General features: G+C 62.8%; 46 protein-coding genes (1 of these 46 running past the window's edge). 14 read left to right on the top strand and 32 right to left on the bottom strand.

All coding sequences use genetic code 11. The annotated features are described in order from the left end of the window. The 3 genes in view from sixA to AC0ZZU_RS21665 are tightly spaced (at most 15 nt apart) and all read right to left on the bottom strand, a layout consistent with a single transcriptional unit that may run on beyond the window. A protein-coding gene (gene sixA / locus AC0ZZU_RS21675; protein WP_476343331.1) for a phosphohistidine phosphatase SixA crosses the window boundary here: on the bottom strand, nucleotides 1-257 show its 5' portion. The gene continues 199 nt to the left of window position 1, outside the view; 257 of the gene's 456 nt are visible here — the first part of the coding sequence; its start codon is at nucleotides 255-257; its stop codon lies beyond the left edge, outside the window. Further along, nucleotides 254-601: a DUF4389 domain-containing protein gene (locus AC0ZZU_RS21670; RefSeq protein WP_476343330.1), complete on the bottom strand. Its 348-nt coding sequence runs from the start codon at nucleotides 599-601 to the stop codon at nucleotides 254-256. The genes sixA and AC0ZZU_RS21670 overlap by 4 nt, the downstream gene beginning before the upstream one ends. 15 nt (nucleotides 602-616) lie before the next feature. Beyond that, entirely contained in the window at nucleotides 617-1,642 is a 1,026-nt protein-coding gene (locus tag AC0ZZU_RS21665) for an NAD(P)H-dependent glycerol-3-phosphate dehydrogenase (protein WP_476343329.1), read from the bottom strand. 129 nt (nucleotides 1,643-1,771) lie between these two features. Between AC0ZZU_RS21665 and AC0ZZU_RS21660 the strand changes: the two genes are divergently transcribed. The 5 genes from AC0ZZU_RS21660 to fabB all read left to right on the top strand — a co-directional run bounded on the left by AC0ZZU_RS21660 (nucleotide 1,772) and on the right by fabB (nucleotide 8,698). Then, complete coding sequence (locus AC0ZZU_RS21660; protein WP_476343328.1) at nucleotides 1,772-3,922, top strand: TonB-dependent receptor plug domain-containing protein; 2,151 nt, start codon at nucleotides 1,772-1,774, stop codon at nucleotides 3,920-3,922. Further along, entirely contained in the window at nucleotides 3,922-4,815 is an 894-nt protein-coding gene (locus AC0ZZU_RS21655; protein ID WP_476343327.1) for an ABC transporter substrate-binding protein, read from the top strand. The genes AC0ZZU_RS21660 and AC0ZZU_RS21655 overlap by 1 nt, the downstream gene beginning before the upstream one ends. Continuing rightward, on the top strand, nucleotides 4,812-6,743 hold the full coding sequence (locus AC0ZZU_RS21650; RefSeq protein WP_476343326.1) for a response regulator: 1,932 nt from the start codon (nucleotides 4,812-4,814) through the stop codon (nucleotides 6,741-6,743). The genes AC0ZZU_RS21655 and AC0ZZU_RS21650 overlap by 4 nt, the downstream gene beginning before the upstream one ends. Before the next feature lie 207 nt (nucleotides 6,744-6,950). Then, complete coding sequence (fabA, locus tag AC0ZZU_RS21645; RefSeq protein ID WP_158461923.1) at nucleotides 6,951-7,466, top strand: 3-hydroxyacyl-[acyl-carrier-protein] dehydratase FabA; 516 nt, start codon at nucleotides 6,951-6,953, stop codon at nucleotides 7,464-7,466. Nucleotides 7,467-7,477: 11 nt separating this feature from the next. Further along, nucleotides 7,478-8,698 carry a beta-ketoacyl-ACP synthase I gene (fabB, locus tag AC0ZZU_RS21640; protein WP_476343325.1) on the top strand — a complete coding sequence of 407 codons (1,221 nt, stop codon included), beginning with the start codon at nucleotides 7,478-7,480 and terminating at the stop codon, nucleotides 8,696-8,698. Between the two features lie 51 nt (nucleotides 8,699-8,749). Here fabB and AC0ZZU_RS21635 read toward each other — a convergent pair whose 3' ends face one another. The 3 genes from AC0ZZU_RS21635 to htpG all read right to left on the bottom strand — a co-directional run bounded on the left by AC0ZZU_RS21635 (nucleotide 8,750) and on the right by htpG (nucleotide 12,549). Next, the gene (locus tag AC0ZZU_RS21635) at nucleotides 8,750-9,751 is read right to left on the bottom strand and encodes an amidohydrolase family protein (RefSeq protein ID WP_476343324.1); all 1,002 of its coding nucleotides are present in this window, start codon (nucleotides 9,749-9,751) and stop codon (nucleotides 8,750-8,752) included. A 106-nt stretch (nucleotides 9,752-9,857) separates the two neighbouring features. Further along, nucleotides 9,858-10,583 carry a dienelactone hydrolase family protein gene (locus AC0ZZU_RS21630; RefSeq protein WP_476343323.1) on the bottom strand — a complete coding sequence of 242 codons (726 nt, stop codon included), beginning with the start codon at nucleotides 10,581-10,583 and terminating at the stop codon, nucleotides 9,858-9,860. A gap of 58 nt (nucleotides 10,584-10,641) precedes the next feature. Continuing rightward, complete coding sequence (gene htpG, locus AC0ZZU_RS21625; protein WP_476343322.1) at nucleotides 10,642-12,549, bottom strand: molecular chaperone HtpG; 1,908 nt, start codon at nucleotides 12,547-12,549, stop codon at nucleotides 10,642-10,644. A gap of 348 nt (nucleotides 12,550-12,897) precedes the next feature. Between htpG and AC0ZZU_RS21620 the strand changes: the two genes are divergently transcribed. After that, nucleotides 12,898-13,197 (top strand): hypothetical protein, encoded by a 300-nt coding sequence (locus AC0ZZU_RS21620; protein ID WP_476343321.1) that lies wholly within the window; start codon nucleotides 12,898-12,900, stop codon nucleotides 13,195-13,197. A gap of 73 nt (nucleotides 13,198-13,270) precedes the next feature. On the opposite strand, the gene AC0ZZU_RS21615 is transcribed toward AC0ZZU_RS21620, so the two are convergent. The 11 genes from AC0ZZU_RS21615 to sdhC form a co-directional block, all read right to left on the bottom strand. Beyond that, complete coding sequence (locus tag AC0ZZU_RS21615; RefSeq protein ID WP_476343320.1) at nucleotides 13,271-14,020, bottom strand: DUF599 domain-containing protein; 750 nt, start codon at nucleotides 14,018-14,020, stop codon at nucleotides 13,271-13,273. 178 nt (nucleotides 14,021-14,198) lie between these two features. Further along, the gene (gene brnQ / locus AC0ZZU_RS21610) at nucleotides 14,199-15,512 is read right to left on the bottom strand and encodes a branched-chain amino acid transport system II carrier protein (RefSeq protein ID WP_476343319.1); all 1,314 of its coding nucleotides are present in this window, start codon (nucleotides 15,510-15,512) and stop codon (nucleotides 14,199-14,201) included. Between the two features lie 349 nt (nucleotides 15,513-15,861). After that, complete coding sequence (sucD, locus tag AC0ZZU_RS21605; RefSeq protein WP_158461915.1) at nucleotides 15,862-16,746, bottom strand: succinate--CoA ligase subunit alpha; 885 nt, start codon at nucleotides 16,744-16,746, stop codon at nucleotides 15,862-15,864. After that, complete coding sequence (sucC, locus tag AC0ZZU_RS21600) at nucleotides 16,746-17,912, bottom strand: ADP-forming succinate--CoA ligase subunit beta (protein WP_476343318.1); 1,167 nt, start codon at nucleotides 17,910-17,912, stop codon at nucleotides 16,746-16,748. Before sucC ends, sucD begins: the two co-directional genes overlap by 1 nt. 173 nt (nucleotides 17,913-18,085) lie before the next feature. After that, on the bottom strand, nucleotides 18,086-19,522 hold the full coding sequence (lpdA, locus tag AC0ZZU_RS21595) for a dihydrolipoyl dehydrogenase (protein ID WP_158461913.1): 1,437 nt from the start codon (nucleotides 19,520-19,522) through the stop codon (nucleotides 18,086-18,088). 94 nt (nucleotides 19,523-19,616) lie between these two features. Beyond that, a complete protein-coding gene (gene odhB / locus AC0ZZU_RS21590; protein ID WP_476343317.1) occupies nucleotides 19,617-20,831 on the bottom strand; it encodes a 2-oxoglutarate dehydrogenase complex dihydrolipoyllysine-residue succinyltransferase in 1,215 nt (404 codons plus the stop codon). Between the two features lie 42 nt (nucleotides 20,832-20,873). Beyond that, the gene (locus AC0ZZU_RS21585) at nucleotides 20,874-23,705 is read right to left on the bottom strand and encodes a 2-oxoglutarate dehydrogenase E1 component (protein ID WP_476343316.1); all 2,832 of its coding nucleotides are present in this window, start codon (nucleotides 23,703-23,705) and stop codon (nucleotides 20,874-20,876) included. A 247-nt stretch (nucleotides 23,706-23,952) separates the two neighbouring features. Further along, nucleotides 23,953-24,657: a succinate dehydrogenase iron-sulfur subunit gene (locus tag AC0ZZU_RS21580; RefSeq protein ID WP_476343315.1), complete on the bottom strand. Its 705-nt coding sequence runs from the start codon at nucleotides 24,655-24,657 to the stop codon at nucleotides 23,953-23,955. Between the two features lie 11 nt (nucleotides 24,658-24,668). Next, nucleotides 24,669-26,441 (bottom strand): succinate dehydrogenase flavoprotein subunit, encoded by a 1,773-nt coding sequence (gene sdhA / locus AC0ZZU_RS21575; RefSeq protein WP_158464928.1) that lies wholly within the window; start codon nucleotides 26,439-26,441, stop codon nucleotides 24,669-24,671. Between the two features lie 3 nt (nucleotides 26,442-26,444). Further along, on the bottom strand, nucleotides 26,445-26,813 hold the full coding sequence (gene sdhD / locus AC0ZZU_RS21570; protein ID WP_158461908.1) for a succinate dehydrogenase, hydrophobic membrane anchor protein: 369 nt from the start codon (nucleotides 26,811-26,813) through the stop codon (nucleotides 26,445-26,447). Beyond that, nucleotides 26,807-27,193 carry a succinate dehydrogenase, cytochrome b556 subunit gene (sdhC, locus tag AC0ZZU_RS21565; protein WP_476343314.1) on the bottom strand — a complete coding sequence of 129 codons (387 nt, stop codon included), beginning with the start codon at nucleotides 27,191-27,193 and terminating at the stop codon, nucleotides 26,807-26,809. Before sdhC ends, sdhD begins: the two co-directional genes overlap by 7 nt. Nucleotides 27,194-27,544: 351 nt before the next feature. Here sdhC and gltA point away from each other — a divergent pair, with 351 nt between their 5' ends. The 3 genes from gltA (at nucleotide 27,545) to AC0ZZU_RS21550 (ending at nucleotide 30,491) form a co-directional block, all read left to right on the top strand. Continuing rightward, nucleotides 27,545-28,837, top strand: a complete 1,293-nt coding sequence (gltA, locus tag AC0ZZU_RS21560) for a citrate synthase (protein ID WP_476343313.1) — start codon at nucleotides 27,545-27,547, stop codon at nucleotides 28,835-28,837. Nucleotides 28,838-29,046: 209 nt separating this feature from the next. Then, nucleotides 29,047-29,808, top strand: a complete 762-nt coding sequence (locus AC0ZZU_RS21555) for a hypothetical protein (RefSeq protein ID WP_476343312.1) — start codon at nucleotides 29,047-29,049, stop codon at nucleotides 29,806-29,808. 32 nt (nucleotides 29,809-29,840) lie between these two features. Further along, complete coding sequence (locus AC0ZZU_RS21550; protein WP_476343311.1) at nucleotides 29,841-30,491, top strand: hypothetical protein; 651 nt, start codon at nucleotides 29,841-29,843, stop codon at nucleotides 30,489-30,491. A gap of 46 nt (nucleotides 30,492-30,537) precedes the next feature. Here AC0ZZU_RS21550 and AC0ZZU_RS21545 read toward each other — a convergent pair whose 3' ends face one another. The 9 genes from AC0ZZU_RS21545 to AC0ZZU_RS21505 all read right to left on the bottom strand — a co-directional run bounded on the left by AC0ZZU_RS21545 (nucleotide 30,538) and on the right by AC0ZZU_RS21505 (nucleotide 37,419). Continuing rightward, nucleotides 30,538-31,143 (bottom strand): START domain-containing protein, encoded by a 606-nt coding sequence (locus AC0ZZU_RS21545; RefSeq protein WP_476343310.1) that lies wholly within the window; start codon nucleotides 31,141-31,143, stop codon nucleotides 30,538-30,540. Between the two features lie 32 nt (nucleotides 31,144-31,175). Continuing rightward, the gene (locus AC0ZZU_RS21540; RefSeq protein WP_476343309.1) at nucleotides 31,176-31,430 is read right to left on the bottom strand and encodes a YkgJ family cysteine cluster protein; all 255 of its coding nucleotides are present in this window, start codon (nucleotides 31,428-31,430) and stop codon (nucleotides 31,176-31,178) included. A 118-nt stretch (nucleotides 31,431-31,548) separates the two neighbouring features. Beyond that, complete coding sequence (locus AC0ZZU_RS21535) at nucleotides 31,549-32,025, bottom strand: hypothetical protein (protein ID WP_476343308.1); 477 nt, start codon at nucleotides 32,023-32,025, stop codon at nucleotides 31,549-31,551. A 60-nt stretch (nucleotides 32,026-32,085) separates the two neighbouring features. Beyond that, complete coding sequence (locus AC0ZZU_RS21530; RefSeq protein ID WP_476343307.1) at nucleotides 32,086-33,528, bottom strand: aminotransferase-like domain-containing protein; 1,443 nt, start codon at nucleotides 33,526-33,528, stop codon at nucleotides 32,086-32,088. A gap of 133 nt (nucleotides 33,529-33,661) precedes the next feature. Further along, entirely contained in the window at nucleotides 33,662-34,471 is an 810-nt protein-coding gene (locus AC0ZZU_RS21525; RefSeq protein WP_476343306.1) for an OmpA family protein, read from the bottom strand. After that, the gene (locus AC0ZZU_RS21520; protein ID WP_476343305.1) at nucleotides 34,468-34,821 is read right to left on the bottom strand and encodes a DUF4398 domain-containing protein; all 354 of its coding nucleotides are present in this window, start codon (nucleotides 34,819-34,821) and stop codon (nucleotides 34,468-34,470) included. The genes AC0ZZU_RS21525 and AC0ZZU_RS21520 overlap by 4 nt, the downstream gene beginning before the upstream one ends. Nucleotides 34,822-34,830: 9 nt before the next feature. After that, nucleotides 34,831-35,655 carry a substrate-binding periplasmic protein gene (locus tag AC0ZZU_RS21515; RefSeq protein ID WP_476343304.1) on the bottom strand — a complete coding sequence of 275 codons (825 nt, stop codon included), beginning with the start codon at nucleotides 35,653-35,655 and terminating at the stop codon, nucleotides 34,831-34,833. A gap of 85 nt (nucleotides 35,656-35,740) precedes the next feature. After that, the gene (locus tag AC0ZZU_RS21510) at nucleotides 35,741-36,670 is read right to left on the bottom strand and encodes an electron transfer flavoprotein subunit alpha/FixB family protein (protein WP_476343303.1); all 930 of its coding nucleotides are present in this window, start codon (nucleotides 36,668-36,670) and stop codon (nucleotides 35,741-35,743) included. Continuing rightward, a complete protein-coding gene (locus AC0ZZU_RS21505) occupies nucleotides 36,670-37,419 on the bottom strand; it encodes an electron transfer flavoprotein subunit beta/FixA family protein (RefSeq protein WP_476343302.1) in 750 nt (249 codons plus the stop codon). The genes AC0ZZU_RS21510 and AC0ZZU_RS21505 overlap by 1 nt, the downstream gene beginning before the upstream one ends. Nucleotides 37,420-37,961: 542 nt before the next feature. Here AC0ZZU_RS21505 and AC0ZZU_RS21500 point away from each other — a divergent pair. Then, on the top strand, nucleotides 37,962-39,626 hold the full coding sequence (locus AC0ZZU_RS21500; RefSeq protein ID WP_476343301.1) for an electron transfer flavoprotein-ubiquinone oxidoreductase: 1,665 nt from the start codon (nucleotides 37,962-37,964) through the stop codon (nucleotides 39,624-39,626). A gap of 93 nt (nucleotides 39,627-39,719) precedes the next feature. Here AC0ZZU_RS21500 and AC0ZZU_RS21495 read toward each other — a convergent pair whose 3' ends face one another. The 4 genes from AC0ZZU_RS21495 to pvdP form a co-directional block, all read right to left on the bottom strand. Further along, nucleotides 39,720-41,024 (bottom strand): MFS transporter, encoded by a 1,305-nt coding sequence (locus AC0ZZU_RS21495; protein WP_476343300.1) that lies wholly within the window; start codon nucleotides 41,022-41,024, stop codon nucleotides 39,720-39,722. 69 nt (nucleotides 41,025-41,093) lie between these two features. After that, nucleotides 41,094-41,579 (bottom strand): histidine kinase, encoded by a 486-nt coding sequence (locus tag AC0ZZU_RS21490; protein ID WP_476343299.1) that lies wholly within the window; start codon nucleotides 41,577-41,579, stop codon nucleotides 41,094-41,096. A gap of 169 nt (nucleotides 41,580-41,748) precedes the next feature. Next, nucleotides 41,749-42,225: a sigma-70 family RNA polymerase sigma factor gene (locus tag AC0ZZU_RS21485; protein WP_476343298.1), complete on the bottom strand. Its 477-nt coding sequence runs from the start codon at nucleotides 42,223-42,225 to the stop codon at nucleotides 41,749-41,751. Between the two features lie 124 nt (nucleotides 42,226-42,349). Then, complete coding sequence (gene pvdP / locus AC0ZZU_RS21480) at nucleotides 42,350-43,966, bottom strand: pyoverdine maturation tyrosinase PvdP (RefSeq protein ID WP_476343297.1); 1,617 nt, start codon at nucleotides 43,964-43,966, stop codon at nucleotides 42,350-42,352. A 223-nt stretch (nucleotides 43,967-44,189) separates the two neighbouring features. Here pvdP and AC0ZZU_RS21475 point away from each other — a divergent pair, with 223 nt between their 5' ends. The 4 genes from AC0ZZU_RS21475 to AC0ZZU_RS21460 all read left to right on the top strand — a co-directional run bounded on the left by AC0ZZU_RS21475 (nucleotide 44,190) and on the right by AC0ZZU_RS21460 (nucleotide 50,746). Continuing rightward, complete coding sequence (locus AC0ZZU_RS21475) at nucleotides 44,190-45,521, top strand: dipeptidase (RefSeq protein ID WP_476343296.1); 1,332 nt, start codon at nucleotides 44,190-44,192, stop codon at nucleotides 45,519-45,521. 49 nt (nucleotides 45,522-45,570) lie between these two features. Further along, nucleotides 45,571-46,470: a dihydropyoverdine dehydrogenase gene (gene pvdO / locus AC0ZZU_RS21470; RefSeq protein WP_476343295.1), complete on the top strand. Its 900-nt coding sequence runs from the start codon at nucleotides 45,571-45,573 to the stop codon at nucleotides 46,468-46,470. Nucleotides 46,471-46,505: 35 nt separating this feature from the next. Then, on the top strand, nucleotides 46,506-48,158 hold the full coding sequence (locus tag AC0ZZU_RS21465; RefSeq protein ID WP_476343294.1) for a cyclic peptide export ABC transporter: 1,653 nt from the start codon (nucleotides 46,506-46,508) through the stop codon (nucleotides 48,156-48,158). A 110-nt stretch (nucleotides 48,159-48,268) separates the two neighbouring features. Beyond that, nucleotides 48,269-50,746, top strand: coding sequence for a TonB-dependent siderophore receptor (locus AC0ZZU_RS21460; RefSeq protein WP_476343293.1), 2,478 nt, complete (start codon nucleotides 48,269-48,271; stop codon nucleotides 50,744-50,746). Nucleotides 50,747-50,798: 52 nt separating this feature from the next. Here AC0ZZU_RS21460 and AC0ZZU_RS21455 read toward each other — a convergent pair whose 3' ends face one another. Together AC0ZZU_RS21455 and AC0ZZU_RS21450 are read right to left on the bottom strand one after the other, a co-directional pair. Continuing rightward, on the bottom strand, nucleotides 50,799-51,770 hold the full coding sequence (locus AC0ZZU_RS21455) for an alpha/beta hydrolase (RefSeq protein WP_476343292.1): 972 nt from the start codon (nucleotides 51,768-51,770) through the stop codon (nucleotides 50,799-50,801). Between the two features lie 66 nt (nucleotides 51,771-51,836). Further along, nucleotides 51,837-57,671, bottom strand: a 5,835-nt coding sequence (locus tag AC0ZZU_RS21450) for an amino acid adenylation domain-containing protein (protein ID WP_476343291.1), incomplete at its 5' end; no start/stop codon positions are given.

Raw genomic sequence — 57,671 nt, 5'->3', positions numbered from 1 at the left:
ACCTGCTGGGGGTCGTTGTCAGGCGTCAGCCAGGGCACGGTGCGCACGGGCTCGGCGAACCCCAGCGCACCATGCACCAGCGCAGCGGTCTGCTGCGCGCGTACGTAAGGGCTGGCGATGATCACCTGCAATGGCTCGCCAAGCAGGCGCGCCGCGCTGCGCAGCGCCTGTTCGCGCCCGTGGGTGGTCAGGCGCCGCTCGGCATCGCTGTTGGCACGCGGTTCGGCCTCACCGTGGCGCATCACCCAGAGCTTCACAGCTTGGGCTCTTCATCACGTACCGGGTGCGGCGCCGGGGCGACGCTGTGCGGCAGTTCGCCTTCAGGCGTGCGCGGGGCCGGCCAATCCGCGAAAGGCCAGGGCTTCTGGTCGCTGTGGAAGCTGCCGAAACGGCCGATCTGGGCCAGGAACTGACTCAGGCTGTCGCCAAAGTTCATCAGGCTCAGGCTCGGCGCGCCGTAGATCAGCCTGTAGATGAGTTGCACCAGCACCAGGCCGGCCAGCAAAAGCTCGGCCAGTTGCCAGATCACCAGAAACACCAGCATCCACAGCACACGCAGGATGATCGATTCGCGCTGGGCGCGGTTTGGGGCGTCGTTCATGGGTCACTCCTGTAATCAATTGAAATCGCTGGTGGAGATGAAGTCGATATCCGTCTTGGGTTCGGCGCGCATCAGCAACTCGATCACCTGGTTGAGCGTACGCCCTTCGAAGAGGATCGCGTGCAGCCCCGCTACCAGCGGCATGTACACCTGCAGTTCCTGGGCCTTGGCCTTGAGCACCTTGAGTGTGTTGACCCCCTCCGCGACCTCGCCCAGGCGATTGACCGCCTCCTCGAGACTCAATCCCTGGCCAAGCGCGTATCCGACCTGGTAATTGCGGCTCTTGGGCGAGGAACAGGTAACGATCAGGTCGCCCACTCCGGCGAGGCCCAGGAAGGTCATGGGGTTGGCGCCCTGGCTCACCGCAAAGCGGGTCATCTCGGCCAATGCGCGGGTGATCAGCATGCTCTTGGTGTTCTCCCCCATCCCCAGCGCCACCGCCATGCCGGCAATGATCGCGTAGACGTTTTTCAGCGCCCCGCCCAACTCGACCCCGAAGCGATCGGCGCTGGCATAAACGCGGAAGGTACGCCCGTGCAGCACTGCCTGCACGCGCTGGCAGAGCTCATCGTCCTCACTGGCCACCACGGTCGCGGTCAGCGCATGCTCTGCAATCTCGCGGGCCAGGTTCGGGCCGGATAGCACACCGATGCGTGCCTCGGGGGCGATCTCTTCGAGGATCTGGCTCATCAGCTTGAAGCTCTGCGCCTCGATGCCCTTGGTCAGGCTCACCAGGCACTTGCCGCTCAGCAGTTCTGCATGGGGCGCAAGCACGCTGCGCAGGGCGCTGGAGGGCAAGGCGACGAAGACCAGGCTGCATGCCTGCAGGGTGGCCAGCAGGTCGTTGACCGGCTCGACCAGGGCCTGCAGCTTGATGCCCTTGAGATAGCGCGGGTTCTCGCGATGGGTGCGCATGGCCTCGGCCTGCACGGGGTCGCGCATCCATTGCCGTACCGGGATGCCGTTTTCTGCCAGCAGGTTCGCCACGGCGGTACCGAAACTCCCGCCTCCCAGAACTGCCACAGGCTGCTGTTCAGTCATATCCAATCCGTCAAGGCCAATAAGAAGTGGCAACATGTGCATTATACGGAGGGAATCAGTCAGGACCAAAGGCAGAAACGCGCTGCAATGCCAGTTGCGTCACTGGCAAAAGCGGCACGGTCGTTTAACATGCCTGTCTCATCACTGATACAAGGCCGTACCGTGTTCCCTGGCCCGCCTCCCGCCCCGCGCCTGTTATTGCTGACCGCCCTGCTGGGCGGCGGCCCGGCACTGGCCGACGACCTGTTCATCGACAACCCGTCCCTGCCCCAGGTATTGACCGCCACGCGCCTCAAGCAATCACCCGCGGCGGTGCCTGGCAGCATGACCGTGCTCGACAGCGAACTGATCCGCGCCAGCGGTGCCCGTGATATCCCCGAGCTGTTGCGCCTGGTGCCGGGCATGATGATCGGCTACGGTGCGGGCAACCAGCCGACCGTCAACTATCACGGCAGCAACGTCAATGACGCCCGGCGCATGCAGGTACTGATCGATGGCCGCTCGGTGTACCGGGCGGGCCTGGCCACGGTGGACTGGAGCGACATTCCCGTCGCAATGGAAGACATCGAGCGGATCGAAGTGTTCCGCGGCCCCAATACGGTCAGCTATGGCGCCAACGCGCTGATGGCGGTGGTCAACATCCTGACCCGCAACCCTGCCGACAGCCATGGCACACGGCTGAAGGTCACCCGTGGCGACGACGGAATCAACGACTGGTATGCGAGCCAAGGCATGGGCTGGGACACGGGTGACCTGCGCCTCTCGCTGTCAGGCATGGCCGACGATGGCTTCGACAGCAACCAGTTCGGCGAGGACTACCGAGACAGCCGCCGCCTGACCCGCTTCAACATCAGTGCGAGCCACAGCCTCGCGCCCAACCAGAGCCTGGACTGGCAGCTCGCCGCCAAGGAAGGCAGCAACCAGCGCCCGTACACCTACAAGCCGGTATTCCCATACGTGACCGCCGCCGGCAACAACGCTGACGTCAATGCCAAGGACTATGCCGGCTCGCTGCGCTGGAACATCGACTTCAACCCCGAGCACAGCCTGTACGTGCAGGGCACGGCGCAGCACTTCGACCGCCAGCAGGTGTGGCGCGCGTGCGACGCAGCACTGTCGTTCAGTCCCGAACTGACCCGCCTCTGGCAGCTCGACCCCAACTATGCCGAACAGGTGGCACGCAACATCACCGCACCGCCCAACAGCAGCGATCCACTGCAACAGTCGCTGCGCGACACCGTCAAAGCGCAATGGGACACCCAGGGCGGCGGCCAAGTAGTCTGTGGCGACGTAGACCAGAGCACCCGCGAAACCCGCTACGATCTCGAAGTCCAGGACACCCTGAGCCTGACCGACAGCCTGCGCCTGCTCAGCGGCCTCAATTACCGCCATGACCGGGCCGACTCGCAGACCTACTTCAATGGCAGCCTCACCGACCAGACCTGGCGAGTGTTCGGCCAGCTCGAATGGCGTGCCGATGAGCACTGGATCCTGCAAGGCGGCGCGATGTTCGAGAACACCCGGTTGGCCGGCAGCTCACTGACGCCACGCCTGGCGGTCAACTACCTGATCACCCCGCGCCACGGCCTGCGTGCGGTGTACTCCGAGGCCGTGCGCTCGCCCGACATGTTCGAGGACAACGTCAACTGGAGCTACCGGGTCAACAACCTCACTCCTACCGCCTTCGGCCAGCAGCACGGTGAGTATTTCGTCAAGACCCGCGGACCGGGCGACCTTGACCAGGAACGCATGCGCTCACGGGAACTGGGCTACAACGGGTACTTCAGCGACCTGGACCTGAACCTGGATGTGAAGCTGTTTCATGACGAGATCACCGGCATGATCAGCGAGCCGCTGCGCAACAACCAGTACATCGCCAGCAACGCCAACAAGGCGCGCTTCACCGGCAGCGAAGCGCAGCTGGACTGGCGCGCCACCCGGCGCGACCGCCTGCGCCTGACCTACGCCTATGTCGATGCCTGGGCCAGCAATCCCGACGATCGCCGCATGAGCGCGCGCAACAGCGGCTCGGCCGGCTGGATGCGTGATTGGGGCAACCAATGGTCGAGTGCCCTGTTCTACTACGGCGATGACGCCCTCAACGAATACCGTTATGAGCGCCTGGACCTGCGCCTTGCCAAGCGCCTGCGCTGGCAAGGCACCAGCCTGGAACTGGCGGCGCTGTGGCAGCAGCGCCTTGACGACGAGCCGACCACCGCGATCGATAACCGCTATGACAGCCGGCATCGCCTGAGCGTCAGCGCGGAGCTGGAGTTCTGATGCCGCGCCTGCTGCGCTGCCTGCTGCTGGTGTGCCTGTGGCCCCTGGGCTCGCTCTCGGCCAACGAGATCGTGCTGGTGGGCGCCGACGACCAGCCGGGCATCCGCAGCTTCGTGGCGGCGCTGGATGCACGCCGCCCGCAGGACCACGTGCGTTTCATGGCCGTCCGGAAACTGCCGCCGCCGAACCAGCTCAAGGGCGATATCCGGCTGATCCTGCTCGACGGCGCCGCGCTCGACTGGCGGCTCGCACAGGTCGACGGCCCGCCCGCGCTTGCCATGCGGGTCAGCCGCGTACAGGCCCAGCAACGCCTGGGAAAGTCGCGGCCGGCGAATGTGAGCCTACTGTGGAGCGACCCGCCCCTGGATCGCCAACTGCGCCTGACCCGATACCTGCTGCCACAGGCGCGCCGGGTTGGCGTCCTGTATGGCGAGCACAGCCGCTTCCTGCTCGACGAACTGCGCCGGGCGGCCAGGGTGCTGGGCCTTGAGATCATTGCTCAGGAGTGGCCAGAGCTGCGTGACAGCCGGCCGCTGCAGCATCTGTTGGGTAACAGCGACGTGCTGCTGGGGGTCGACGACCCCGACCTCTACAACGCCCAGACCGCCAAGAACCTGCTCCTCAGCAGCTACGCCCGGCAGATGCCGCTGATCGGCCCCAATGCAGGATTCGTCCGCGCCGGCGCCTTGGCCAGCACTTTCAGCGGCCAGCAGGATTGGCTTGCGATGCTCGACACCCTGCTCGACCAGCCGCCGGCCCAGTGGCCGCGCAGCCTTTATCCGGAGCACTTCGGCGTCAGCGGGAACCAGCAGGTCGCCCGCGCCCTGGGCCTTGAACCGATCGATGAGCAAGCCGCCGCGCTGGCACTGGCCGAAGGAGAAACCACCCCATGAGCAAACGCATGAGCTGGGACATCCACACCCGGACCCAGATCATCAGCCTGGGCCCTGCGCTGCTGCTCACGCTGCTGCTGATCAGTTTCTTTACCTTCGTGCGCATCCAGGACCTGCGCCAGGAGCTCAACCACACTGGCCAACTGATCGCCAATCAACTCGCCCCGGCATCGGAGTACGGTGTGATCTCGGGCAACAACGAAGTGCTCGAGAGCCTCATGCAGGCCACCTTGAGCATCCCCCACGTGCGTTTTCTGGAGGTACAGGACAGCCGCAATCACATCCTGGTGTACGTCGAACAGGCCGACGAGAGCGCCAACCGCGCTCAGCAGGTCGAAGTATTCCAGGCTCCCATCCGCCTGCAGCAGATCCGACTGGACAGTGACTTCCTGCAGCAAGGAAAGGCGCCCGCACCCACCGTCGGCGACGATTACCTGGGGCGGGTGATCGTCGGCATGTCCGACGATGCCTTCAGCCAGCGGCAGCAGGAAATCGTCATCAAGGCCGCGATCCTCGCGCTGTTCGCATTGCTGTTCACTTTCCTCCTGGCCCGCCGCCTGGCGCAAAGCCTGGCGACCCCGATCAGCGACATCGGCCATGCGGTGAAAGCGATTGCCCAAGGTGACTTCAGTGCGCCCTTGCCGGTGGTGGATGACAGCGAGCTCGGCCACCTGGCCCGGCATATCAACAACCTGGCCAGCGCGCTGGACCAGGCCAGCCATGAGCAGCAGCACGCCATGACCCAGCTGATCGAGGCGCGCGAGGAAGCCGAGCAGGCGAACAAGTCCAAGTCGGACTTCCTGGCGATGATGAGCCACGAATTGCGCACACCGATGAACGGCGTGCTGGGGATGCTCCAGTTGCTGGAAACCACCCGCCTGACCGAGGAGCAGGCCGAGTACACCGCGGTGGCCAGCGAGTCCACCGAGCACCTGCTCAAAGTGATCAACGACATACTTGATTTCTCGCGCATCGAGCGCGCCGCACTTGAGCTTGAGCATATCGACTTCAACCTGGGCGAGCTGATCGCCAACAGCGTGCAATCGTTCCAGCACAGCGCCTTGCAGCGCGGTCTGTCCTTGAGCCTGGCCCTGACGGCGGGGACGGACCAGCTGCAAGTGACGGGCGATCCGACACGCATTCGCCAAGTCCTGCTGAACCTGATCGGCAACGCACTGAAGTTCACCGAACGCGGCGAGGTCGAAGTCGAAGCGCGCTGGCAGGTGATCGACCCCCGACAGATACAGCTCACATGCGCCGTGCGCGACACCGGCATCGGCATCGACAGCAATCGCCTGGAAACGATGTTCGTCGCCTTCCAGCAGGCCGACAGCTCCATATCACGGCGTTATGGTGGGACAGGCCTGGGCCTGGCGATCGCCCGCACCTTGGCGGAACGCATGGGCGGCAGTCTGCGCGGGGAGAGCCGCGTAGGCCAAGGCTCGACCTTTACCCTGGAGGTCACCCTCGCCCTGGGCCGCGCACCAGCCGCCCTGCCCGCCCCGGCCAGTATGGGCAGCGCGCCGGTCGGCCTGGGCCGGCCTATCCTGCTGGTGGAAGACAACCCGGTAAACCAGACCGTGATCGAAGCCATGCTGCGCAGCCTGGGCTTCGACGTCAGCGTGGCAGCGGATGGCTTGCAGGCGGTGGAACAGGCCGGGAAGCGGCACTTCGCCGCCGCCCTGATGGATTGCCGGTTGCCGCTGGTCGACGGCTACGAAGCCACTCGTCGCATTCGCCAGCTGCCTCAGGGAGCGCATCTGCCGATCATCGCGCTGACCGCCAATGCGCTCCAGGGTGATCGAGAGCGCTGCCTTGAGGCAGGAATGAACGATTACCTGAGCAAACCCTTCAAGCGCATTGAGCTGCAGCAGGTTCTGCAGCGATGGCTGCCCGGACAAACAGCCGTGACTGGCGATAAATGCTAAAGTGGGGCAGTCTTACAGACTGGACAGGACCTTCGCCGGGCCTGAGAATAGACTTTTCAGTGCACACCTGTACTTCTTTTACCTGGTGCGCTGTGACTTTCACTACAACGCAATAGTCTACCTGTAGGCTACTGCCCCATGCGCCAGCGCGATGGGTCGGTCGGGAAGATTTGCCCCCTGCCACACGGGGATTATTGAGGAGCTCGCATGACCAAACAAAACGCCTTTACTCGGGAAGACCTGCTGCGCTGCAGTCGCGGTGAGCTGTTCGGCCAGGGTAATGCGCAACTGCCCGCCCCGAACATGCTGATGGTCGATCGCATCACCCATATCAGCGCCGAAGGGGGCAAGTATGGCAAGGGTGAGTTGGTCGCCGAGCTGGATATCAATCCCGACCTGTGGTTCTTCGCCTGCCACTTCGAAGGCGACCCGGTGATGCCGGGCTGCCTGGGCCTCGATGCCATGTGGCAGCTGGTCGGCTTCTTCCTCGGCTGGCAGGGCCTGCCAGGCCGCGGTCGCGCGCTGGGCTCGGGCGAGGTGAAATTCTTCGGCCAGGTCCTGCCGCAAGCGAAGAAGGTCACCTATAACATTCAGATCAAGCGCGTCCTCAAAGGCAAGCTGAACATGGCCATCGCAGATGGTTCGGTCAGCGTCGACGGCCGCGAGATCTACACCGCCGAAGGCCTGCGGGTCGGCGTGTTCACTTCCACTGACAATTTCTAAGGGTTATTCGCATGCGCCGCGTCGTTATTACTGGTCTGGGCATCGTATCGTGCCTGGGCAATGACAAAGCTACTGTCACCGAAAACCTGCGCAACAGCCGTCCGGGCATTCGTTTCAACCCGGAATACAAGGAAATGGGGCTGCGTAGCCAGGTTTCCGGTTCCATCGACCTCAACCTCGAGGAACTGATCGATCGCAAGGTCTTCCGTTTCGTGGGCCACGCTGCCGCATACGCCTTCCTGGCCATGCAGGACGCGATCAAGGACTCCGGCCTGACCGAAGACCAGGTGTCGAACCCGCGTACCGGCCTGATCGCAGGCTCCGGCGGCGCGTCGACCCTGAACCAGATGGAAGCGCTGGACATTCTTCGCGAGAAAGGCGTCAAGCGTGTTGGCCCGTACCGCGTTACCCGGACCATGAGCAGCACCGTTTCGGCGTGCCTGGCGACCCCGTTCAAGATCAAGGGCCTGAACTACTCCATCGCGTCTGCCTGCGCTACCAGCGCACACTGCATCGGCACCGCCATGGAACAGATCCAGATGGGCAAGCAGGACGTGGTATTTGCTGGTGGCGGTGAAGAAGAACACTGGAGCCAGTCGTTCCTGTTCGACGCCATGGGCGCCCTGTCCAGCAAGCGCAACGAGACTCCCGAGAAAGCTTCGCGTGCCTACGACAACGACCGCGATGGCTTCGTCATCGCTGGCGGCGGCGGGATGGTCGTGGTCGAGGAGCTGGAGCACGCTCTGGCCCGCGGCGCCAAGATCTATGCTGAAATCGTTGGCTACGGCGCGACCTCCGACGGCTACGACATGGTCGCTCCAAGCGGCGAAGGTGCCATCCGCTGCATGCAGATGGCCATGTCCACCGTCGACGGTCCGATCGACTACCTGAACACCCACGGCACCTCGACCCCGGTCGGTGACGTTGCCGAGATGAAGGGTGTACGTGAAGTCTTTGGCGACAAGGCCCCGGCCATCAGCTCGACCAAGAGCCTGTCCGGTCACTCGCTGGGCGCCGCCGGTGTTCACGAGGCGATCTACTGCATGCTGATGATGGAAGGCAATTTCATTGCCGGCTCCGCCAACATCGAAGAGCTGGACCCTGCCGTTGCCGATCTGCCGATTCAGCTTGAAACGCAGGAAAACGCCAAGATCGACACTGTCATGAGCAACAGCTTCGGCTTCGGTGGCACCAATGCCACCCTGGTGCTCAAGCGCTGGCAGGGCAAGTAGGTCCTGAGCCTGTAGAAGAAAGCCCCGACTGGTTCGGGGCTTTTTTTTGCTTCAGTGCCTGGGCAACACCGCCAGGAAATTATCCCGGGCAACCTTCTGCGCAACGTCCTCGCGCAAGGCGTCCAGGAAAGGCTTGAACCCGTGCATCTGTTCACCCACGCTGCCAAACCGCCCCACCACGTCCGACCCTAGCATGAAGCGGTCCGGGAAGCGCTGCACAAGCGCTATCCAGGACTGGCGCGGCTGCTTCCCGTCATCCAGCAGATAGGGTTCCAACACGCTCCATGACAGGTCGACATACAGGTTTGGATAATCCTCCAGCAGACGTGTCAGGGTCGGCAGGAGAAAATCCATCTTTGTCTGGTGCCGGTGGATCTCCATGCTTGTTCCAGCATGGGCCCAGATGAATCGGGTGTGCGGGTGATTGCGCAAAGGCTCTTCTATTTCCGCCAGGTACAGCGGATTGCGCTCACGCTTGGAGGTGATGTTGGAATGCAGCAGCACCGGCAGGTCGCGCTCAGCCGCAAGGTGGTAGACGCGGGTCATCGCCTCGTTGTTGGCACGAGGGGTGTCGCCGCTGGTCAACGCGGTAAGGTCATCGTGGCGGGTGAAGACTTCGCCGATCCCCTGCCAAAGGCCAGGATAGAGATCAAGCATGCGCTCGATATGGCTCGCGGCGTTCTTGTCGACCGGGTTGAAACCCGTGAGAAATGGATGAAACCGCTGGCGCTGCGTCTCGTTCAACTGCTGCAGCGCCGCTGCGACGTAGACGTCGGTGGCGCTGTACCAATAGGCTGCCGCATCGTCGCCGGCGTAATAGCGAGGGCGCTTGGGTTCGTCTTCATGCCATTTCTTGGCGACTGCCACGCCTGAAATCATCGAGTGCTCGACACCCGCCTCGTCCATTGCCTTGAGCAGCGCGGGCATGCCCTCGGTTTCCTGGAAGAAGTCGACGTAATGCAGATGCGCATCGCTGTAACGGTATTCACGCGCATGCGCCGGGAGGCAAAGCATTCCCGAGAGCAATAGAACGGCCAGGCCCCTGGCAATCATCGGCAGTTTCCTTCGACGGATTGGACACAGAGTAGACCGGGGGAAGTGATCGACGGTTCAGCAACCGACGCGGTCCCGTGCGGGACCGCGCTTGCAGCAGACCACGCTAGCGTTGGAAGACTTCGGCCAGCAGGTTATGCATCGCCTGGAACGCACGCAGCGAGGTACGACGGTCGTACTGCATCTTGCCAGGGGTATTGGCCGCAGGATCGGTGAAGGAATGCACCGCGCCCCCGTAGCTGAGCAATTGCCAGTCGACCTTCGCGGCATTCATTTCCTCTTCGAACGCTGGCAACTGCTCACGCGGCACCAGTGGATCGGAGGCGCCATGCAACACCAGCACCGCGCCTTTGATACGCTTGGCATCGGCCGGGTTGGGCGTATCCAGCGTGCCATGGAAGGATACCGCGGCCTTCAGGTCTGCCCCGTTACGCGCCAATTCGAGCGCGCAGCAACCGCCGAAGCAGAAGCCGAACGCGGCGACCTTGCCCGGCTCCAGCAACGCCCTGGATTGCGCCAGCAACTGGGCCAGGGCAGCTTCCATGCGCTTGCGCAGCTCCGCACGGTCGTTTTTCAGCGGCATCATTGCCGCGCCCGCCTCGTCCGCGTTGACCGGACGCACCGACTGGCCGTAGAGATCGGCGATCAATACCACGTAGCCTTTTTCGGCCACTTCACGGGCAATGCGCTCTGCGCCCTCGCCTATGCCCATCCAGTTCGGCGCCATCACCAGGGCCGGTTGTGCCAGTGCACCCTGGGTGTACACCAGGCGGCTCTCATAGGTTTTTCCAGCCAGGTGGTACACCAGCGATTCGACGATAACCTTGCTCATCAGCTCCTCCTTGCACCATGAAAAAAGCCCGCCGAAGCGGGCTTTGCCTTGCATCAACTCAAGCAGATAGCTCGACCAGCAGCTTGTTCAGGCGACGAACGTAGGCTGCGGGGTCCTTGAGGCTGTCACCAGCCGCCAGGGCTGCCTGGTCAAAGAGAATGTGCGAGAACTCGGCGAAGCGGTCTTCGCTCTGCTCGTTGTCCAGCTTCTCGATCAGCGGATGGGCCGGGTTGAATTCGAAGATCGGCTTGGAATCCGGAACCTTCTGGCCGCTCGCCTCTAGAATCTGGCGCATCTGCAGGCCGAAGTCCTGCTCACCGATGGCCAGGATCGCCGGCGAATCGGTCAGGCGGTGAGAGACACGCACCTCACTGACGCTTTCACCCAGGGCGGCCTTCAGGCGCTCGACCAGGCCTTCCTTGTCCTTGGCGACTTCTTCCTGAGCCTTCTTGTCTTCTTCCGAATCCAGGTTGCCCAGGTCCAGATCGCCACGAGCGACATCTACAAAGGCCTTGCCGTCGAACTCGTTGAGGTAGCTCATCAGCCACTCGTCGATGCGGTCGGTCAGCAACAGCACTTCGATGCCTTTCTTGCGGAAGACTTCCAGATGCGGGCTGTTCTTGACCTGGGCGTGGGATTCGCCGGTGAGGTAGTAGATCTTGTCCTGCCCTTCCTTGGCGCGTGCCAGGTAGTCGGCCAGGGCAACGCTCTGCTCGCCGGTCTCGTCCTGGGTGGAGGCGAAACGCAGCAGGCCGGCGATCTTTTCCTTGTTGGCGAAGTCTTCGGCAGGACCTTCCTTCAGGACCTGGCCGAAGTTCTTCCAGAACCCCTTGTACTGCTCGGGCTCGTTTTTGGAGAGTTTTTCCAGCATGTCCAGCACGCGCTTGGTCAGGGCCGACTTCATCGAATCGATGATCGGGTCCTTCTGCAGGATTTCTCGCGAAACGTTCAGCGACAGGTCGTTGGAATCGACCACGCCCTTGGTGAAACGCAGGTACAGCGGCAGGAAGGACTCCGCCTGATCCATGATGAACACGCGCTGGACGTACAGCTTCAGGCCCCGAGGCGCTTCACGCTGGTACAGGTCGAATGGCGCACGGGCCGGTACATAAAGCAGCGAGCTGTACTCGAGCTTGCCTTCGACCTTGTTGTGGCTCCAGGCCAGCGGGTTCTCGAAGTCGTGGCCGATGTGCTTGTAGAACTCCTGGTACTCCTCGTCCTTGATCTCGGTGCGAGGACGAGTCCACAGGGCACTGGCGCGGTTGACGGTTTCCCATTCGGCGGCAGGCTGCTCTTCGCCTTCAACCGCTTCGGCCTGCTCCTTTGGTAGCTGGATCGGCAAGGCGATGTGGTCCGAGTACTTCTTGACGACGTTGCGCAGGCGCCAGCCATCGGCGAACTCTTCCTCACCCTTTTTCAGGTGCAGGACGATCCGGGTGCCACGCTCTGGCTTGTCGACGGTGGCGACTTCAAAGCTGCCCTCGCCCCTGGAAGACCAGTGCACGCCTTCGCCAGCCGGCAGGCCGGCACGACGGGAGAACACATCGACCTTGTCGGCGACGATGAATGCGGAGTAGAAACCCACACCAAACTGGCCGATCAGGTGCGAGTCTTTCTTCTGGTCGCCGCTCAGGTTCTTCATGAAGTCGGCGGTGCCCGACTTGGCGATGGTACCCAGGTGGGCGATCACATCGTCACGGCTCATGCCGATGCCGTTGTCCTCGAGGGTCACGGTGCCGGCGTCCTTGTCGAAGCTGACGCGGATTTTCAGATCGGCGCCGCCCTCGAGCAGCTCGGGCTTGGCCAGGGCCTCGAAGCGCAGCTTGTCGGCAGCGTCAGAGGCGTTGGAAATCAGCTCGCGAAGGAAGATTTCCTTGTTCGAGTACAGCGAGTGGATCATGAGGTGCAGCAGTTGCTTCACCTCGGTCTGGAAGCCCAGGGTTTCCTTTTGAGTCTCAACACTCATGGTCTTCAAAACTCCGATCTGATGGCAGTTGTCGTGCAGCGGCCGGGCTAGATGCCGAGGCTCGCTTTCACGGCGGGATGTCCACCAGATGGGGGCTGCCATCGCTATTTCAAGGGCTTGTGCGCGTCTTCGATCTTGAAATGTGTCCATGCGTAACGATGGGCCTGGGTGTCATTGCTGTATCACTCGTGCAATACCCGGCCCTCGCGAGGTGCTCTGCAATACACAAGGCCGATAAAAAGTCTATGTAGATCCGAGACTTATATATCTGTATTCTCCGTGGAACTAAATTCCCTTACTTGAGCTCGAAGGAACAAGTAAGTTATTCCACACAAGGAGAGACAACCCATGCGTAAACCTTTTGCTTTTGCTCTGATGCTGGCTGCTGCTCTGGGTCTGGCTGCGTGCGATAAAGCCAGCGAAGACAAAGCCCAGGACGCTCAGGAACATCGTCAAGACGCTCAGGAGAAAATGGGCGACGCTCAGGACAAGATGAACGACGCTGCCGAGGAAAACGCCGAAGCCGCGAAAGACCAGGCTGAAGCCGAGCGCAAGGCCGCTGAAGAGGCAAATACTGCCCCAGCGCCGGAAAACACTCCAGCTAGCCCGGCCGTACCAGCTGCTCCAGCGGAACCTGCCAAGCAGTAATCCGGCAGTTCATAAAGAAACCCGACGCTGTCGGGTTTTTTTATGGGCGATGAAAAGTTCAGGCTTTAACGATTCAGTTGAGTGTATTGGCGACATCCCTACCCGTTTCCACGGGCGTACTTTCGGTCGGTGTGAAGGTCATCACTTCGAGGACATCGGAGTGGAACTCGCGGCGGTACAGGATCAATACCACGCCAATGTTAACCAACATGAACAACCACGGACTGATGAACCAGCTCAACATGGCCATGCCGAAGTAATAGGAGCGCAGGCCGAAGTTGAACTGGTTGGCCGCAAGCGACAACACCCTCGCAGCTCGCAAGGCAAATGCCTTGCGCTCCAGCTCGTTGACCAGACGCTCACCGATCATCGGTGCCGAGCCGACCAGTACCGCGGCGAAGTTGTACTGGCGCATGCACCAGCTGAAGGTGAAAAAGGCGTAGACGAATACAGTCGCCAGACATAGCAGCTTGATCTCCGACATCCCTTGCGAGGTCTGCTGCACCAGCGGCAGATCGGCCAGCAAGGAAAGCGCCCTGTCCGAAGCGCCCAGCACGGTCAGAATGCCCGCGAGAATGATCAGGGTACTAGACGCGAAGAACGATGCATTGCGCTCCAGGTTGCCGATCACGCTGGCGTCGGCAATACGGTTGTCGCGCAGCAGCATGCGGCGCATCCAGTCTTCCCGGTACAAGTGCAGAACGCTGGCCAGACAGGCCGTGTCGCGCGCTTTCCAGGTGGCATAGCGGGTGTAGCCGCCCCAACAGATGACAAACCAGCACGCCGCCAGCAGATTACCCAAATTGCTCTGTATGAAACTCATGCACGTCCCTTATCGCTGATGCAGAGAAGGTATAGACCGGCTTTCGACGCTTGGTTGCCGTAAAAGACACGTCGTTGTAACAAAAAACCCCGCATCCAGGGGATGCGGGGTTTCGGTATCGGCCAAGGGTCGAGGTCTTCAGGCTTGTGGCCGGCTTCGGCGCCTTGGGTTCAAACCATCAGGCCAGCGCTTCGCGCGGGTTGCCAAGCAGGCGGTCGCAGACCACGGCGACGCCAAAGGCTGCTACCGACGGCACCAGCCAGGCCAGGCCCTGCTCGCTCAGCGGCAGATGCGACACGGCGTCCGGCAGCACATGCCCAAGGCTGCTGCCCTTGATCGCATCGACAATGCCGAAGACCAGGGAAACCAGCATCACCGGGGCCAGTACACGGACCGGCGAGTTCCACAGGCCCTTGCAGAAGCTCAAACCCACCAGGACGATGCACGGCGGGTAGATGGCGGTCAGCACAGGAATCGAGAACATGATCAACTTGGTCAGGCCCAGATTCGAGACCACCAGCGAGAAGCCGGCCAGGATCACCACCAGGGCGCGATACGACAACGGCAGGATATTGCTGAAGTACTCGGCGCACGCACACGTCAGGCCAACCGCAGTCACCAGGCATGCCAGGGCAATCAGCACGGCCAGGAAACCACTGCCCAGCGAACCGAAGGTGTGCTGTACATAGGCATGCAGGACCGCCGCACCGTTAGTGGCGCCAGCCGCGATGCCATGGCTGCTCGAGCCCAGCTGGAACAGGCTGACGTACACCAGGGCCAGGCCGACACCGGCGATCAGGCCCGCAATGATCGCGTAGCGGGTGATCAACTGGGGCGACTCGACACCGCGCGAGCGGATGGCGTTGACGATTACGATACCGAACACGAGCGCGCCCAGGGTATCCATGGTCAGGTAGCCATTGATGAAGCCCTGGGAAAACGCCGAGGCCGCATAGGCAGGCTGCGCCTCGCCGACGCTGCCGGCTGGAAGCATGAACGCGGCGATACCCAGCGCGGCAAGGGCGACAATCTTCAGCGGCCCGAGGAAACGCCCCACGGTATCGAGCAGCTTGCCGGGATACATGGAGACGGCCAGCACCACAACGAAGTACACCAGGCTATAGATGAACAGCGCGAGCGGGCTTTCACCGGTCAGCGGTGCAACGCCCACTTCGAACGACACGGTTGCTGTACGCGGGGTGGCGAACAGCGGGCCGACCGACAGGTAGCACACGGCTGCCAGCAGGCCGCCGAAGAACTTGCCGATCGGGCTGCTCAACGCGTCCATGCCGCCGCCGACCTTGGCCAGCGCCACCACGGTGATCACGGGCAGGCCCACGGCGGTCACCAGGAAGCCCATGGCCGCCATCCACACGTGAGGCCCTGCCTGCAGGCCGACAATAGGCGGGAAGATGATATTGCCCGCGCCTACGAAAAGCGCAAACGTCATAAAACCAAGCGCCAGGATATCCTGGCCTTTCAAGACTTTCATTCTAGGAAGTACCACACTGCTGAAATCGGGAGTCGAGAGGGGAATTTCCCTGAGGGTGGGGGAAATGCTGCCCGGCTTGGTGAGCCAGACCCGTTTAGCGTGTCGTTCCCTTTTGGGGCACAAGCATAATATGGATGCGTAGGGTAACGAATTTGTTGAGCAAACGCACTGGCATAGTGCTGCCTGTCCGACGGATCGACGGAGATTATTGGCTGGGGGGCAGGAAAAGTCCGTAAGAATTTTCCTATAGGGCTGATCAATTTTTCAGCAATTCGGTGCGCAACCAAAACCGGAAACACAAAGGCCACCCGGAGGTGGCCTTTGTAGAACTGCGTGGGGGCAGTTTTTATTACTTCTTGGCTTCCCAGCCGGTCAGCTCGGCCAAGGCCTTGCCGATGTCAGCCAGCGAACGCACGGTTTTCACGCCTGCGTCCTGCAGTGCGGCGAATTTCTCGTCCGCAGTGCCTTTGCCACCGGAGATGATGGCGCCCGCATGGCCCATGCGCTTGCCCGCAGGGGCAGTCACACCAGCGATGTAGGAAACGACAGGCTTGGTCACGTTTGCCTTGATGTAGGCAGCCGCTTCTTCTTCAGCCGAACCGCCGATCTCGCCGATCATGACGATCGCTTCGGTCTGCGGGTCTTCCTGGAACAGCTTCAGGATGTCGATGAAGTTCGAGCCTGGGATCGGGTCGCCGCCGATACCGACGCAGGTGGACTGACCGAAACCGGCGTCCGTGGTCTGCTTGACCGCTTCATAGGTCAGGGTGCCGGAACGCGAAACGATACCGACCTTGCCTGGCAAGTGAATGTGACCTGGCATGATGCCGATCTTGCACTCGCCTGGAGTGATCACGCCTGGGCAGTTAGGGCCGATCAGGGTAACACCCAGCTCGTCGCACTTGACCTTGGCATCCAGCATGTCGAGGGTAGGAATACCTTCGGTGATGCAGACGATCAGCTTGATGCCGCCCAGGGCCGCTTCAAGGATCGAGTCCTTGCAGAAAGGAGCCGGAACGTAGATGACCGAGGCGTCTGCGCCGGTGGCTTCTACCGCTTCTTTCACGGTGTTGAACACAGGCAGGTTCAGGTGAGTGGTGCCACCCTTGCCTGGGGTCACGCCGCCGACCATCTTGGTGCCGTAGGCGATGGCCTGTTCGGAGTGGAAAGTACCCTGCGAGCCGGTGAAGCCCTGGCAGATGACTTTGGTGTCTTTATTGATCAGGACGCTCATTACTTGCCCTCCGCAGCTTTGACAACTTGTTGAGCAGCGTCGGTCAGGCTGGTTGCCGCAATGATGTTCAAACCGCTTTCTGCCAGTACTTTAGCGCCCAGCTCGGCGTTGTTGCCTTCCAGACGGACGACAACCGGTACTTTCACACCGACTTCCTTCACTGCGCCAATGATGCCCTCGGCAATCATGTCGCAACGAACGATGCCGCCGAAGATGTTGACCAGTACCGCCGCGACATTGCTGTCGGACAGGATGATCTTGAACGCTTCGGTAACGCGTTCCTTGGTGGCACCGCCGCCTACGTCGAGGAAGTTGGCTGGCTTGCCGCCATGCAGGTTGACGATGTCCATGGTACCCATGGCAAGGCCGGCACCGTTGACCATGCAGCCGATGTTGCCTTCCAGCGCGACATAGTTCAGTTCGAACTTGGCGGCGTGGGCTTCACGGGCGTCGTCCTGCGACGGGTCGTGGAAGGTCTTCAGCTTGGGCTGGCGGTACATGGCGTTGGCGTCGATGTTGAGCTTGGCATCGAGGCAGTGCAGGTCGCCATCGGCCTTGATGACCAGCGGGTTCACTTCCAGCAGCGCCAGATCGTGATCCTTGAACAGCTTGGCCAGGCCAACGAAGATCTTGGCGAACTGAGTGACTTGCTTGCCTTCCAGGCCCAGCTGGAACGCCAGCTCGCGGCCCTGGAACGGCTGAGCGCCGACCAGTGGATCGATGGTGGCCTTGATGATCTTCTCGGGGGTTTCGTGAGCGACTTTCTCGATGTCCACGCCACCTTCGGTGGACGCCATGAACACGATGCGGCGGCTCGAACGATCGACTACAGCGCCCAGGTACAGCTCCTTGGCGATGTCAGTGCAGGATTCGACCAGGATCTTGGAGACAGGTTGACCGTTGGCGTCGGTCTGGTAGGTGACCAGATTCTTGCCCAACCACTGCGCAGCGAACGCCTTGGCGTCCTCTTTGCTGCGAACCAGCTTGACGCCGCCCGCCTTGCCGCGACCACCTGCGTGGACCTGGGCTTTTACAACCCACTCGGTACCACCGATCTTGTCGCAGGCTTCTGCTGCAGCTTCAGGGGTGTCGACTGCGAAACCCTTGGAAACTGGCAGGCCGTATTCAGCGAACAGCTGCTTACCCTGATACTCGTGAAGATTCATGCTTTATACCGTCTTCGTTAGGTACTGCGCTTCGGCGCTGCGCCGTTGCCGGCGCCGCGCCACCTGTGACCGTCAACGCGAGGGTGGTCCCCCGGGCCCGGTCCGGCAGAGGTTCCGCGGTGAGTCATGCGCACAAGACTCACGACGGGCTGTCTGCCGTGGTTTCTTATTGTTTAACGCTTCTTGCGGTTGGCAACGTGAATGGCGCCGCCATTCACTGCCAGTGCGGCTTCATGCAGCGCTTCGGACAGGGTCGGATGGGAGAAGACCATCATGCCCAGGTCCTCGGCGCTGGTGCCGAATTCCATTGCGATCGCACCCTGCTGAACCAGTTCGGCAGCCGATGGGCCAATCACGTGCACACCCAGTACGCGGTCGGTCTTGGCATCGGCGATGACCTTGACGAAACCACCGGTATCGTTGGCCGCCATCGCACGGCCGCTGGCCGCGAACGGGAAGGTGCCCACGTTAACCTCAACGCCTTCGGCCTTCAAGGCCTGTTCGGTCTTGCCGACCCACGCGATTTCCGGGTGGGTGTAGATTACCGAAGGGATCAGGTCATAGTTCATCTGGGCTTTGTGGCCCTTGATGCGCTCGACGACCATGATGCCTTCTTCCGAAGCCTTGTGCGCCAGCATCATGCCGCGCACGACGTCACCGATGGCGAACACGCCAGGAACACTGGTCGCGCACTGGTCATCGACGAAGATATAGCCACGTTCGTCGATGTTCACGCCGCTGTCGGCGGCCAGCAGGTCGGTAGTCACCGGACGGCGGCCGACCGCGACGATCAACTTGTCGAAGGTGATCTTCTGCTCGCCGTTGGCGTCGGTGTAGGTCACTTCGACTTCTTCGCCGTTGACCTTGGAGCCCGTTACGCGAGCGCCCAGCTTGATGTCCAGGCCTTGCTTGGTCAGGGTCTTCTGGGCTTCCTTGGAAACCGCGGCATCGGCGGCCATCAGGAAGGTATCCAGGGCTTCCAGCACGGTGACTTCAGCGCCCAGGCGCGACCATACCGAACCCAGCTCCAGGCCGATGACGCCAGCACCGATCACACCAAGGCGCTTGGGTACGGTCTGGAATTCGAGGGCGCCGGTGGAGTCGACGATGACGTTCTGGTCGACCGGGGCCGGCGGAATGTCGATCGGACGCGAGCCGGAGGCCAGGATCACGTTGTCGGCTTCGATGATTTCGGTGGTGCCGTCGGCCTTGGTGACTTCGACTTTCTTGCCCGCCAGCAGCTTGCCGTGGCCCTGGATCGAGGTCACGCCGTTGGCCTTGAACAGGGTGGCGACGCCGCCAGTCAGGTTCTTGACGATACCGGCCTTGCGGCCGACCATCGCAGCGACGTCCATCTTGACTTCGCCAGTGGAGATACCGTGTACGTTGAAGCTCTCTTTGGCTTCCTTGTACTTCCAGGAGCTGTCCAGCAGCGCCTTGGATGGAATGCAACCGACGTTCAGGCAGGTACCGCCCAAGGCCAGCTTGCCCTCGGCATCGGTGTACTTCTCGATGCAGGCAGTCTTCAGGCCGAGCTGTGCGGCCTTGATGGCGGCCACATAGCCGCCAGGACCTGCACCAATCACTACCACGTCGAATTTCTGGGTCATAAAAGATTCCTTATCAGCTTCAAGCTTCAAGCCGCAAGCTGCAAGACGACCCGCTTCAGCTTGAAGCTTGCAGCTTGCAACTTGCAGCTATTGATTAGATGTCCAGCAGCAGGCGAGACGGATCTTCCAGCAGGTTCTTGATGGTTACCAGGAAGGTCACGGCTTCCTTGCCATCGATCAGGCGATGGTCGTAGGACAGCGCCAGGTACATCATCGGGCGAATGACCACCTGCCCATTGACCGCCATCGGGCGCTGGATGATGTTGTGCATACCCAGGATAGCCGCCTGCGGCGGGTTGACGATCGGGGTCGACATCATCGAGCCGAATGTACCACCGTTGGTGATGGTGAAGGTACCACCAGTCATTTCGTCGATCGACAGCTTGCCATCACGGGCCTTCTTGCCGTAGGTGGCAATGCCGTTCTCGATTTCGGCCAGGCTCATCTGCTCGGCGTTGCGCAGTACCGGCACAACCAGGCCACGGTCGCTGGAGACAGCCACGCCGACGTCGGCATAGCCGTGGTAGACGATGTCCGAGCCATCGATCGAGGCGTTGACAGCAGGGAAGCGTTTCAGTGCTTCGGTGGCGGCCTTGACGAAGAACGACATGAAGCCCAGGCGAACGCCATTGTGGGTCTTCTCGAACAGGTCCTTGTACTTCGAGCGCAGGGCCATGACTTCGGTCATGTCGACTTCGTTGAACGTGGTCAGCATGGCCATGTTCGACTGGGCGTCGACCAGGCGCTTGGCCACGGTGGCGCGCACGCGGGTCATCGGCACGCGCTTCTCGGTGCGGTCGCCAGTGGCGGTCACGACCGGAGCAGCGGCGGCTGGCTTGGCGGCAGGTGCGGCGGCGGGAGCGGACTTCTTCGCCTCGACAGCGGCAACCACGTCTTCCTTGGTGATTCGGCCGTCTTTACCAGTGCCCTTGATGCTGTTCAGGGCGATACCGTTTTCTTCAGCCAGCTTGCGCGCGGCCGGAGCGCCAATGGCGTCTTCGTCGCCGGCAGCCGCGGCGGCGGCAGGAGCAGCGGCTGCCGGGGCTGCAGCAGGTGCGGCAGCAGCAACGCCGCCTTCCTGGATCGAGCCCAGGACTTCGTCGGACAGGACGGTATCGCCCTCGCCCTTGACGATTGCACCCAGCACGCCATCAGCAGTGGCCAGCACTTCCAGGACGACCTTGTCGGTCTCGATGTCGACGATCAGTTCGTCACGCTTGACGGCCTCGCCCGGTTGCTTGTGCCAGGTGGCAACGGTGCCATCGGCAACCGATTCCGGGAAAGTAGGCGCTTTGATCTCGATAGCCATTATCAGTAATTCCTTAAATTCGATTTCTGGTGCGCGAAGGCATTAAACGTTGAAGGCATCTTTGAGCAGCTTTTCTTGCTGCTCCGCGTGCATCGAAGCGTAACCGCAGGCGGGTGCCGCCGAAGCGTCACGGCCGGCGTACTCCAGGAACAGCGCCTTGTTGTGGCGGCCCAGAATACGGCGCATGTGATGCTGGCTGCTGTACCAGGCGCCCTGGTTCATCGGTTCTTCCTGACACCACACTGCATGCTTCAGGTTGGTGTACGGCGCGAGGATCTCGACAAGATCATCCTCAGGGAACGGATACAGTTGTTCGATACGCACGATGGCGATGTCTTCACGGCCTTCGGCACGGCGTTTTTCCAGCAGGTCGTAGTAGACCTTGCCGCTGCACAGCACCAGGCGCTCGACCTTGGCCGGATCGAGGGTGTCGATTTCCGGGATCACGGTCTGGAACGAGCCTTCGGCCAGGTCCTCGAGCGTCGAGACTGCCAGCTTGTGGCGCAGCAACGACTTGGGCGTCAGTACGATCAGCGGCTTGCGCAGCGGACGGATGACCTGACGGCGCAGCAGGTGATAGATCTGCGCTGGCGTGGTTGGCACGCAGACCTGCACGTTGTGCTCGGCACACAGTTGCAGGTAACGCTCCAGACGCGCCGAGGAGTGCTCAGGCCCCTGCCCTTCATAGCCGTGCGGCAGCAGCATGGTCAGGCCGCACAGACGGCCCCACTTGTGCTCGCCACTGGTGATGAACTGGTCGACGACCACCTGGGCACCGTTGGCGAAGTCACCGAACTGGGCTTCCCAGATTACCAGCGCATTCGGCTGGGTGGTCGAGTAACCGTATTCGAAGGCCAGGACCGCCTCTTCGGACAGGAACGAATCGTACAGGTCGAAACGTGGCTGGCCTTTATAGAGGTTCTGCAGCGGGATGTAGGTGCTGGCGTCCTTCTGGTTGTGCAGCACCGCATGGCGGTGCGAGAAGGTGCCACGGCCGATATCCTGACCCGTCATGCGGATCGGGTGACCTTCGAACGCCAGGGTCGCGTACGCCATGGTTTCGGCGTAGCCCCAGTTGATCGGCAAGCCGCCGGCCTGCATCTTCTGGCGGTCTTCGTAGATCTTCGAGACCTGGCGCTGGACGACGAAGCCTTCCGGCAGCTCGAGCAGCTTGGCCGACAGCTCTTGCAGGGTCTTGAGGTCGAAGCGGGTGTCGTGGCGCGCAGTCCAGGCGTGTCCCAGGTACGGACGCCAGTCGACGAACAGCTCCTTGTTCGGCTCCTTGACCAGGCTCTTGACCACATGCAGGCCATTGTCGAGCGCGCTGCGGTACTCGTCGATCTTGGTCTGGGCGCGATCGGCGTCGATGCGGCCTGCCTGGATCAGGCTTTCGGCATACAGCTCGCGCGTGGTGCGCTGCTTGGTGATCTGCTGGTACATCAGCGGCTGGGTGCCGTTGGGCTCGTCCGCCTCGTTGTGGCCGCGGCGGCGGTAGCAGACCAGGTCGATGACCACGTCACGCTTGAACTGCATGCGATAGTCGATGGCCAGCTGGGTCACGAACATCACCGCTTCCGGATCGTCACCGTTGACGTGCAGGATCGGCGCCTGGATCATCTTGGCGACGTCGGTGCAGTACTCGGTGGAACGCGAATCCAGCGGGTTGCTGATCGTGAAGCCAACCTGGTTGTTGATCACGATGTGCACTGTGCCGCCGGTCTTGAAACCGCGGGTCTGCGACATCTGGAAGGTCTCCATGACCACGCCTTGACCGGCGAATGCCGCGTCACCGTGGAGGGAGATCGGCAGGACCTTGTCGCCGACGGTATCGTTGCGGCGGTCCTGACGGGCCCGGACCGAACCTTCCACCACCGGCGAGACGATCTCCAGGTGGGAAGGGTTGAACGCCATGGCCAGGTGGACTTCGCCACCGGCGGTCATCACGTTGGACGAGAAGCCCTGGTGGTATTTCACGTCACCGGAACCGAGCTCGACCTTCTTCTTGCCTTCGAACTCGTCGAACAGCTCACGCGGATTCTTGCCGAAGGTGTTGACCAGCACGTTCAGACGGCCACGGTGGGCCATGCCGATCACGACTTCCTTGGTGCCGTATGAACCGGAACGTTGGATCATCTCGTCGAGCATCGGGATCAGGCTTTCGGCGCCCTCCAGACCGAAGCGCTTGGTACCTGGGTACTTGGTACCCAGGTACTTCTCCAGGCCCTCGGCCGCGGTGATGCGCTCAAGCAGGTGAGTCTGCACGTCGGCGGAAAATTCCGGGCGGCCACGGACGCTTTCGAGACGCTGCTGGAACCAGCCGCGCTGCTCGGAATCGACGATGTGGGTGAACTCGGCGCCAATGGTGCGACAATATGTCTTCTGCAGCGCGTCGAGGATTTCGCGTAGGCTCGCCTCCTCTTTGCCGATGAACAGGTCGCCGGCACGGAAGGTCGTATCAAGATCGGCATTGGTCAAGCCGTAATGATTGATCGACAGGTCTACGGGCGCAGGTCGCTGCCACAACCCCAAGGGGTCGAGCTTGGCAGCCTGATGACCGCGCATGCGATAGGCCTGGATCAATCGCAATACTTCAACCTGCTTCTTCTCGTGTTCACTGCTCACGCTCCCGGCAGATACCGGTTGGGCGCGGCGCTGGTTCTTCGCCAGCAATACGAAATGGTCGCGGATCGTCGAGTGCGATACATCGGTAGCGGTGCTGCCTTCGGCGGGCAACTTCTGGAAGTAGGTGCGCCACTCTTCTGGCACAGCGTTAGGGTCGTGCAGGTAGAGCTCGTAGAGCTCTTCCACATATGCAGCGTTACCACCTGAAAGGTGGGCGCTTTCCCACATGCGCTGCATCACGCTTTCTTGCATGCTTGGTCACCCTCGGTTAGGGGACTGATCGGCAAGAGCCACAGCGAATGGGAAAAGCCCTAGAACAGCGACTGAACCAAGCCACCGAGGATCCTGCAGATTTTCCGGGTACCAGCCCGGAAGCCCCTGCTGGTCTCATATCTTCATAGGTAAGAGCCTGGGCTTTGTGAGCCCCCGACTCGAGTTTCACCGCGGTGCGGGCTGAGGCCCGCACCTTGGTGTGCTACGGGTACAACACTTGCTTCAATCAGGTGCCGCTTTGCAGCAGCATGTTGCGTACGTGGCCGATTGCCTTGGTCGGGTTCAGACCTTTGGGGCAAACGTTGACGCAGTTCATGATCCCGCGGCAGCGGAACACACTGAACGGGTCATCCAGGGACGCCAGGCGCTCCTGGGTCTTGGTATCACGGCTGTCGGCCAGGAAACGATAGGCTTGCAGCAGCGCGGCAGGACCCAGGAACTTGTCAGGGTTCCACCAGAACGACGGGCAAGAGGTCGAACAGCACGCGCACAGGATGCACTCGTACAGACCGTCCAGCTTGTCGCGTTCCTCAGGCGTCTGCAGGCGTTCGATAGCCGGCGCCGGGGTGTCGTTCTGCAGGAACGGCTTCACCTTCTCGTACTGCTTGTAGAAGATGCTCATGTCGACGACCAGGTCACGAATGACCGGCAGGCCAGGCAGCGGGCGCAACACCAGCTTGTTGCCCTTGACCACGGCCGACAGCGGCGTGATGCACGCCAGGCCGTTCTTGCCGTTGATGTTCATGCCATCGGAACCGCACACGCCTTCACGGCAGGAGCGACGATAGGAGAAACCCTCGTCCTGCTCCTTGATCAGCGCCAGAACGTCCAGCACCATCAGATCCTTGCCACCGGTGTCGACCTGGAAGGTCTCGGTTTTCGGCGCGGAATCGATATCCGGGTTGTAACGATAGACTTCGACTTTCAACATAGCGGCCACCCTTAGTAAGTCCGGACTTTTGGTTCGAACGCCGGTACGGTCTTCGGCGCGAAGTTGACTGCACGCTTGGCAACCCGCTTCTCACCTGGGAAGTACAGGGTGTGGCACAGCCAGTTTTCGTCGTCACGGTCTTCAAAGTCTTCACGGGCATGAGCGCCGCGGGACTCTTTACGTACTTCTGCGGCAATCGCCGTAGCTTCTGCGACTTCCAACAGGTTCTGCAGTTCCAATGCTTCGATACGCGCGGTATTGAAAGCCTGGGACTTGTCGTTGATCTTGACGTTGGCGATGCGCTCGCGCAGGCCAGCCAGTTGCTCGATGCCCTTCTGCATGTATTCGCCGGTACGGAACACACCGAAGTAGTTCTGCATGCAGCTCTGCAGCTCGCGGCGCAAGGTGGCGACGTCTTCGCCCTCGGTGCGCTCGTTGAGCTTGCTCAGGCGGTTGAGCGCGACTTCGATGTCGGTGTCGCTGGCGTCGCGGTATTCGATACCGTCGGTCAGCGCCTTCTCGAGGTGCAGGCCGGCGGCACGGCCGAAGACCACCAGGTCGAGCAGCGAGTTGCCGCCCAGGCGGTTGGCACCGTGAACCGATACGCACGCCACTTCACCGACCGCGAACAGGCCCGGAATGATGTGGTCCACGCCATCGGCGTCCTGGGTCATGGCCTGGCCATGAATGTTGGTGGCAACGCCGCCCATCATGTAGTGGCAGGTCGGCACGACCGGCACCGGCGCGACGACAGGGTCGACGTGGGCGAAGGTCTTGGACAGCTCGCAGATGCCTGGCAGGCGGCTGTGCAGCACTTCCTCGCCCAGGTGGTCGAGCTTGAGCATCACATGGTCGCCATCAGGACCACAGCCGTTGCCGGCGATGATTTCCTTGACCATGGAACGAGCCACGACGTCGCGGCCTGCAAGGTCCTTGGCGTTCGGAGCATAACGCTCCATGAAACGCTCGCCATGCTTGTTGATCAGGTAACCACCCTCACCACGGCAGCCTTCGGTGACCAGCACACCAGCGCCGGCGATGCCGGTCGGGTGGAACTGCCACATTTCGATGTCCTGCACCGGCACGCCGGCGCGCAGGGCCATGCCGACACCATCGCCGGTGTTGATCAGGGCGTTGGTGGTGGAGGAGTAGATACGGCCTGCACCGCCGGTGGCCAGGACGGTGGCCTTGGCGCGGATGTACTGGGTCTCGCCGGTTTCGATGCAGATCGCGATCACACCGACGAAGGCGCCGTCCTGGTTCTTCACCAGGTCAACGGCGTAGTACTCGTTCAGGAACGTGGTGCCTGCCTTCAGGTTGCCCTGGTACAGGGTATGCAGCAGCGCGTGACCGGTACGGTCGGACGCGGCGCAGGTACGTGCCGCCTGGCCGCCCTTGCCGAAGTCCTTGGACTGGCCACCGAACGGACGCTGGTAGATACGGCCGGTCTCGGTACGCGAGAACGGCAGGCCCATGTGGTCCAGCTCGAAGACCGCGGCCGGACCTTCCTGGCACATGTATTCGATAGCGTCCTGGTCACCGATGTAGTCCGACCCCTTGACGGTGTCGTACATGTGCCAGCGCCAGTCGTCGTTCGGGTCTGCCGAAGCGATGGCGCAGGTGATGCCACCCTGGGCCGAGACGGTGTGCGAACGGGTCGGGAAGACCTTGGTGATCACGGCGGTCTTGTGACCGCCCTGGGCCAGCTGCAGCGCAGCGCGCATGCCGGCACCGCCACCACCAACAATGATGGCGTCGAAAGAAATCGTTGGAATAATAGCCATGAATCAGATACCCCAGAGAATCTGCACACCCCAGACGAAGTAGGCGAACATCGCAACGCCACACACAGCCTGGAACAGGAAACGGATCGCAGTCGCCGACTTGCCGAACGCCATTGGGGTCAGGTAGTCGGTCGCGATGGTCCACATGCCGACCCAGGCGTGAGCGCCCAGGGCCACAAGGGCCAACAGACTGAAGATACGCATCGCGTTATTGGAGAACAGAGCGTGCCACTGGACATAATCGATGCCAGGGTGCGCCACGAGGTAGCCGATCAGGAAGATGAAATAAGCCGCGAGAACGACCGCAGATACGCGCTGCGCCATCCAGTCATAGAGGCCCGAACGCGACAGGTTCGTGACATTGGTTACCATATCCAAACTCCCGCCAGAACGATCACCACCACGGAGATGACGATGACAATTTTCGAGCCCAGCTTGCCGCCTTCCAGCGTCTCACCGATGCCCATGTCCATGATCAGGTGACGAACACCCGCCACCAGGTGATACAGCAGGGCGGACAGCAGGCCCCAGGCCACCAGCTTGGCCAGCGGGCTGGTCAGGCCCGCCTTCACGTCTTCGAAACCTTCTGGCGAATCCAGCGACTTGCCCAATGCGTAAAGCATGATGGCCAGGCCGACAAACAGGATGACGCCGGAAATACGGTGAAGAATGGACGTGTATGCGGTGATCGGGAGTTTGATGGTCCTTAGGTCTAGGTTTACAGGTCGTTGGCTTTTCACGGCTTTTTTCACACTGAAGAGCCCCTAGCTAACAGGGCAAAGTTGTTGGTAAGTGTACTGGTCAGGTACCCACCACCCGGGGAACAGCGACCCCCAGCAAAACGGGCTTGCAAGCCCTTGGCGGTCGGCTGCCGAGTATAGACAGTTAGGCTGCTTATGACAACGTGAGGGACTCGCCCGAATAGCGCATTGCCTTTCTCGGATAAAAGGCGTAAACGACCGATAATTTCGCGGAAAACCCCCCGGTTGACAGGGTTTTCAAGCAGCCTTTAGGCAAATTGACATCTGGATTTATCCCTCTATAGTGGTGCGGGCCCTGCGTGGGGGGTTGTCTGATGATTTCAAGCATTGATAGGAGGCCACATGGCTGACAAAAAAGCGCAGTTGGTCATCGAGGGCGCAGCCCCCGTAGAGCTGCCCATTTTAACCGGCACCGTTGGTCCCGATGTTATCGACGTGAGAGGGTTGGGGGCGGCCACGGGTCATTTCACGTTCGACCCAGGCTTCATGGCGACCGCATCCTGCGAGTCGAAGATCACCTATATTGATGGCGACCAGGGTGTCCTGCTGCACCGCGGCTACCCGATCGAACAGCTCGCCGAACAGTCTGACTATCTCGAAACCTGCTACCTGCTGCTTAATGGCGAGTTGCCAAACGCCGAGCAGAAAGCCCAGTTCGTCAGCACCGTCAAGAACCACACCATGGTTCACGAGCAGTTGAAGACCTTCTTCAACGGCTTCCGCCGTGACGCCCACCCGATGGCCGTGATGTGCGGCGTGGTCGGCGCCCTGTCGGCGTTCTACCACGACTCCCTCGACATCAATAACCCGCAGCACCGCGAAATCTCGGCGGTCCGCCTGGTTGCCAAGATGCCGACCCTGGCGGCGATGGTCTACAAGTACTCCATGGGCCAGCCCATGATGTATCCGCGTAACGACCTGACCTACGCGGAAAACTTCCTGCACATGATGTTCAACACCCCGTGCGAGATCAAACCGATCAGCCCGGTGCTGGCCAAGGCGATGGACCGGATCTTCATTCTCCACGCCGATCACGAGCAGAACGCCTCCACCTCCACGGTGCGCCTGGCGGGCTCCTCGGGCGCCAACCCGTTCGCCTGCATCGCCGCCGGTATCGCCGCACTGTGGGGCCCTGCCCACGGCGGTGCAAACGAGGCGGTCCTGACCATGCTCGATGAAATCGGCGATGTCTCCAACATCGACACCTTCATCGCCAAGGCCAAGGACAAGAACGATCCGTTCAAGCTCATGGGCTTCGGTCACCGCGTGTACAAGAACCGTGACCCGCGCGCCACCGTGATGAAGCAGACCTGCGACGAAGTCCTGCGCGAACTGGGCATCAAGAACGACCCGCAACTTGAACTCGCAATGCGCCTCGAAGAGATCGCCCTGACCGATCCGTACTTCATCGAGCGCTCGCTGTATCCGAACGTCGACTTCTACTCGGGGATCATCCTCAAGGCGATCGGTATTCCAACCAGCATGTTCACCGTGATCTTCGCCCTGGCGCGCACCGTGGGCTGGATCTCGCACTGGAAGGAGATGCTCTCCAGCCCGTACAAGATCGGCCGCCCGCGCCAGCTGTACACCGGCTACGAGAAGCGCGACATCGCCAAGCTCGAAGACCGCGAGTAACACCGCTTCCGAACACCCGGCGCGCTGCCGGGCATGTTCAGACCTCGAAAAGGCCCGCTCGACGCGGGCCTTTTCAATCAGCACGCCCTTCCCTCCCAGAGATCCGACGGTTCGCGGAATTCATTCCCGCTGCCAGCGTTGACCGCCTTGATCGAATATTGATCCGCGCCCATCAGGGCCTTTCAATCACTTCGCAATAGGTTACCGACATGGATATCAACGAAAGCCTGGCCTTCTTCGAACAGCTGCAGATGGCCGCACCGCCAATGCGCCGGCTTGACGCTTATACCCTGGCCGCCCCTCCGGCGAGCGAAAGTTCTCCCACCCCCGAAGCGGGCATTCAGGAAAACAGGCTGGTGGCGTTCACCAGCGGGCTGGAGAAACATTACAAGGAGGCCGTGAAATTCTCTGTGCAGATAGCCCAGAGCGCGGCGAATGCCAAATTCGACCAACTGACCCACCGCCTGGAATGGTATGCCGAATACAGCAGGGCATTGCAATACGCAGGCTGGATCGGCAGCGACAACAAGCTGACCGAATACAGCAACGCCAAGGTGGAAGTCACCATGGAGTCGGTTGCTTTCGAACTGATCAAGCTGGCAGCGGGCCCTAACGCTGCGGTGATCGCCGAACTGGCCAACCTCGCGATCACATCTCTCAAGGGCGATACGGAGCTCACCCAAAAACTGCAAGCGGCTTCCACCAGCGGCAAGTCCGGGTCGTTTGACATAATGCCCTGCCTGCAAGTCCAGGACGATATCGTCATGTACGACCATGCAATGCGGTTCGAGCACAACAGCTCCAGTGGAGGCTTCTGGTTCTGGAGCTGGAAGGCAAGCGATGTCAGCCTGCAGCACGTCGCCAATGAAAGGACATTCAACTTCTCGCATTACCAGGGCGTCGAGGAAGCCATCAAGCGCAGGCTGGGCGACCACTCCAGCGCGTTCTTCGACAACCTGCCACTGGACTGATCCCGCAGATCGCCTTCATCGGAGGAACCCGCATGGATGATTCAGCATGGCAATTCCACCGCAGCGCCGGCACGCTCATGATCGCGCCGCCGGACCTGGGCAAGAGCGTTGTACAGGACATTCTTGATAGCATCCTGTTCGCGGAACTGGCTGCCAACAAACAACATGATCCGTTCAATGCTTCGCTTGCATGGCGCAGGACCTGGACGCGCGCCCTGGAGGCGCTTCACTGGACAGCGACAGCTTCGTCAGGCCAGGAAGAAGTACACAGGGAGGAATTCACGATCGCCTCACTGTTTGCACTATCACTCGGTACGCTGCCCGCTCCGGATCCGGCGGCACTGTTCGGCGAGCTGAAAGTGGCACACCTGCACGCACTGGAGCCCTATTGCAGGAGAAACCATGCTGAATCGACGCGACTGAGGCTGACACTTTGCCTGGCCCACAGCGCTGAACTGGTGATACTCATGGGAGTGGCGTTCGAAGCCCACACTCCCCTGGACGTGCATTGGCTTACACAGCAATATCCGGCCGCTACGCACCAGAGCATCCACATCAGCAAGACAAGCTACACCTACGCACGGCATCCGGACTATACCGCAGACCGCAGCAAGGTGATCGAACGCCTGGGCGCGAACCGCAGCCGCGAACTCGAGCGCATACAGCTTTCTCCATACCAATGAAGCCCAGCCTGGCCGGGCGATCGGCCAGGCTGCCTGGAGCGCCTGCTCAGTGCTTTTCAGCCAGCGTCTTCAACCCTCTGAGGGTGTTGAACGGTGCATCCACGACGAACTTGTTGGCCAGCCATGACGGCACGCTGCCACCAGGCTCGGTGTGCACCTGATAGATCACCTCGGTACTGTCCCCCTTGGGGACCAGTTTCCAGAAGCCCTTGACCTGCGATACGCGCACGTAACCCTGCTCGTCCGGCAAGTACGCCGGCTGCCCTTCCAGGTTGCGCACCAGGCCGCCATCAGGCTCCTGCACCGTGGTGACATGCAGGACCGAGTCACGTGGCGTCACTGGCCATGGCGTATTGAACTGGGTGTAGGTCCAACTCTGGTCACCCTCATGCTTGAGCAGTTTCTGTGATTTGCACTCATGAATCCAGGCACAGGCGCCAGACACGTCTTCCTGCAGCGCCTTGATCCTGGCCAACGGCGCCTTGATCAGCGTCACGCCGCGATAGGCCTTGTACCTGGAGCCAGCGACTTCGCTGAGCGAGACCTTGATACCCTGCTCATCCTTGACCACCTGCCAGCTCTCGGCCTGAACAGCCGGCGCCAACAGCAACCCCACCCCACACAGCAGTGCCACACGCTTGAACGATCTCATTCTGTTTTCCTTGTTGTCGAAGACCCAAGCTCTCACGCCGCCGTCACTTGCTCCAGCCAGCCAAGGAGCCTGATGGCATCGTCACTGTCGTTGCCGCATACCTCCACGTCCGCCTTGAACCCGCCACAGACCGCTGGCCGTTCCGCCTTGCCGAACAGCGCACAGAGGTTCGCCACCGACAGGTGCAGGCAACGCTCACCCGCGGGCTTGCCTGCAGGCATTCCCGGAATAGGCGAACTGATGGATGGGGCAATGCAGCAAGCGCCGCAGCCCTCTCGACATTTCATGACAACAGGCTCCTCCGAGCAGGGCGAATGAGAGTTTCTGGATAGTAACCGCACAAACAAGTGTTTGAAATTGCTGGCAAGATGAATTCTGCCGTGACCCGCCGGTCAGTGGGGAGTGCTACTGCCTGAACTGGAAATCAATGGCGGCACCTTCGACGTCGCGGCGGCTGTCATTACGCAGCTGCAGGTCCATCTCGTTACTGATCAACCGTCCATTGAGCTGGAACGGAGTATCAGTGGCGGGTTTTTCGGTGAACATCGCAGGCAGTACGGGCTTGCGCGCCAGCGGCGCGTCATCGACCTCCGGCTCGAGCTTGTTGACCAGATTGGCCGGCAGGCTCAAGTCCAGCTTGGGTTTGGGCAAGGGCTTGCTGACCGCCTTGGAAACTGCCTTGCGTTTGTGGGCAGCTGACTTGGCAGGCGCCTTGCGCGGGCTGGACGCCTGCTTGCGCAGCGGCTGGGCGGACGCGGCCGCCTTTTCCCCGGCCGCCGCAGGCTTGCCGGCCGTCGACGCCTGAGAAGCGTGCAGCGCGCTCGCCGCTAAACAGAACGGCGCCAGACATACGAGCAATACGAGAGAACGCCAGGACTTCATGGGCAACCATGGCCATCTGCCAAAACCCTATGCTCGCCGTTCCTGACGCGCGTGGCAAGCCTAGAGCAGAGCCCCGGCCGTCTCCTGGCACAGCTGGTTGGCCAGCAGACCGAGGGTCACCACCGCGCGTTCGGCCTCCTTGTTCCACGGAATCCCGCAGTTCAGGCGGATACAATGGTTGAACTGCTCGGTGTTGCTGAAGATCAATCCCGGGGCAATGCTGATGCCCTGCTGCAGGGCACGCACATGCAGTTCCTGGGTGTTGACCCTCCCCGGCAAGCTCACCCACAGGATGAAACCACCGGTTGGCCGAGTCATCTGCGTGCCCTGTGGAAAGTGCTGCTGCACGGCCAGCTGGTAGGCGCTGAGATTCTTGCGATACTCCTGCCGGATGTAACGCAGGTGCCGGTCGTACCCGCCGTTTTCAAGGTAGGACGCCACCCCCATCTGCGTCACGCTGCAGGCCGAATGGGTGGTGAACGTCTGCAGGCGCTGGATCTCGTCATGGTAGCGGCCCGCGACCATCCAGCCGATGCGCACGCCCGGCGACAAGGTCTTGGAAAAGCTCGAGCAGTAGATTACCCGGTCCAGCCGATCGAACGCCTTGAGCGCCTTGCTGCGGCCCTGCTCGAACATCAGCTCGCCATAGATATCGTCCTCGACGATCTGGATGTCGAAGTCCGAAGCCAGCCGCAGCAGCTGCTTCTGCCGCTCCTCGGGAATGGTGCCGCCCAGTGGATTGCTCAGCCTGGAGGTCAGCACCAACGCCTTGATCGACCACTGGTTGGCCGCCAGCTGCAGGGCTTCCAGGCTGATACCGGTGAAAGGGTCGCTGGGAATCTCGATGACCTTCAGGCCCAGCAGGTCTGCCAACTGCAGCAAACCGTAGTAGGTCGGCGACTCCGCGGCGATCAGGTCACCAGGCCGCGTAAGCACCCGCAGTGACATCTGCAGTGCATCCACGCAACCGTGGGTCACCACCACTTCACGCGGATCGACCAAAACCCCGGCATCACGCATGCGGATCGCGATCTGCCGGCGAAGTGGCTCGAAGCCCGGGCTGAACATGTAGCTGAAAGCCCGCGGGCTGTGAAACCGTGTCACCTTGGCTATCTGCTGGTGCAGCGCCCGCACCGGCAGGTAATCCACATGGGGGACCGCTGCGCCGAAAGGAAACACCCCATCTCGCCGCGCCTCGGCGAGCACCTGCTGGATGATACTGGCCCGAGTGACCAGACCCGGCCGCTCCACCCGCGCAATGTCCGGCGTCTGTGCGGTCAGCGCCGGCGTCTGGTGCACGTAGTAACCCGACTGCGGGCGCGCCCGGATCAGCCCCTGGTCTTCCAGGTTGGCGTACGCCTGCAGCACGGTGGCGTGGCTGACATTGAGCTGGGCGCTCATCTTGCGCACCGATGGCACGCGTTCGCCCGGCTGGTAGACACCACGGCGGATGTCATCGGCCAGTTGCTGGGCAATGCGCTGGTAGAGCAGCAGGTTGGTCATGACGGGCTCTCGTACGCGGGTGAATCGTTGTTCTTGTAAGTTCGCAGCGAAGAGAGAATACCGTAACAGTTGCCAAGTGTACCGGGACAGATTGCAGATTAACGGTTGGAAACAGGGGAGAACGCCCCTTGGCTCAGCGCATGGCGCCCAACTTTCCCTTCTCATCCGAGAACACGATCTCCACCCGCCGGTTCTGCGCCCTGCCCCGCTCGGACGCATTGGCCTCCACCGGATACTGGTCCCCGTACCCCTCTACCTGGATACGCTTCTCATCGACGCCCAGGTCGACGAGCATATCGGCGACCGCCTGGGCACGGTCGCGGGACAACGTGAGATTGTCTTCGGGCGTACCCGTGCTGTCGGTGTAGCCTTCGATGCGCACGATGCGGCGTGGGTTGAGCTGGAGGAACTGCACCAGCTTGAGCACGGTGCGGCTGGCGGAATGCTTGAGCTCGGCACGGCCGGTGTCGAACAGCACGTCGCCAAGGGTCATGACCAGGCCGCGGTCGCTGTCCTGGGTGGTCAGGCTGACAATCTGGGCCTCGACCCACTTGCCTTGCTGCTGGACGTCGGCGAGCTTTGCCTCGCGAAGAGCGAGTTGCAGGCGCTGGCGCTCCAGGTCCAGCTTGGCGAGGCGCTCCTGGTTGGCGGCGAGCTTGGTGTGCTCCCTGGCGATCTCGCTGTAGCGTTGACTGAGGTAGGCGTAATGGCGCACGTCGGCACCAGAGCCGATATAGCTCGACAGGCGCTCGGCGCGGGACAGCGACTCTCCGGCGCGGATCACGTCACGCGGGGCACTGCGCAGCACATCCGAGTCATCCTTGACCTTCTGGAATGCTGCGCTGGCTTCATCCAGGGCCAGTTCGCTGCGCTGGCTCGCGCAGCCTTGCAGACCGACCAGGGCGAGGACGGCCAGGGCTGCCAGTGGTTTGACAGGTTTCATGGCTGCACCTCCAGTTGTTTGCGCAAGCGCGTGACCCGCGATTGCAGCAACTGGACCTGCTCTTCGCTTTTCTGCGTCAGGACCCGTGCCTCTGCCAGGCGGGCGTCAAGCTCTGCCTGCTCGGCGCGGATGCGTGCGTCACGGTGATCTTCGGTAGCCATGTCGCTACGCGCGCGCGCCAGCTTGTCCTCGGCTGTCTTGAGCTCCGCCACCTGGTCGGTGGCGCCCACGGCCTTGGCCTGCTCGAGCGCCTGCTCGGACAGACGCAGCTGTTCAGCCGGGGCCGGATCATTGGCACAGCCAGCCAGGCCCAATGTGGCCAGTGCAAGGAGTAGCGGTTGAATTCTCACACAATCTTCCTACTGTTTAGGGACGTCCAGCGGCGCCTGCATCTGCGTCTTCCAGCGCTCGACATTACGCTGCAGCACCACCCGAGACTCACCGGAGGTCGATGATTCTGTCAGCTTTTTTGCCAATTGTCCGCGCAACCAGGCGTCGTTGCAGGCCGAGTTGTGAGACAGGGCAAGGTACAGCCCCGGCCGATCCAGAGGCAGGCCACGCGCGATGAGGTCATCGCTCATGCCCAGGCTCTGAACCATGGCCATGCCTGAATAACGCCCTGCGAGCACATAGTCGACCTGGCCAAGCAGCAGCTTCTGGAAAGCCTGGGTAAGGTTCTGCGCTGGCTCGAGCTTGAGCTGCGCCTTCGCGAACGCCTCGAAGGCCGGGGTCAACCGGGCCTTGGCCGATACGGTGCCGCGAGACTGCGCAAGATCGGCGGGGGCGTCGTAGACCAATGGCGAGTCGTGGCGTGTCCATACCAGGTAATCGTTGAGTTCCAGCGGGGGGTGCAGGAAGTCCAGCGCGGTCAGCTCTCCCGGCTGCAGCGGCGTATCGATCAACAGGTCTATCCGGCCGCTGCGAACCTCCTGCAGGGCATGCTCGCGCCTGCCGGCATGCAGCACCTCGACCGTCAGCCCCAGCTCGCCTGCGATCTGGCGAAGCAGGTCGGCATTGGCGCCGATCAGGTGCCGCGGATCCTTGGGGTCTTGCCATGAATAAGGCGGTGCATCCGGGCTTCCGGTCGCCACAAGGCGCTCGCACTTGCCCACGGCCATCACCTCTGGTGAAAGCACTGCCGCCGCGCATGCCAGCACCGTACCTGCTCGGCCAAACCACGCCATCCTCAGACCTCCTTGGCTCCAGAACGAAAAAAACCCGGCCCTCAGGGTGTGAGGGCCGGGCTTCTTTATAAGTGACGCAGGTGGATCAGACCAGCTTTTCCAGCTCGGGAATCGCTTCGAACAGGTCCGCGACCAGGCCGTAGTCCGCGACCTGGAAGATCGGCGCCTCTTCGTCCTTGTTGATCGCGACGATCACCTTGGAGTCCTTCATGCCCGCCAGGTGCTGGATGGCACCCGAGATGCCCACTGCGATATACAGCTGCGGCGCGACGATCTTGCCGGTCTGGCCGACCTGCATGTCGTTCGGCACGAAGCCTGCGTCGACGGCGGCGCGCGAAGCACCAACGGCGGCACCGAGCTTGTCGGCCAGGGCGTACAGGTGCTTGAAGTTGTCACCGTTCTGCATGCCACGGCCACCGGATACGACGATCTTGGCGGCGGTCAGCTCGGGACGGTCGGACTTGGCCAGCTCTTCGCCGACGAAGGACGACTGGCCTGCGTCATGGGCGGCGCTTACTGCTTCGACGGCGGCCGAGCCACCTTCGGCGGCAACGGCGTCAAAGCCGGTGGCACGCACCGTGATGACCTTGACCGAAGCGCTCGACTGCACGGTGGCAATGGCGTTGCCGGCGTAGATCGGACGTTTGAAGGTGTCGGCGGATTCGACCGAGATGATCTCCGAGATCTGGTCGACGTCCAGCAGCGCGGCAACGCGTGGCAGCACGTTCTTGCCATTGGAGGTTGCCGGGGCCAGCACATGGCTGTAGCCCTTGCCCAGCTCGGCCACCAGCGGCGCTACGTTTTCCGGCAGTTGGTGAGCGTAGGCTGCATTGTCGGCCACGAGTACCTTGGCGACGCCAGCGATTTTCGCGGCCGTTTCGGCCACGCCACCCACGCCCTGGCCTGCGACCAGCACATGGATGTCACCGCCGATCTTGGCGGCGGCGGCAACGGTGTTCAGGGTAGCCGGGGCAATGGCACCGTTCTCGTGTTCAGCGATAACCAGGATAGTCATTAGATTACCTTCGCCTCGTTCTTCAGTTTCTCGACCAGTTCAGCAACCGACTTGACCTTGATGCCTGCGCTGCGGGCAGCCGGCGCTTCGACTTTCAGGGTCTTGCTGGTAGAGGCAGTGGAAACGCCCAGCGCGTCTGGAGTGAAGGTTTCCAGCGGCTTCTTCTTGGCCTTCATGATGTTGGGCAGAGAAGCGTAACGCGGCTCGTTCAGACGCAGGTCGGTGGTGACGATCGCCGGCAGCTTGAGCGCGACGGTCTGCAGGCCGCCGTCGACTTCGCGGGTGACGTTGAGGGTGTCGCCTGCAACTTCCACCTTGGAGGCGAAGGTGCCCTGGGCGTAGCCATTCAGCGCGGCGAGCATCTGGCCGGTCTGGTTGTTGTCACTGTCGATGGCCTGCTTGCCAAGGATCACCAGCTGCGGCTGCTCCTTGTCGACGACCGCCTTCAGCAGCTTGGCCACGGCCAGGGAGTTGAGTTCCTCGGCGGACTCGACCAGCACGGCGCGGTCAGCACCGAGGGCCAGCGCGGTGCGCAGTTGCTCCTGGGCGGTGGCCGGGCCGATGGTCACGACGACGATCTCGGTCGCTACGCCTTTTTCCTTCAGGCGTACGGCTTCCTCGACGGCGATCTCGCAGAAGGGGTTCATGGACATCTTTACGTTGGCAAGGTCGACGCCGGAGTTGTCCGCCTTTACGCGAACCTTGACGTTGTAGTCGACCACTCGTTTGACAGCTACAAGAACCTTCATGGATTCCTCGTTACTCTCCGGTGAAAAGAATGTCGCCTGGGACAGGCCCGGCGATTGCGCGTGGGTACAAGGACACCTCCAAAGACTTTTCGGGACCTGTGAATCCACAACTGACCGAACAGTGCTGTTTCCACCCTGCGGCTTAAAACCACCGGGCATTTTCTGTCGTGACGTGTAGAATTCACTACAAAGCGGGCCGCGGCATGCGGGGCCTGCCTTTTACCAGGTCTTTAGAGGTGCACCTGCATCCGCCGTTCAGCCTACGGCGAGCGTAAAACCGCTCGTATCTTGACCGTAACGCCTAGTCGGGTCAATACGGCAAATCGGCCAGCTTCCAGCCGCGCTCCTGTGAATTTACTGGGCTTCGGCAAATTCAAACAAACGTTTGTATTGGACCCGCCAAGTGGTGTAGTTATAATGCGCGGCCAAGACAAAGCGGTGTAGTCCGTCATCTTCAAAGCTACAGCCAGCGCAGCTGTACGTGACCGCTCGACACCCAACAGACAAAGCAACAGCGATGAGCCTTGAGTAGGAGAGAACCTGTGGAACGCGAATACATGGAATTCGACGTGGTCATTGTCGGCGCTGGGCCGGCGGGCCTGTCCGCCGCCTGCCGCCTGAAGCAGAAGGCCGCCGAAGCCGGTAACGAGATCAGCGTCTGCGTGGTCGAGAAAGGCTCCGAGGTAGGTGCCCATATCCTCTCCGGCGCGGTGTTCGAGGCGCGCGCCCTGAACGAGCTATTCCCCGACTGGAAGGCGCTCGGCGCCCCGCTGAACACCGAGGTCAAGCGCGACGACATCTACGTGCTCAAGGATGAAGGCAGCTCGGTCAAGGTCCCTGACCTGTTCGTGCCCAAGACGATGCACAACCACGGCAACTACATCATCTCCCTGGGCAACCTGTGCCGCTGGCTGGCCCAGCAGGCCGAGAACCTGGGCGTAGAGGTCTATCCAGGCTTCGCCGCCCAGGAAGCGCTGATCGACGAGAACGGCGTGGTGCGCGGCATCCTTACCGGTGACCTTGGCGTGGATCGCGAAGGCAACCCGAAGGATGGCCTGTACACCCCAGGCATGGAACTGCGCGGCAAGTACACCCTGTTCGCCGAAGGCTGCCGTGGCCATATCGGCAAGCAACTGATCCGCCGCTTCAACCTCGACAGCGATGCCGACGCGCAGCACTACGGCATCGGCCTCAAGGAAATCTGGGAAATCGACCCGGCCAAGCATGAGCAAGGCCTGGTGGTGCATACCGCCGGCTGGCCGCTCAACGTGGTCGGCAACGAGAACACGGGCGGTTCCTTCCTGTATCACCTGGAGAACAACCAGGTCGTGGTGGGGCTCATCGTCGACCTGTCCTACGCCAACCCGTTCCTGTCGCCGTTCGACGAGTTCCAGCGCCTCAAGCACCACCCGGTGATCAGCCAGTACCTCGAAGGCGGCAAGCGCATCAGCTACGGCGCGCGCGCCATTGCCAAGGGCGGCTTGAACTCGCTGCCCAAGATGATCTTCAACGGCGGCGCACTGATCGGCTGCGACCTGGGCACCCTGAACTTCTCCAAGATCAAGGGCAGCCACACCGCCATGAAGTCCGGCATGCTCGCTGCCGAAGCGATTGCCGAGGCCCTGGCCGCAGGCCGTGAAGGCGGCGACCTGCTGACGGGTTATGTCGAGTCGTTCAAGGCCAGCTGGGTGCATGACGAGCTGTTCGCCAGCCGCAACTTCGGCGCCGCGCTGCACAAGTTCGGGCCGCTGCTGGGTGGTGCGTTCAACTACATCGACCAGAACTGGTTCGCCGGCAAGCTGCCGTTCACCCTGCGTGACACCAAGCCTGACTATGCCTGTCTCAAGCTGGCGGCCGACTCGAAGAAAATCGACTATCCCAAGCCTGACGGCAAGCTCAGCTTCGACAAGCTCAGCTCGGTGTTCCTCTCCAGCACCAACCACGAGGAAGAGCAGCCTTGCCACCTGAAGCTCACCGACCCGAGCATCCCGATCGCCAGCAACCTGCCGCTGTACGACGAGCCGGCCCAGCGTTATTGCCCGGCAGGCGTGTATGAGGTGATCACCCAGGAAGACGGCGCCAAGCGCTTCCAGATCAACGCGCAGAACTGCGTGCACTGCAAGACCTGCGACATCAAGGATCCAGCCCAGAACATCACCTGGGTAGCGCCGGAAGGCGCGGGCGGGCCGACCTACCCGAATATGTAAGCGCCTCACCCAGCCGTAATGAAAAGCCCCCTGGTCCTCTGGAACAGGGGGCTTTTCTGTGGCCGGGGAGATGCGCTGCGCACCTCATGGCCATTACGCAATCCTTACCTCACCCCCGACCGACTCCAGACGCCCGAAATACGCCGCCGTCAACGCCCCCACCGCCCCCATCACCAGACAGAACCCGGCACACACCCACGGGCTCCAGGGCATCAGTGCGATCAGCGCCAGCGGCGTGGTGCTGGCCCACAACGCGTAGGCGACGTTGTAGGTAAAGGAAATGCCCGACACGCGAATCTCGGCAGGGAACAGCCCGACCATCACCGAAGGCACCACTCCCACCACTCCGCAGGACAGCCCGGCCAACGCATAGGCAAGCCCCGTCCAGCCCCACTCCCCCACCAGGGTGGCATACAGCCCCCCAATGCCCAGCGGCAGCAGCAGGCTGTAGATCAGCAAGGCCCGCCAGGCACCAAGGCGGTCGACCAGCAAGCCGGCCAGGACGCAGCCAAGATTGAGAAAGACGATACCGACGCTGCTCAGGGCGAAGGTGTGCCCCGCGCTCATGCCAAAGCGTTGCTGCATCACGGTCGGGGTGATCACCACCAGTACCACCACGGCGGACGTCAGTACGCAGGTCAGCAAGGCAGCCGGGATCAGCGCCCGGCGGTGCTCGCTGAGCACCTGGCGCAGCGGAAAGGCCACCGGCTGCTCACGCCGCTCGCGCAGCGCGAGAAATACCGGTGTCTCACTCAGCCAGCGGCGCAGCCAGACCCCGATGACGCCAAACACGCCACCGAGCAGGAAAGGATACCGCCAGGCGTAATCCAGGATTTCCTGAGGCGTGAACATCTGCGCCAGAAGCGTCGCAGTCAGAGCACCCAGCAAGTAGCCAAACGTCAGCCCCGCCTGCAGGAAACCCAGGGCGTAGCCGCGCCGCCCGGGCGGGGCGTGCTCGGCCACGAAGGTCCAGGCGCTGGGCACCTCGCCTCCCACCGCAGCGCCCTGGAGGATGCGCAGGCCGAGAAGGATCAACGGCGCCGCATAGCCGATCTCGGCATAGGTCGGCATCAGTCCGATCAGCAGGCACGGCACCGCCATCATCAGGATGCTCAGGCTGAACACCCGTTTGCGCCCAAGATGGTCGGCGAAGTGCGCCATGAGGATGCCGCCCAACGGTCGGGCCAGGTAGCCGGTCACAAAGATCCCGAAGCTCTGCAGCAGGCGCAGCCACTCGGGCATCTCGGGCGGGAAGAACAACTGGCTCAGGGTCAGGGCGAAGAACACGAAAATGATGAAGTCGTAGATCTCCAGCGCCCCACCCAGCGCCGCCAGGCTCAGGGTCCGGTGGTCACCACGGGTGAGCCGGGGCTGGGGGTTGGTATCGATGGCAGTCATTGAAAGCGTTCCGCGGATCGGCAAAGGGCAAGAGGATAACAAAACCCGCCGCCCGATGGCCGCTGACTGTCAGGACGGTCTGGAGAACAGCGTATCGATCAGGTAGCGCCGCCGCGCTGGAAAGCCGCTCGGACCTGACAGGCCGGGCGGCAAGGGCACCTGCCCCACCACCACCGGCCCGTCGATGATCGTCATGAATGACTCCAGCGCTTCGCTGTCGGGCACCTTGGGCAGGCTGATGCTGACCGCCTGACGCTCGGACGCGGGCACGTTCGGCACCTTGAGGTGCTGGGAATGGTAGAGCAAGGCATGCTGGATCTGGGTGCTCACCCGGCAGAATCGCGCCAGGTCGACCCCGCAATGGGTAGCCAGATCGATGTTGCCGATCAACAGGTTGAACGGCTGCAGCGCCCCCTGCACCAGGCGCTGGAGGTCTTCGAAGCACTCGACCGGTGCGATGCGGTAGTAGCCAAGGCCGTTGAGCATCTTCTCCAGCTGCAGCAGCTGGCTGGGGTGTTCGTCAGCGAGGAGAATCCGCATGGATTTATTGGGCATGTTCGGGCCTGGGCAGTAGGAAGTAGTTTCGTTCCTTGACCGAACTGCGCCGGGGCGGGCTCCTGCAGGCTCGAGGGCCTGTTACCGGGTCTGCATTGATAGTTGTAGGTAATCGAATGGAAATCAAGCGCATTACGCAGTAATTGATGCATGCCGGCGCGGCGCCCCTTCAGCCTTCCCACTCGCGCATGCGCATGCGGCAATGCTTCATGGCATTGACGATGTGTTTTTCCACGAGGCTGCGCGAGATGCCCAGGCGTTTGGCGATCTGCTGATGAGAAAGGCCGTCGAGCTTGCGCAGTAGAAAACAGTGGCGGCACGGTTCGGCCAGCTCGGCCAGTGCGCGCTGCATCAGCTCCAGCCGCTGATCCAGTTGCATGTCCACGGACGGGGCAAGCGTATGCCAGCGCTCATCGCTGTCGAGCACGTCCAGCGATTCGGTCTGCCGTACGCGCTGGCGGCGATGTCGGTCGACGACCAGGTTCAGCGCCGTGCGGTAGAGAAAGGCGCGGGGTTGCTCGATCGGCTGAGAACCGGCGCGGTCCAGTACGCGCAAGAAAGCATCATGGGCAACATCCTCGGCGGCGTGACGACTGCCAAGGCGCGCACAGAGAAAGCTGACCAACTCGCGATAGTAGTGTTCCACCCTGGCACCCGGCAGGCGCTCCTGCCGCTGCATGCGCGGCAGGAGGCAATGTGATATCAACCTCCATTATTACAAATTATAATTATTCTCAGCAACCGTCGCATCCGATCCCGTCACCTTCCCCCTACACCACCTTGAGATTTCGGGCATACCAGGGACGCTGCGGCACCTTGGGACGCAACGCGGAAAATCGCTCCTCATTGCCGTAGATGAGCCGGATCGCCAGCTTCATCGTCTCCGGGTCCATCTCCACGCTCCTGCCCGGGCGCAGCCCAGGGACGGTGCTGCAGCCATGGGTATCGGGCCCCAGCCAAGGGTCGGCCACCCCGACCCAACGCCCTGGCGCGAACCAGGGCACGCCATTGACGGTCTGCCGCGTAACCTCCCCCGGATGAAAGCGCTGATGCGCGCGAAACCAGTCTTCGACGCGATCGTCGATCCAGCCATGGAAGCGCCAGAACACCGGATTCACATGGGATGAGAACGGATCGCCGAGAAAGTCGTTTTCAGCCGCGAACCAACGCCCCGCGAAATCGTGAGGGGTTCGGGCCATGGGCACGGGCATGTCATTGACCGGATCACGCGGGACCGAAGCCCAGCGCATGTGCAGCCAGTCGTGCAACCCCAGTTCGACTTCCGAGCCAAACTGTCCAAGCGTCAGTTGCGCCAGGTACTGGGCATCGGTGTAGCGCGACTCCCAGACCTGGAAGTTAGCGTGAAAGGTGTCTGCGTTCTTGATGTCGCTGACCCACTGGGTGTACTGCGTGTCCCCCGCCGCCAACCAGGTCGGCGGCAAGGCATTGCCGTCCTGGTTGTCGAAGTAGCGGGCAAAACCTTCGCGGTCACGCTCCAGCTCAGGCTGTGGCAGCGGAAAACTCGGCCATGAGGGCAGGTCCTGCATGGACCGGGCGGTGCCGAGCATGTGCCTGTGCATGAACAGGAAATCTTCACCCGACCCATTGCGGTCCTTGTGCCGCCCCCGGGCATCACGCTCGTTCCCCAGTGGCCCGGGCTGCCAGCCGAGGCCACGCAGTGCGCCCTGCCTGTCCTCGTCGAGCTTGTGCCACTTGTCCCGCGAGGCGTGCCATAACTGGTGAAACAGCCGATGCTCAGGCGCGACCAGCCGCGCCATCAGCGCAGCGTTCAAGGGCGTGCGTTCCCGCGCCTCGGGAAACACACGCTTGAGCGCCGTGAAACGATTGTCCTGGGCAGGCATCGCCAGGGGCCTGTCAAGGCGCAGGATGCGCCCATTGAGGGTTGCCGGGCCCGCATTGCCGAAGCGCCCCCAGACTTCATCGAGCACCATATGGCACTCGTAGCGCGGCGCCGAACTGCCCGGCCCCGTGGGTACCAGGCGCCAGCGCAGTGTTCCAGGCTTGCCCGACAGCAGGTCGCCGAGCACGCGATAGCGCGGCTCCTCTGGACTGCGCAGGCGCTCGGCGGTGTCCAGATAGCCACGCAATCCCCGTCCTCGCGCAGCCACGTCGAGAAACAGCTCCAGCCCCTCGCCCGGCAAGCCTTCGATACCTGCGTCACTGCCAAGCAGTGACCAGTCCCAGACCCCGCGCAAGGTATCCGCCAACTGTTGCCCCGCCGTGTCGGCCAACTCGACCACGGCCTCGCCGGGCGTCTCGGGAAACCCCTCCTCCCGGGCCAGCTCGCGGTGCGCGTACCAGGCAGCCGGTACGGCAACCCCCGTCAGAGCGACACCCGCGATGAAGCCGCGTCGAGAAATGGTCATCTGTCTACCTTGTATCCGCCGTTGCGGCCATCGGACATGGCCCTGTCGAACGCTAGGACGTTGTGCGGAAGGCAAAATTTAACCGCGCGGTGTTTTTCAACCCTGCCCTGTCTGCGCCCTCTTGCCCCCCCGGACCGCTAAATTTCCGCCGAGCGAGCTCGTCCTCCCCCTGACAGCAAAGGCCCCGCGCCGCCCATTCCCGGTGCAACCGACTGAGAGCACGATGACGACAACACCCTGGAAAAAAGTCCTGTACATCAGCCTGGCCGCGGCCTTGAGCGCTGGCGCCGGGTTTGCCGCCTGGCATTACCTCACCGCCGAGCCTGGCTACTCCCGGGAGGTGGTCGAGCAGGCCAACGATCTGCAACAACGGATCATCTCGTTCGACAGCCACATCACCCTCCCCTTGACTTTCGGTACCCGAGGCAACGAGGCCGACCAGGACGGCGCCGGGCGCTTCGACCTGGCCAAGGCCGCCCGCGGGCGCCTGTCTTCCGCGGCGCTGACGGTCTTCGCCTGGCCCGAGTCCTGGACCGGCGCCAATGGCCCGCATCGCCCGACCGATGGCTTCGTCGCGGCAGCGCGGCACCAGCAGGAAGTGCGCTACAAGGCCATCGACGCCATGGTCCGTGACTTCCCCAATCAGGTCGGCATCGCCTACTCGCCCCAAGACCTGCGGCGCCTGCACGGGGAAGGCAAGTTCGCGGTGTTCATCAGCATGCTCAACGCCTATCCACTGGGCGACGACCTCGACCAGCTGGACCGCTGGGCCGCCCGGGGCATGCGGATGTTCGGCTTCAGCTATGTGGGCAACAACAGCTGGGCGGACTCCTCGCGTCCCCTGCCCTTCTTCAACGATACCGCCGACGCGCTGGGCGGGCTCTCGCCTCTAGGCCGGCAAGCCGTGCACCGGCTCAATGACCTGGGTGTGATCATCGATGTCTCGCAGATGTCCAGCCAGGCACTCACCCAGGCCACCCAGCTTACCCGTGCGCCGGTGGTTGCCTCGCACTCGGCGCCGCGGGCGATGGTGGATATCCCGCGCAACCTCAGCGACAAGGAAATGCAGCTGATCAAGGACACCGGCGGGGTCGTCCAGGTGGTCGCCTTCTCGACCTACCTCAAGCCCCTGAGCCAGAAGAGCCGTGAGCGTCTTGACGAGCTCCGCGCGCGGTTCGGCCTGCCGCCGCTCTCCAACCTGGCCTATGCCCTGATGCCGGGCGATCCGGTCATCGCCGCCTGGCCCGAGCAAAAGGTCGGCCAGTACGCAAGCGAGCTCTACGCGATTCTCGATGAGGAACCGCCAGCGACGCTCAAGGACTTCGGCGACGCCATCGACTACACGGTGCGCAAGGTCGGCATCGATCACGTGGGCATCAGTTCGGACTTCAACGAAGGCGGCGGCATCAAGGGTTGGAACGATGCCAGCGAGACGCGCAACGTCACCGCTGAACTGATCTCGCGCGGCTACTCGGAGGCCGACATCGCCAAGCTCTGGGGCGGCAATTTCATGCGCGCCTGGGAGCAGGCACAAGCCGCGGCAAGGCGCAGCTGAACACATCCACTTTCTTGATTGTTTGCCACTAGCCGACGGAATCCTGCAGATGTCCCACGAACTCACAACATCCCCGCCACTGGCGCGCTGCCTGCGCTGGCTGTCGTGCCTCGCCAGCCTGGGCCTGGCACTGAGCGCCACAGTCCACGCAGCGCCCTCGGCCCAACCCGGCAGTGTCTTCAAGGACTGCAAGGACTGCCCGGAAATGGTGGTACTGCCCGCCGGGAGCTTCGTCATGGGCACGCCGGAAGTCGAGGCCGGCCGCGAGCCCGACGAAGGCCCGCAACACACCGTGACCTTCGCCAAGCCCTTCGCCATCAGCCGCTACCACGTCACCGCCGGCGAGCTGGATGCCTATATCAAGGCAAGCGGCGTCACCCTCGCCGATGGCGACGATCGCCCCGGACGGCGCTGCACCGCCAGCAAGCCGAGCTACAAGCAGGGACCCCGCCAGCCCGCCGTCTGCGTCAGCCATCACGATGTCCAGGACTATGCCAGGTGGCTGTCCGCCAAGACCGGTCATGCCTACCACCTGCTCAGCGAGGCCCAGCGCGAGTATGCCGCCCGCGCCGGTTCCACAGGCTCGTTCCCGTTCCCTTTCGATGACAACGACCCGCGCAAGTACAGCATCGCCAAGCATGCCAATACCTACGGCCCCACCGATGGGTTCTCCTACACCGCCCCGGTCGGCAGCTACCCCGCCAACGCCTTTGGCGTCTACGACATGCACGGCAACGTCTACGAGTGGACCGCCGACTGCGGTCATCCCGACTATGTCGGCGCGCCCACCGATGGCAGCGCCTGGCTTACCGGCAAATGCCAGACCCGGGTGATGCGCGGCAATGACTGGGGCGAGGCGCCCGTGTTCTCGCGCTCCGGCAACCGCAACTACCGCGCGCCCGAAGTCCGGGGCGATTTTCTTGGTTTCCGGGTCGCCCGTGAACTGTAACCGCACCTCCATGACGCGCGTATCGGGAGCTCCCCATGTCGTCCACTAAACCCCGCGGCGCCATCCGCGAACTGTTCAGCCTGCTCAAGCCCTTCTGGCCGCTGGTGACCACCTCGATCGTGCTTGGCATGATCGGAGGCCTAAGCGTCACCGTGCTGCTGGCCACCATCAACAAGGCCTTGCACAGCGAGGTCGGCCTGACCCAAGGCGTGGTGCTAGGCTTTGCCGGGCTTTGCGGGCTGGCCTTGCTCAGCTCGATCTGCTCCGACATCGGCACCAACTACGTGGGCCAGAAGATCATCGCCACGCTGCGCAAGCAGCTGGGCGAAAAGGTCCTTGCGGCGCCGATCGACCAGATCGAGCGCTACCGCAGCCACCGGCTGATCCCCGTACTGACCCACGACGTCGATACCATCAGCGCCTTCGCCTTTGTCTTCGCGCCGCTGGCCATTTCCCTGACCGTGACGCTTGGCTGCCTGGGTTACCTGGCCATGCTGTCGTTGCCGATGTTCCTGATCATGCTGGTGGCGATCGCCCTGGGCACGGTCCTGCAGTTTCTGGCCCGGGCCCGCGGCATGCGCGGTTTCGAAGCGGCACGCGATGCCGAGGACGAACTGCAGAAGCACTACAACGCCATCGCCGGCGGGGCCAAGGAACTGCGCATTCACCGGTTGCGCCGCCAGCGCATGTTCACCCATGGCATCCAGGGAACGGCCGAGCGCATCTGCGCCACCCAGATGCGCTCGATCAACACCTTCGTGATCGCCAAGAGCCTGGGCTCGATGCTGTTCTTCGTGGTAATCGGCCTGGCGCTGGCCCTGCAGTCGATGTGGCCCAGCAGCGATCCGACGGTCATGAGCGGCTTCGTGCTGGTGCTGCTGTACATGAAGGGTCCGCTGGAACACCTGATCGGCACCCTGCCGATCATCAGCAAGGCACAGATCGCTTTCCGCCGGATTGCCGAGCTGTCCAATCAGTTCTCATCGCCAGAGCCGCACTTGCTGCTCAACGACCGCAGCCAGCCGGCCATGGCCATGAGCAGCCTGGAGCTTCGCGACGTGCGCTATGGCTTTCCTCAGGTCGAAGGCAGCGAAGCGTTCAACCTGGGACCGGTCAACCTGCGCATCGAGCAGGGCGAGATCGTGTTCATCGTCGGCGAGAACGGCTGCGGCAAGACTACCCTGATCAAGCTTCTGCTCGGCCTGTACGCGCCGCAGTCCGGCAGCATAGAGCTCGACGGCCAGGCCGTGACGGCGCAAGGCCGTGACGACTACCGCCAGCTGTTCACCACGATCTTCGCCGACTACTACCTGTTCGACGACCTGATCCAGGGTGACAAGCCGGTCCCCCAGGATGCCGAGCGCTACCTCAAGCGCCTGGAGATCGACCACAAGGTCAGCATCAAGGACGGCAGGTTCAGCACCACCGACCTGTCTACCGGACAGCGCAAGCGCCTTGCGCTGGTGGGCGCCTGGCTGGAGGAGCGCCCCGTGCTGGTGTTCGACGAATGGGCCGCCGATCAGGACCCGACCTTCCGCCGCGTCTTCTATACGCAGTTGCTGCCCGACCTCAAGCGCCTGGGCAAGACCATCATCGTGATCTCCCACGATGACCGCTATTTCGACGTTGCCGACCAGCTGGTGCGCATGAGCCGTGGTCAGGTCGTCAGTGAAGCGGTGACTGCCTGAGACCACGTCTAGGAGCCGGGGGAAAATAATTTTTCCGGTTCTTGTTGCGACGTGCGTCTCACTATCGGTAATCCGAATCATTATCAATAAGCCCCTTACAAGAGCCCATCATGCCAACTGCACACACTTTGTCTCCTCTGGCAACGGCGCTGAAACTGCGTCGGCTGCTGCATCCAAAGCTGCTCGGGACGACCATGGGGATGGTCGTGTCCCTGCCTCTGGCAGCCCAGGTCATGGCACAGGACATCGACTTCGATATCCCAGCGCAATCGCTGTCACGCGCCGTGCTGCAGTTTGGCCAGCAGTCGGGACTGCAAGTGCTGTACAGCCCGCAGGACCTCGAAGGCATGGGCAGCAATGCGTTGGTGGGCCGCTACAGCGCCCAGGCCGGACTGGCCCGACTGCTGGGGCGCGCGGCGGTATCCTACAATTTCCAGGGCAATACCCTCACCCTTACCGCACGCGGACAGGGCGATATCCTCGAACTGGGTGCCACCAACATCAACGGCCAGGGCCTGGGCGCCCAGACCGACGGCACCGGGTCGTACACCACCGGCCTGTCGAGCACCGCCACCCGGATGAACCTGTCGCTGCGTGAAACGCCCCAGTCGATCAGCGTCGTGACCCGCCAGCGCATGGACGACCAGGGCCTGAACGACCTCACCCAGGTGCTGGAGCAGACCCCGGGGATTTCGGTGCAGAGCCTGGGCAGCGAGCGTTTCAACATCTATTCCCGCGGGTACTCCGTCGACAACTACCAGTTCGACGGCATTCCCACCACCCTGGACATCGTCAGCCAGGTATCGGCGCAGAGCCTGGCCGACATGGCCATCTATGACCGCGTAGAGGTGCTGCGCGGCGCCACCGGCCTGATGACCGGCGCGGGTGATCCCTCGGCTACCATCAACCTGGTGCGCAAGCGCCCCACCGCCGAGTTCAAGGGCCATGTCACCGCGGGCGTGGGCTCGTGGGACAAGTACCGCACCGAGATCGACCTGTCCGGCCCGCTTACCCCGACCGGCAACGTGCGCGGCCGCATGGTCGCGGCCTACCAGCAGAACAACAGCTACGTCGATCACTACTCCCAGGAAAAACAGATCTTCTATGGCATCCTGGAAGCCGACCTAAGCGACACCACCCTGCTCACCGTCGGTGCCGATTACCAGAAAAACGACCCCAAGGGTTCATCCTCGGTCGCCTTCCCGCTGTTCTACAGCAACGGCAAGCAGACCGACTTCTCGCGGTCCACCAACAGCGCCGCGCGTTGGAGCAGCAACCCGCAGGACGCGCTCAACACCTTCGCCAGCATCGAGCAGAAGCTTGGCTACGACTGGAGCCTGAAGCTCTCGGTCAACCAGATGTACATCAACCGCGAGGACTACCGCCTGGCGACTGCCAGCTGGGGCTTCCCCAACGAAACCACCGGCGACGGCGTGCGGCTCTATGGTGGCGCGGGCAGCACCTGGCAAAAGCAGACCGGCGTGGACGTTCAGGCCCAAGGCCCGTTCCAGTTGTTCGGGCGCCAGCACGAGCTGATCGTCGGCTACAACTTCTCGCGTTATGAAAACCGCCACTCGCCACTGCGCGGCACTGCGATCGAAGGGACGTTCGTCAACGTCTACGACTGGGACAACTACACCAACGAGCCTGTCACCAGCCTTGGCAAGCTGTACGATGGCGACACCACCATCTACCAGAACGGCACCTACATCGCCACGCGCCTTCGCCCGACCGACGACCTGTCGGTGATCCTCGGCGTGCGTGCCAGCGACTACAAGTTCAACTACGACGTCGAGTACGTGCTGACCCCACGGAGCAACCGCTATACCCAGTATCGCGAGAGCGGCGTGGTCACGCCCTATGCGGGGGTCGTTTATGACCTGAACGACATCCACTCGGTCTACGCCAGCTACACCAGCATCTTCAAGCCCCAGGAGAACCGGCGCGACGTATCCGGTGCGCTGCTCGATCCCCGTGAAGGCGACAACTACGAGATCGGCTTGAAGAGCGAGTATTTCGGCGGCCGCCTGAACACCAGCATTGCTGCGTATGAGATAAAGCAGGACAACCTGGCCGTGGCGGTACCCGGTGCAGTCATCGAAGGTACGACCACGGGCGCGTATGAAGCGGTCAGCGGCGCCACGACCCGTGGATTCGAGGTTGAAGCCAATGGCGAGATCACCCCTGACTGGAACCTCAGCGCCAGTTACAACCACAGCATCACCAAGGACGCCGATGGCGAACGCCTGAACACCGAAGCGCCGGCCAACATGGTCAAGCTTTGGACTACATACCGACTGCCGGGCGAACTCGACCGCCTGACGGTGGGGGGCGGCATGAACTGGCAGAGCGGCACTCACATCACCGTGACGCCGAGCACCGCGCTGGGCAGGGTCAAGGCCAAGCAGGAGCAGTTCGCCGTGTTCAACATGATGGCGCGCTACCAGCTGACCGATGAACTGTCGACCACCGTCAATTTCAACAACGTGTTCGACAAGAAGTACATCAGTGCCCTGGATACTACGTTCTTCAGTGGGTACTACGGTGAGCCGCGTAATGTGATGGTTTCGGCCAGGTATCAGTTCTGAGGTTTTCTGGCGGGCGGGGGGCTTCGGCCCTCCGCCTTTCTTGGCGCTACCATCAAGCGCCGGCGCGACCCTCCAGCGCAACCAACCAGTCCCCAACACTCCGATAAATCCCCTCGACCACTGGCACGATCCCCGACATGCGCAGGTAGTCATGAGTCAATCCCTGCTCGATGCTCAAGGTCACCTCGGTACCCGCCGCCTCCAGCCGCCCGGCATAGGCCAGCCCTTCGTCATGCAGCGGATCATGGGTCGCAACGCCGATATAGGCCGGCGCAAGCGTGGGCATGTCAGGGGTCAGCAACGGAGAGGCCCGCCAGTCGAGGCGGTCAGCCGGATTCGGGGCGTAATGCTGGTAGAACCAGCGTAACGACGGGGTCTCCAGCAGAAAACCTTCGGCATAACGTTGATGTGAGTCGCGCTCCTGGCTGATATCGGTAACCGGGTAGAACAGCATCTGCGCAATCGGCTGCAAGGCCAGTCCCACCCTCTCGGACGCGGCGGCGATCGCCAGGCCGGCCGCCAGCGAGGCACCCACGCTGTCTCCAGCGAAGACCACGCGGCGGCTGTCCAGCCCGAGCACGCTGGCCTGCCCGGCCAGCCAGGCAACGGCGTCCTGAGCATCGAGTTGAGCAGCGGGAAAAGGATGCTCCGGCGCGCGCCGGTAGGTCGGCGCGAGGACGGCGAACTCGCCAAGGCACGCCAGGCGGCGGCAGACCGCCTCGTGGGAATCCAGGCTGCCGACCACGTATCCGCCGCCGTGGAAATAGAGGATCACCGGCTGGTCAGGGCCGCTGGAGGGCCGGCGGTACAGGCGCGCCGGCAGCGATACGCCATCGCGGGTCGGCAAGTGCAGGTCGGTCACCTCCAGTTGCCCAGGGGGGCTGGGGTCGATGATCAGCGAGCTGGCTTCGAACTCGCGACGGGCCTCGCTCACCGAAAGCGCATGCATGGCTCGGCTGCTGCCGGTCAGGCGGCCGAACTCGACCAGTTCCAGAAATGCAGCCAGGTCAGGTTGCAGTGACATGTGGTTTTCCTTGAATCAGAGAAAGCGGTGAATGCCGGCCCGGATACCGAGGCCGGCATGATGGTTTCACTCCTGCGTCAGCAGCGGGTCGGCCAGCAGCCCACCCAGCGCCTCGATCAATGGCGCATGACGCAGGATCTCGAAGTGCGATGCCGGCACCACCTGATGCGCACGCACCGACCCAAGCCCCTGCTCGAATGCACGGCGTTGCGGCTGGTCACTGCCCTCGTTCCACCAGCAGTAGGTGGGCGCCTCGACCGCAGGCAAGGCCCGCAGGTCACCGGCCAGCGCCTTGAGTCTCATGGCAACGCCGAACGTGTGCGCAAGATCATCGACGGTGAAGTTCAGGTGTGCGCGCCAATCGTCCCGGGCACGCAGCAGACCCTCGATCAGCGTCTCGATCCGCCCCGCGTCTTCGCCAGCGCTCACCTCGAACGCAGGCAACTGCTCAGGCGGGCGATTCAGTGCGATGCTCAGGAACTGGCGCAACGCTTCTCCCCACTCCGTGGCCTGCTCGCTGGCCTGCGCAGACGGCACATGGCTGTCCACCAGCCCCAGCCAGGCCACCGACTGCCCCTGGCGCTCAAGCTCGTGCGCCACCAGCACGGCCAACGGACCGCCCAGCGACCAGCCCATCAGGTAGTACGGACCATGAGGCTGTTTCTGGCGGATGTACTGCGCATAGTCGATCGCCATGGCCTCCAGTGACTCATCGCGCCATTGCCGATCGAGTTGCATCCGGCATTGCACTCCATGAACGCTGCGAATGCCCTCCAGGCTGCGGGCAATGGGCTCGTAGTCGAACACCGTGCCAAGCCCTGCGTGCAGGCAGAACAGTGCTGGCCGGCCGCTGACCTTGCCATTGAGCGGCAACAGCGGGTCGAGGTCGCGCTCGCCTTCCTGGTAGCCAGACAGTTCGGCGATGGTCGGTTTGCTCATCACATCCCGCAGCCCCAGCGTCAGGCCCAGTTCGGGACGCGCCCGCACCTTGCTCAGCACCTTGAGGGTGCGCAGGGAGTCACCGCCTAGCTCGAAGAAGTTGTCGGTGACCCCCACCTGCGCGAGCTCCAGCACCTCCTGCCAGATCTGCGCCAGCGCCTGTTCCAGGGCGTTGCGCGGCGCCAGGTATTCATGCTGGCGCAGGTCCGGATCGGGCAATGCCTTGCGATCGACCTTGCCATTGGGACTCAGTGGCAGCGCGGGGAGCACGACGATATGCGCAGGCACCATGTAGTCGGGCAGCTGTGCCTGCAGGCTGGCCCGCAGGCGCTCGCCCGCTTGCTCGCCTGCGATACTGACCACATAGCCGATCAGCTGGCGGCTGCCTTGCAGGTCACGCGCCACCACCACGGCGTCGCGCACACCGGCATCGCGACGCAGGCAGGCTTCGATTTCACCGAGCTCGATGCGAAAGCCCCGGACCTTGACCTGGTGGTCGACTCGGCCCAGGTAATCCACCACGCCATCCTCGCGCAGGCGGACCAGGTCTCCGGTCCGGTACAGGCGACCACCCTCCCCAGAGAACGGGTTGGCGACAAAGCGCTCGGCGCTCAGCCCGGGCTGGCCACTGTACCCCCGCGCCAGGCCTTGGCCGCCGATGTACAGCTCTCCCGCCACACCATGGGGCAAGGGGTTGAGCTGGTCATCGAGCACGTGCAGGGTGCGCTCGCCAACCCGCTGGCCGATCGGTGCCACGGCCGCTCCACACACATCGCCTTCGGCGGCTTTCCACAGCAGCGGCGTGACCACCGTCTCGGTAGGCCCGTAGCCATTGGTGATCCAGCGTGGCCGCAGGTTGCGCCGGACCAGCTCGAAGCTGGCTTCGGCCACCGCATCGCCGCCAAAGCAGTAGACCTGCACCGGCGGCGGGTTGTCGCGCCCTTGGGCATGCTCGGCCAACTGCTGCAGGTAGGCCGGCGGGAAGCAGGCGATGCTGATGCCATGGGCATGCAGCGCATCCCAGGTTTCCTCGGCGGTCCACAGGCGATTGTCGCGCAGCACCAGCGCGCCCCCCGCCAGCAAGGTCGACAGCCAGCGTTCCTGGGCCCCGTCGAAGGCGAATGACATGAAGAGCAGCTCGCGGGTGTCGGCGTCCATGCCATAGCGTTCGATGATCGCCTGGCAGTGCATCAGCAGCGGCCCACGCGCCACCGCGACCCCTTTGGGCATGCCAGTGGAGCCGGAGGTGTAGATGACGTAGGCCAGGCCGTCGCCTTCGACTTTCACGGCAGGCGCCGGATTGCAGCCGGTGTCCGGGTCCGGTTCATCGAGGGCCAGTCGGGGTACCTGCGCCAGCTGCGGCAGCCGCGAGGCCACCGCACGCTGGGTCAGCAACAGCGACATCCCCGAGTTCTCGGCGATCCACTGCAGGCGCTCGGGCGGGTAGTCGATGTCCAGCGGCACGTAGGCGCCGCCGGCCTTGAGCACGGCGTAGAAGGCCACGATGACCTCCACCGAGCGCTCGAGCGCAACCCCCACCAGTACTTCAGGTCCCACGCCCTGGGCGATCAGCCGATGGGCCAGGCGGTCGGCTCTACGCTCAAGCTGGGCGAAGGTAAGACGCGCATCACCGCAGGCCACGGCCAGCGCCTCGGGGCGCTCGAGCACACGCGATTGCAGGCGATCGAGCAGCGAAGGCGCGTTGTCGATGACTGGGCGCAGGCGGTTGCCCTCGGCCAGTCGTGCTTGCTGAGCGTGTCCCAGGATGCCCAGGTTGCCGATCGGCTGCCGCGGCTGTTCGAGCACGCTGAGCAACAGGTGCTCGAAACTGTCTCGGATCTGCGCGGTGGCCTGCTCGGTGAAGCGGTTGCGCAGGTACAGGAACTCGATGTTCAGCCGCTCACCCAGGTTCACCGCGAGGTCCATGGCGTAATTGGTCACATCGCGCCCCTGTGCCTGGCCAAAGCGCAGCTCGCCCTGGCCGATCCCTTGCAGGCGCTCGTCCACCGGGTAGTTCTCGAACACGATGATGCTGTCGAACAAGCCCTGCGCACCCTGGCCTGACCAGCGCTGCACATCGGCCAGGGAGGCATGCTCGTGATCGCGCACCTCCAGGTTGCAGGCCTGCAGTTGCAGCAGCCACTCATCGAAGGCCTGGTCCGGGGCGGGCGCCTGGATGATCGGCAGGGTGTTGATGAACAGCCCCAGCATCTGCTCGGCGCCCGGCAAGGACGCCGGCCGGCCGGCCACGGTCGCGCCGAAGCACACCTGTTGGCGACCGCTGTAGCGCTGCAACAGGATCAGCCAGACTGCCTGTACCAGGGTATTGGGGGTCACCCGCAGGCGCTGGGCCTGTTCACGCAGCAGACGAGTGCGCTGGGGGTCCCAGTCCAGGTACAGGGCCGCATGACCGGTCAGGTCGGCCTGGGGCCTGGGATACACGCAGTCAGCCAGCAACGTCGGGCTTTCCAGCCCGTGCAGCCGGGTTTTCCAGAAGTGCTCCAGGGCGGCTTGCGGCTGGGCCTGCAGCCAGGCGATGTAGTCCCGGTAACGGCCGTGCTTGGCCGGCAGCGGATGGCCGGCATAGGCCACGAAGACTTCGGCCAACAGCTGTGAGTTGCTCCAGCCATCCATCAGCAGGTGGTGGCGGGTCCAGATCAGCTGGTGGCGGTCCTGGCCCAGCCTCGCCAGCGTCAGGCGCATCAAGGGCGCCGTGCGCAGGTCGAAGTTGGCGGCGCACTGGTGGGCGAGTTCGGCCAGCGCCTGCTCGTCGACCTGGCGGTCGCGCCAGTCGAGCACAGTTACCGGCAGGCGCGCCATGCGGTGTACCACCTGCAGCGGCTGGGCGCTGCCAGCGCTGCTGTGGAAACTGCTGCGCAGCACCTCGTGACGCGCGATCACGGTGTCCCAGGCTGCCACCAGGCGATCGACGTCCAGGCCTTCCACGGGCACGCTGGTCTGGTTGATGTACAGCTGAGCGTCCGGCTCGGCCAGGGAGTGGAAGTACATGCCCATCTGCATGGGCGACATCGGGTAGATGTCTTCGATATCCCGGGCGGCGACCGGCAAGGCATCGAGCTGCGGCTGATCCAGCCCGGTCAGCGGGAAGTCCGAAGGCGTGACACCGGCCGTGTCGGCCAGCAGGCAGTGCTCGACCAATGCCTGCAGCGCGGCGCTGTAGCCGTCGGCCAATCGCTGGATCGCTTCGGGCGCGAAGCGCTCGCAGCTGAAGGTCCAGTTCAGGCTGAGTTCCCCACCGTAGACCCGGCCATTGACCAGCAGGTCGTTGTTGAGCGTCGCGTCCATGCCCTGCTCGCTACCTCCCGCGACGCCAGCAGGGCTGAACAGCGCCCCGTCCTCGGCGGCGAAGCTGCCGTCGAACTGGCCCAGGTAGTTGAAGGTGACCCTTGGCTCAGGCAAGGCCGCCAGCGCCTCGCGCTGCACGTCAGTGCCCAGGTGACGCAGCACGCCGTAGCCCAGGCCCTTGTCCGGGATGGCGCGCAGTTGTTCCTTGATCGCCTTGATCGAGGCAGATAATCCCTGGGCAGGTGTCAGCCGCACCGGGAACACCGTGGTGAACCAGCCCACCGTGCGGCTCAGGTCGACGTCCTCGAACAGCTCCTCGCGGCCATGGCCTTCGAGGCGGATCAGCGCGCTGTCGGCGCCGGTCCAGTCTGCCAAGGTACGCGCCAGGGCGGTGAGCAGCAGGTCGTTGACCTGGGTGCGGTAGGCCGCCGGGGCCTGCTGGAGCAACTGGCGTGTGATGTCCTTGTCCAGTCGGGTATGGACCGTGCGCACATGACGTGTGTGCTGCGAGCCGTGGGGATCGAGGCTCGGCAGCGCGATCAGCGCTCCCTGCAACTGGCCTTGCCAATAGTCGAACTGCGCCGCCAGCTCGGCGCTGCCGGCATGGGTCTGCAGTCGCTGGCCCCACTGCTGGTAGCTGCTGGTCTTGGCCGGCAGCTGCAGCGCCTGGCCAACGGCCAGTTGTGCGTAGGCGCTCTGCAGGTCCTCGAAGAGGATCCGCCACGACACGCCGTCGACCACCAGGTGGTGGATCACCAGCAAGAGTCGCTGCCCGCCCTCGGGCAGGCTGGCCAACACTGCCCGCAGCAAGGGGCCGTGTTGCAGATCGAGGCTGGCCTGGGCCTTGTCGGCCAGTGACAGCCACTGCTCGGCGGTGTCCAGGTCCACCTCCCACAGCATCGCCGGCTGTTCGTCAGGGCTGCCGTGGGCAGCCTGCCAGATCCCGTCGTGCTCAGAGAAGCGCAGGCGCAGGGCGTCATGCTGGCAGACCAGCGCGACCAGCGCCTGCTCCAGTACATCGCCCCGCAGGGCCTCGCGAGGGGTGAGCACCACCGACTGGTTCCAGTGGTGGCGCGTGGTCATGACGCTGTCGAGAAACGCCTGCTGGATCGGCAACAGCGCCAGGGCGCCAGTCACCGGTCCCTGGTCCTGCTGCGCGCTTTCCTCACGCCGCGCCACCCGCGCCAGGCCCTGGATGGTCTGCTGCTCGAACAGGTCCTTGGGACTGAAGCGGATACCCGCCTGGCGGGCACGGCTGACCACCTGGATGGAGATGATCGAGTCGCCCCCCAGCTCGAAGAAGTTGTCGTTCACCCCGACCTGCACCAGGCGCAGCACGTCTTGCCAGATGGCTACCAGTGCCTGCTCCATCGCCCCCTGCGGCGCCACATAGGCGTCCAGCGACTGGCGCGCCTCCGGCTGCGGCAGGGCCTTGCGGTCGAGCTTGCCGTTCGGGTTCAGCGGCAGCTTCGGCAACAGCACCAGGTGTGCCGGCACCATGTAGTCCGGCAGCTGTGCCTTGAGGCGCTCGCGCAGTGCCGTTTCATCGACACCCTCGGCCACCAGATACGCCACCAGCTGCGCCCCCGCTGGCCCCGGCTGGGCCAGCACCACCGCCTCGCGCACTTGCCCGTCGGCCAGCAGGCAGGTTTCGAT

The organism is Pseudomonas sp. JE3303 (genome assembly GCF_056312565.1).
Note: the sequence above shows the minus strand (reverse complement) of the source record. Positions and strands in the feature narration are given on the sequence as shown.

Coding starts and splice junctions, on each gene's coding strand:
- AC0ZZU_RS21630 (WP_476343323.1), bottom strand. CDS start 10,583: ATGAGCAAGGTTATCGTCGAATCGCTGGTGTACCACCTGGCTGGAAAA.
- AC0ZZU_RS21620 (WP_476343321.1), top strand. CDS start 12,898: ATGCGTAAACCTTTTGCTTTTGCTCTGATGCTGGCTGCTGCTCTGGGT.
- AC0ZZU_RS21475 (WP_476343296.1), top strand. CDS start 44,190: ATGACGACAACACCCTGGAAAAAAGTCCTGTACATCAGCCTGGCCGCG.
- AC0ZZU_RS21615 (WP_476343320.1), bottom strand. CDS start 14,020: ATGAGTTTCATACAGAGCAATTTGGGTAATCTGCTGGCGGCGTGCTGG.
- AC0ZZU_RS21505 (WP_476343302.1), bottom strand. CDS start 37,419: ATGAAGGTTCTTGTAGCTGTCAAACGAGTGGTCGACTACAACGTCAAG.
- AC0ZZU_RS21665 (WP_476343329.1), bottom strand. CDS start 1,642: ATGACTGAACAGCAGCCTGTGGCAGTTCTGGGAGGCGGGAGTTTCGGT.
- odhB (WP_476343317.1), bottom strand. CDS start 20,831: ATGGCTATCGAGATCAAAGCGCCTACTTTCCCGGAATCGGTTGCCGAT.
- sucD (WP_158461915.1), bottom strand. CDS start 16,746: ATGAGCGTCCTGATCAATAAAGACACCAAAGTCATCTGCCAGGGCTTC.
- AC0ZZU_RS21545 (WP_476343310.1), bottom strand. CDS start 31,143: ATGAGATCGTTCAAGCGTGTGGCACTGCTGTGTGGGGTGGGGTTGCTG.
- AC0ZZU_RS21655 (WP_476343327.1), top strand. CDS start 3,922: ATGCCGCGCCTGCTGCGCTGCCTGCTGCTGGTGTGCCTGTGGCCCCTG.
- sdhD (WP_158461908.1), bottom strand. CDS start 26,813: ATGGTAACCAATGTCACGAACCTGTCGCGTTCGGGCCTCTATGACTGG.
- AC0ZZU_RS21490 (WP_476343299.1), bottom strand. CDS start 41,579: ATGCCCAATAAATCCATGCGGATTCTCCTCGCTGACGAACACCCCAGC.
- brnQ (WP_476343319.1), bottom strand. CDS start 15,512: ATGAAAGTCTTGAAAGGCCAGGATATCCTGGCGCTTGGTTTTATGACG.
- AC0ZZU_RS21515 (WP_476343304.1), bottom strand. CDS start 35,655: ATGGCGTGGTTTGGCCGAGCAGGTACGGTGCTGGCATGCGCGGCGGCA.
- fabA (WP_158461923.1), top strand. CDS start 6,951: ATGACCAAACAAAACGCCTTTACTCGGGAAGACCTGCTGCGCTGCAGT.
- AC0ZZU_RS21635 (WP_476343324.1), bottom strand. CDS start 9,751: ATGATTGCCAGGGGCCTGGCCGTTCTATTGCTCTCGGGAATGCTTTGC.
- AC0ZZU_RS21455 (WP_476343292.1), bottom strand. CDS start 51,770: ATGTCACTGCAACCTGACCTGGCTGCATTTCTGGAACTGGTCGAGTTC.
- sucC (WP_476343318.1), bottom strand. CDS start 17,912: ATGAATCTTCACGAGTATCAGGGTAAGCAGCTGTTCGCTGAATACGGC.
- AC0ZZU_RS21460 (WP_476343293.1), top strand. CDS start 48,269: ATGCCAACTGCACACACTTTGTCTCCTCTGGCAACGGCGCTGAAACTG.
- AC0ZZU_RS21540 (WP_476343309.1), bottom strand. CDS start 31,430: ATGAAATGTCGAGAGGGCTGCGGCGCTTGCTGCATTGCCCCATCCATC.
- AC0ZZU_RS21535 (WP_476343308.1), bottom strand. CDS start 32,025: ATGAAGTCCTGGCGTTCTCTCGTATTGCTCGTATGTCTGGCGCCGTTC.
- AC0ZZU_RS21525 (WP_476343306.1), bottom strand. CDS start 34,471: ATGAAACCTGTCAAACCACTGGCAGCCCTGGCCGTCCTCGCCCTGGTC.
- sdhA (WP_158464928.1), bottom strand. CDS start 26,441: ATGGCTATTATTCCAACGATTTCTTTCGACGCCATCATTGTTGGTGGT.
- lpdA (WP_158461913.1), bottom strand. CDS start 19,522: ATGACCCAGAAATTCGACGTGGTAGTGATTGGTGCAGGTCCTGGCGGC.
- pvdP (WP_476343297.1), bottom strand. CDS start 43,966: ATGACCATTTCTCGACGCGGCTTCATCGCGGGTGTCGCTCTGACGGGG.
- AC0ZZU_RS21465 (WP_476343294.1), top strand. CDS start 46,506: ATGTCGTCCACTAAACCCCGCGGCGCCATCCGCGAACTGTTCAGCCTG.
- fabB (WP_476343325.1), top strand. CDS start 7,478: ATGCGCCGCGTCGTTATTACTGGTCTGGGCATCGTATCGTGCCTGGGC.
- htpG (WP_476343322.1), bottom strand. CDS start 12,549: ATGAGTGTTGAGACTCAAAAGGAAACCCTGGGCTTCCAGACCGAGGTG.
- gltA (WP_476343313.1), top strand. CDS start 27,545: ATGGCTGACAAAAAAGCGCAGTTGGTCATCGAGGGCGCAGCCCCCGTA.
- AC0ZZU_RS21670 (WP_476343330.1), bottom strand. CDS start 601: ATGAACGACGCCCCAAACCGCGCCCAGCGCGAATCGATCATCCTGCGT.
- AC0ZZU_RS21650 (WP_476343326.1), top strand. CDS start 4,812: ATGAGCAAACGCATGAGCTGGGACATCCACACCCGGACCCAGATCATC.
- pvdO (WP_476343295.1), top strand. CDS start 45,571: ATGTCCCACGAACTCACAACATCCCCGCCACTGGCGCGCTGCCTGCGC.
- AC0ZZU_RS21495 (WP_476343300.1), bottom strand. CDS start 41,024: ATGACTGCCATCGATACCAACCCCCAGCCCCGGCTCACCCGTGGTGAC.
- AC0ZZU_RS21660 (WP_476343328.1), top strand. CDS start 1,772: ATGCCTGTCTCATCACTGATACAAGGCCGTACCGTGTTCCCTGGCCCG.
- AC0ZZU_RS21580 (WP_476343315.1), bottom strand. CDS start 24,657: ATGTTGAAAGTCGAAGTCTATCGTTACAACCCGGATATCGATTCCGCG.
- AC0ZZU_RS21555 (WP_476343312.1), top strand. CDS start 29,047: ATGGATATCAACGAAAGCCTGGCCTTCTTCGAACAGCTGCAGATGGCC.
- AC0ZZU_RS21550 (WP_476343311.1), top strand. CDS start 29,841: ATGGATGATTCAGCATGGCAATTCCACCGCAGCGCCGGCACGCTCATG.
- AC0ZZU_RS21510 (WP_476343303.1), bottom strand. CDS start 36,670: ATGACTATCCTGGTTATCGCTGAACACGAGAACGGTGCCATTGCCCCG.
- AC0ZZU_RS21585 (WP_476343316.1), bottom strand. CDS start 23,705: ATGCAAGAAAGCGTGATGCAGCGCATGTGGGAAAGCGCCCACCTTTCA.
- AC0ZZU_RS21530 (WP_476343307.1), bottom strand. CDS start 33,528: ATGACCAACCTGCTGCTCTACCAGCGCATTGCCCAGCAACTGGCCGAT.